This is a genomic window from Marinilactibacillus sp. XAAS-LB27 (assembly GCF_036039175.1).
Taxonomy (GTDB): Bacteria; Bacillota; Bacilli; order Lactobacillales; family Carnobacteriaceae_A; genus Marinilactibacillus.
The window spans coordinates 57672-115342 of sequence record NZ_JAYXKP010000007.1 but is presented as its reverse complement, the minus strand read 5'-3'; the positions used below and the strand labels follow the sequence as shown (position 1 = coordinate 115342).

At 37.9% G+C, this 57671-nt stretch carries 60 protein-coding genes and 1 pseudogene (2 of these 61 cut by a window edge); 16 read left to right on the top strand and 45 right to left on the bottom strand.

The genetic code is table 11. The features are described 5' to 3' along the window. Together VXN63_RS09800 and VXN63_RS09795 are read right to left on the bottom strand one after the other, a co-directional pair. On the bottom strand, nt 1–788 hold the start of the coding sequence (locus VXN63_RS09800) for a hypothetical protein (protein ID WP_327757876.1). The gene continues 910 nt to the left of window position 1, outside the view; only the first 788 of its 1698 coding nucleotides appear in the window; it begins with the start codon at nt 786–788; its stop codon lies beyond the left edge, outside the window. Further along, nucleotides 778–1566, bottom strand: coding sequence for an ABC transporter ATP-binding protein (locus tag VXN63_RS09795; RefSeq protein ID WP_327757875.1), 789 nt, complete (start codon nt 1564–1566; stop codon nt 778–780). The genes VXN63_RS09800 and VXN63_RS09795 overlap by 11 nt, the downstream gene beginning before the upstream one ends. Before the next feature lie 159 nt (nt 1567–1725). Between VXN63_RS09795 and VXN63_RS09790 the strand changes: the two genes are divergently transcribed. After that, nucleotides 1726–2667, top strand: a complete 942-nt coding sequence (locus VXN63_RS09790) for a CPBP family intramembrane glutamic endopeptidase (RefSeq protein ID WP_327757874.1) — start codon at nt 1726–1728, stop codon at nt 2665–2667. A gap of 193 nt (nt 2668–2860) precedes the next feature. Then, entirely contained in the window at nt 2861–4231 is a 1371-nt protein-coding gene (locus VXN63_RS09785; protein ID WP_327757873.1) for a M20/M25/M40 family metallo-hydrolase, read from the top strand. A gap of 345 nt (nt 4232–4576) precedes the next feature. Here VXN63_RS09785 and VXN63_RS09780 read toward each other — a convergent pair whose 3' ends face one another. Next, entirely contained in the window at nt 4577–5224 is a 648-nt protein-coding gene (locus VXN63_RS09780; protein WP_327757872.1) for an HD domain-containing protein, read from the bottom strand. A 120-nt stretch (nt 5225–5344) separates the two neighbouring features. Here VXN63_RS09780 and VXN63_RS09775 point away from each other — a divergent pair, with 120 nt between their 5' ends. After that, complete coding sequence (locus VXN63_RS09775) at nt 5345–5779, top strand: YaiI/YqxD family protein (protein ID WP_327757871.1); 435 nt, start codon at nt 5345–5347, stop codon at nt 5777–5779. Between the two features lie 48 nt (nt 5780–5827). Here the strand turns inward: VXN63_RS09775 and VXN63_RS09770 are convergent, their stop codons facing one another. Then, complete coding sequence (locus VXN63_RS09770; protein ID WP_327757870.1) at nt 5828–6109, bottom strand: rhodanese-like domain-containing protein; 282 nt, start codon at nt 6107–6109, stop codon at nt 5828–5830. Between the two features lie 239 nt (nt 6110–6348). Here VXN63_RS09770 and VXN63_RS09765 point away from each other — a divergent pair, with 239 nt between their 5' ends. After that, nucleotides 6349–7302 carry an alpha/beta hydrolase gene (locus VXN63_RS09765; RefSeq protein WP_327757869.1) on the top strand — a complete coding sequence of 318 codons (954 nt, stop codon included), beginning with the start codon at nt 6349–6351 and terminating at the stop codon, nt 7300–7302. A 57-nt stretch (nt 7303–7359) separates the two neighbouring features. Here VXN63_RS09765 and VXN63_RS09760 read toward each other — a convergent pair whose 3' ends face one another. The 13 genes from VXN63_RS09760 to VXN63_RS09700 form a co-directional block, all read right to left on the bottom strand. Continuing rightward, entirely contained in the window at nt 7360–8355 is a 996-nt protein-coding gene (locus tag VXN63_RS09760; protein WP_327757868.1) for an ion channel, read from the bottom strand. A gap of 29 nt (nt 8356–8384) precedes the next feature. Continuing rightward, nucleotides 8385–9986, bottom strand: coding sequence for a histidine kinase N-terminal 7TM domain-containing diguanylate cyclase (locus tag VXN63_RS09755; protein ID WP_327757867.1), 1602 nt, complete (start codon nt 9984–9986; stop codon nt 8385–8387). A 158-nt stretch (nt 9987–10144) separates the two neighbouring features. Then, nucleotides 10145–11044, bottom strand: coding sequence for a glycine betaine ABC transporter substrate-binding protein (locus tag VXN63_RS09750; RefSeq protein WP_327757866.1), 900 nt, complete (start codon nt 11042–11044; stop codon nt 10145–10147). Nucleotides 11045–11335: 291 nt separating this feature from the next. Then, nucleotides 11336–11554 carry a helix-turn-helix domain-containing protein gene (locus VXN63_RS09745; RefSeq protein ID WP_327757865.1) on the bottom strand — a complete coding sequence of 73 codons (219 nt, stop codon included), beginning with the start codon at nt 11552–11554 and terminating at the stop codon, nt 11336–11338. Between the two features lie 16 nt (nt 11555–11570). Next, nucleotides 11571–12110, bottom strand: a complete 540-nt coding sequence (locus VXN63_RS09740) for a hypothetical protein (protein ID WP_327757864.1) — start codon at nt 12108–12110, stop codon at nt 11571–11573. Nucleotides 12111–12203: 93 nt separating this feature from the next. After that, the gene (locus VXN63_RS09735) at nt 12204–13106 is read right to left on the bottom strand and encodes a LysR family transcriptional regulator (RefSeq protein ID WP_327757863.1); all 903 of its coding nucleotides are present in this window, start codon (nt 13104–13106) and stop codon (nt 12204–12206) included. Between the two features lie 12 nt (nt 13107–13118). After that, entirely contained in the window at nt 13119–13811 is a 693-nt protein-coding gene (locus tag VXN63_RS09730; RefSeq protein ID WP_327757862.1) for an aspartate/glutamate racemase family protein, read from the bottom strand. A 115-nt stretch (nt 13812–13926) separates the two neighbouring features. Beyond that, complete coding sequence (locus VXN63_RS09725) at nt 13927–14544, bottom strand: AAA family ATPase (protein WP_327757940.1); 618 nt, start codon at nt 14542–14544, stop codon at nt 13927–13929. A 1-nt stretch (nt 14545) separates the two neighbouring features. After that, nucleotides 14546–15412 carry a class II fructose-bisphosphate aldolase gene (locus VXN63_RS09720; protein WP_327757861.1) on the bottom strand — a complete coding sequence of 289 codons (867 nt, stop codon included), beginning with the start codon at nt 15410–15412 and terminating at the stop codon, nt 14546–14548. Nucleotides 15413–15429: 17 nt separating this feature from the next. Continuing rightward, complete coding sequence (locus VXN63_RS09715; RefSeq protein WP_327757860.1) at nt 15430–15840, bottom strand: tetratricopeptide repeat protein; 411 nt, start codon at nt 15838–15840, stop codon at nt 15430–15432. A gap of 17 nt (nt 15841–15857) precedes the next feature. Next, nucleotides 15858–17147 carry a PTS sugar transporter subunit IIC gene (locus VXN63_RS09710; protein WP_327757859.1) on the bottom strand — a complete coding sequence of 430 codons (1290 nt, stop codon included), beginning with the start codon at nt 17145–17147 and terminating at the stop codon, nt 15858–15860. 23 nt (nt 17148–17170) lie between these two features. Continuing rightward, complete coding sequence (locus VXN63_RS09705; RefSeq protein WP_327757858.1) at nt 17171–17479, bottom strand: PTS sugar transporter subunit IIB; 309 nt, start codon at nt 17477–17479, stop codon at nt 17171–17173. Between the two features lie 2 nt (nt 17480–17481). Further along, complete coding sequence (locus VXN63_RS09700; RefSeq protein ID WP_327757857.1) at nt 17482–19587, bottom strand: BglG family transcription antiterminator; 2106 nt, start codon at nt 19585–19587, stop codon at nt 17482–17484. Between the two features lie 229 nt (nt 19588–19816). Here VXN63_RS09700 and VXN63_RS09695 point away from each other — a divergent pair, with 229 nt between their 5' ends. Continuing rightward, entirely contained in the window at nt 19817–20311 is a 495-nt protein-coding gene (locus VXN63_RS09695) for a kinase (RefSeq protein WP_327757856.1), read from the top strand. Nucleotides 20312–20372: 61 nt separating this feature from the next. Here VXN63_RS09695 and VXN63_RS09690 read toward each other — a convergent pair whose 3' ends face one another. The 3 genes from VXN63_RS09690 to VXN63_RS09680 are packed head-to-tail and all read right to left on the bottom strand — an operon-like array spanning nt 20373 to nt 23394. Then, nucleotides 20373–21041 (bottom strand): DUF6320 domain-containing protein, encoded by a 669-nt coding sequence (locus tag VXN63_RS09690; protein WP_327757855.1) that lies wholly within the window; start codon nt 21039–21041, stop codon nt 20373–20375. Then, nucleotides 21001–22437: an alcohol acetyltransferase gene (locus VXN63_RS09685; RefSeq protein ID WP_327757854.1), complete on the bottom strand. Its 1437-nt coding sequence runs from the start codon at nt 22435–22437 to the stop codon at nt 21001–21003. Before VXN63_RS09685 ends, VXN63_RS09690 begins: the two co-directional genes overlap by 41 nt. Nucleotides 22438–22470: 33 nt before the next feature. Then, complete coding sequence (locus VXN63_RS09680) at nt 22471–23394, bottom strand: alpha/beta hydrolase (RefSeq protein WP_327757853.1); 924 nt, start codon at nt 23392–23394, stop codon at nt 22471–22473. A gap of 142 nt (nt 23395–23536) precedes the next feature. On the opposite strand from VXN63_RS09680, the gene VXN63_RS09675 reads away from it, so the two are divergent. Then, the gene (locus VXN63_RS09675) at nt 23537–24028 is read left to right on the top strand and encodes a cupin domain-containing protein (protein ID WP_327757852.1); all 492 of its coding nucleotides are present in this window, start codon (nt 23537–23539) and stop codon (nt 24026–24028) included. Between the two features lie 157 nt (nt 24029–24185). Further along, nucleotides 24186–24785, top strand: coding sequence for an acetate uptake transporter (locus VXN63_RS09670; protein ID WP_327757851.1), 600 nt, complete (start codon nt 24186–24188; stop codon nt 24783–24785). Nucleotides 24786–24840: 55 nt separating this feature from the next. Here VXN63_RS09670 and VXN63_RS09665 read toward each other — a convergent pair whose 3' ends face one another. Continuing rightward, the gene (locus VXN63_RS09665) at nt 24841–26055 is read right to left on the bottom strand and encodes an NAD(P)-dependent oxidoreductase (protein WP_327757850.1); all 1215 of its coding nucleotides are present in this window, start codon (nt 26053–26055) and stop codon (nt 24841–24843) included. 103 nt (nt 26056–26158) lie between these two features. On the opposite strand from VXN63_RS09665, the gene VXN63_RS09660 reads away from it, so the two are divergent. After that, nucleotides 26159–26782: a DapH/DapD/GlmU-related protein gene (locus VXN63_RS09660; protein WP_327757849.1), complete on the top strand. Its 624-nt coding sequence runs from the start codon at nt 26159–26161 to the stop codon at nt 26780–26782. Nucleotides 26783–26826: 44 nt separating this feature from the next. On the opposite strand, the gene VXN63_RS09655 is transcribed toward VXN63_RS09660, so the two are convergent. The 6 genes from VXN63_RS09655 to VXN63_RS09630 form a co-directional block, all read right to left on the bottom strand. Then, complete coding sequence (locus VXN63_RS09655; protein WP_327757848.1) at nt 26827–28248, bottom strand: PTS transporter subunit EIIC; 1422 nt, start codon at nt 28246–28248, stop codon at nt 26827–26829. 2 nt (nt 28249–28250) lie between these two features. Continuing rightward, entirely contained in the window at nt 28251–29942 is a 1692-nt protein-coding gene (locus tag VXN63_RS09650; RefSeq protein WP_327757847.1) for an alpha-glucosidase, read from the bottom strand. Nucleotides 29943–29993: 51 nt separating this feature from the next. Next, nucleotides 29994–30983, bottom strand: a complete 990-nt coding sequence (locus VXN63_RS09645; RefSeq protein WP_327757939.1) for a LacI family DNA-binding transcriptional regulator — start codon at nt 30981–30983, stop codon at nt 29994–29996. A gap of 93 nt (nt 30984–31076) precedes the next feature. Continuing rightward, entirely contained in the window at nt 31077–31727 is a 651-nt protein-coding gene (locus tag VXN63_RS09640) for a DUF998 domain-containing protein (protein WP_327757846.1), read from the bottom strand. Between the two features lie 17 nt (nt 31728–31744). Then, on the bottom strand, nt 31745–32608 hold the full coding sequence (locus VXN63_RS09635) for an alpha/beta fold hydrolase (RefSeq protein ID WP_327757845.1): 864 nt from the start codon (nt 32606–32608) through the stop codon (nt 31745–31747). A gap of 142 nt (nt 32609–32750) precedes the next feature. Next, entirely contained in the window at nt 32751–33326 is a 576-nt protein-coding gene (locus VXN63_RS09630; RefSeq protein WP_327757844.1) for a TetR/AcrR family transcriptional regulator, read from the bottom strand. A gap of 150 nt (nt 33327–33476) precedes the next feature. Between VXN63_RS09630 and VXN63_RS09625 the strand changes: the two genes are divergently transcribed. From VXN63_RS09625 to VXN63_RS09615, 3 genes are all read left to right on the top strand, one after another. Then, nucleotides 33477–35561, top strand: a complete 2085-nt coding sequence (locus VXN63_RS09625) for an efflux RND transporter permease subunit (RefSeq protein ID WP_327757843.1) — start codon at nt 33477–33479, stop codon at nt 35559–35561. Next, complete coding sequence (locus tag VXN63_RS09620) at nt 35558–37930, top strand: hypothetical protein (protein ID WP_327757842.1); 2373 nt, start codon at nt 35558–35560, stop codon at nt 37928–37930. Before VXN63_RS09625 ends, VXN63_RS09620 begins: the two co-directional genes overlap by 4 nt. A gap of 125 nt (nt 37931–38055) precedes the next feature. Next, a complete protein-coding gene (locus VXN63_RS09615) occupies nt 38056–38256 on the top strand; it encodes a hypothetical protein (RefSeq protein WP_327757841.1) in 201 nt (66 codons plus the stop codon). A gap of 123 nt (nt 38257–38379) precedes the next feature. Here VXN63_RS09615 and VXN63_RS09610 read toward each other — a convergent pair whose 3' ends face one another. Together VXN63_RS09610 and VXN63_RS09605 are read right to left on the bottom strand one after the other, a co-directional pair. Further along, nucleotides 38380–38496, bottom strand: a complete 117-nt coding sequence (locus VXN63_RS09610) for an ASCH domain-containing protein (protein ID WP_327757840.1) — start codon at nt 38494–38496, stop codon at nt 38380–38382. After that, nucleotides 38483–38818: an ASCH domain-containing protein gene (locus VXN63_RS09605; protein WP_327757839.1), complete on the bottom strand. Its 336-nt coding sequence runs from the start codon at nt 38816–38818 to the stop codon at nt 38483–38485. Before VXN63_RS09605 ends, VXN63_RS09610 begins: the two co-directional genes overlap by 14 nt. A gap of 148 nt (nt 38819–38966) precedes the next feature. Here VXN63_RS09605 and VXN63_RS09600 point away from each other — a divergent pair, with 148 nt between their 5' ends. Further along, nucleotides 38967–39533 carry a hypothetical protein gene (locus tag VXN63_RS09600; RefSeq protein ID WP_327757838.1) on the top strand — a complete coding sequence of 189 codons (567 nt, stop codon included), beginning with the start codon at nt 38967–38969 and terminating at the stop codon, nt 39531–39533. Nucleotides 39534–39606: 73 nt separating this feature from the next. On the opposite strand, the gene gloB is transcribed toward VXN63_RS09600, so the two are convergent. Both gloB and VXN63_RS09590 read right to left on the bottom strand, forming a co-directional pair. Then, entirely contained in the window at nt 39607–40311 is a 705-nt protein-coding gene (gene gloB, locus VXN63_RS09595) for a hydroxyacylglutathione hydrolase (protein ID WP_327757837.1), read from the bottom strand. An 87-nt stretch (nt 40312–40398) separates the two neighbouring features. Beyond that, nucleotides 40399–41115, bottom strand: coding sequence for a hypothetical protein (locus VXN63_RS09590; RefSeq protein ID WP_327757836.1), 717 nt, complete (start codon nt 41113–41115; stop codon nt 40399–40401). A 193-nt stretch (nt 41116–41308) separates the two neighbouring features. Here VXN63_RS09590 and fabV point away from each other — a divergent pair, with 193 nt between their 5' ends. Beyond that, a complete protein-coding gene (gene fabV / locus VXN63_RS09585; RefSeq protein WP_327757835.1) occupies nt 41309–42505 on the top strand; it encodes an enoyl-ACP reductase FabV in 1197 nt (398 codons plus the stop codon). 52 nt (nt 42506–42557) lie between these two features. On the opposite strand, the gene VXN63_RS09580 is transcribed toward fabV, so the two are convergent. Beyond that, nucleotides 42558–42866 carry an MGMT family protein gene (locus tag VXN63_RS09580; RefSeq protein WP_327757834.1) on the bottom strand — a complete coding sequence of 103 codons (309 nt, stop codon included), beginning with the start codon at nt 42864–42866 and terminating at the stop codon, nt 42558–42560. A gap of 38 nt (nt 42867–42904) precedes the next feature. Then, nucleotides 42905–43789: an AbaSI family restriction endonuclease gene (locus tag VXN63_RS09575; RefSeq protein ID WP_327757833.1), complete on the bottom strand. Its 885-nt coding sequence runs from the start codon at nt 43787–43789 to the stop codon at nt 42905–42907. Nucleotides 43790–44009: 220 nt separating this feature from the next. Between VXN63_RS09575 and VXN63_RS09570 the strand changes: the two genes are divergently transcribed. Next, nucleotides 44010–45341, top strand: coding sequence for a dihydrolipoyl dehydrogenase family protein (locus tag VXN63_RS09570; protein WP_327757832.1), 1332 nt, complete (start codon nt 44010–44012; stop codon nt 45339–45341). A 99-nt stretch (nt 45342–45440) separates the two neighbouring features. Here the strand turns inward: VXN63_RS09570 and VXN63_RS09565 are convergent, their stop codons facing one another. From VXN63_RS09565 to VXN63_RS09530, 8 genes and pseudogenes are all read right to left on the bottom strand, one after another. Then, nucleotides 45441–47705, bottom strand: a complete 2265-nt coding sequence (locus tag VXN63_RS09565; protein WP_327757831.1) for an EAL domain-containing protein — start codon at nt 47703–47705, stop codon at nt 45441–45443. Nucleotides 47706–48010: 305 nt separating this feature from the next. Then, complete coding sequence (locus tag VXN63_RS09560) at nt 48011–48355, bottom strand: hypothetical protein (RefSeq protein WP_327757830.1); 345 nt, start codon at nt 48353–48355, stop codon at nt 48011–48013. A 63-nt stretch (nt 48356–48418) separates the two neighbouring features. Further along, on the bottom strand, nt 48419–48982 hold the full coding sequence (locus VXN63_RS09555; protein WP_327757829.1) for a hypothetical protein: 564 nt from the start codon (nt 48980–48982) through the stop codon (nt 48419–48421). A 163-nt stretch (nt 48983–49145) separates the two neighbouring features. After that, nucleotides 49146–50603, bottom strand: a complete 1458-nt coding sequence (locus VXN63_RS09550; protein WP_327757828.1) for a DEAD/DEAH box helicase — start codon at nt 50601–50603, stop codon at nt 49146–49148. A 199-nt stretch (nt 50604–50802) separates the two neighbouring features. Further along, nucleotides 50803–51273, bottom strand: a complete 471-nt coding sequence (locus VXN63_RS09545) for a DUF2691 family protein (protein WP_327757827.1) — start codon at nt 51271–51273, stop codon at nt 50803–50805. After that, on the bottom strand, nt 51270–52202 hold the full coding sequence (locus tag VXN63_RS09540; RefSeq protein WP_327757826.1) for a zf-HC2 domain-containing protein: 933 nt from the start codon (nt 52200–52202) through the stop codon (nt 51270–51272). The genes VXN63_RS09545 and VXN63_RS09540 overlap by 4 nt, the downstream gene beginning before the upstream one ends. Further along, nucleotides 52199–52345 (bottom strand): annotated as a pseudogene (locus tag VXN63_RS09535) (RNA polymerase sigma factor); the annotation flags it as partial. The pseudogene VXN63_RS09535 and the gene VXN63_RS09540, both read right to left, overlap by 4 nt. Nucleotides 52346–52357: 12 nt before the next feature. Continuing rightward, on the bottom strand, nt 52358–52684 hold the full coding sequence (locus tag VXN63_RS09530; RefSeq protein ID WP_327757825.1) for an RNA polymerase sigma factor: 327 nt from the start codon (nt 52682–52684) through the stop codon (nt 52358–52360). Between the two features lie 263 nt (nt 52685–52947). Between VXN63_RS09530 and VXN63_RS09525 the strand changes: the two genes are divergently transcribed. Then, entirely contained in the window at nt 52948–53328 is a 381-nt protein-coding gene (locus VXN63_RS09525; RefSeq protein WP_327757824.1) for a VOC family protein, read from the top strand. Nucleotides 53329–53443: 115 nt separating this feature from the next. Here the strand turns inward: VXN63_RS09525 and rlmH are convergent, their stop codons facing one another. Then, a complete protein-coding gene (gene rlmH / locus VXN63_RS09520; RefSeq protein WP_327757823.1) occupies nt 53444–53923 on the bottom strand; it encodes a 23S rRNA (pseudouridine(1915)-N(3))-methyltransferase RlmH in 480 nt (159 codons plus the stop codon). Nucleotides 53924–53934: 11 nt separating this feature from the next. Then, nucleotides 53935–54366, bottom strand: coding sequence for a MarR family winged helix-turn-helix transcriptional regulator (locus VXN63_RS09515; protein ID WP_327757822.1), 432 nt, complete (start codon nt 54364–54366; stop codon nt 53935–53937). Nucleotides 54367–54487: 121 nt separating this feature from the next. On the opposite strand from VXN63_RS09515, the gene VXN63_RS09510 reads away from it, so the two are divergent. Further along, nucleotides 54488–54910, top strand: a complete 423-nt coding sequence (locus VXN63_RS09510) for an organic hydroperoxide resistance protein (protein ID WP_327757821.1) — start codon at nt 54488–54490, stop codon at nt 54908–54910. Between the two features lie 455 nt (nt 54911–55365). Here VXN63_RS09510 and VXN63_RS09505 read toward each other — a convergent pair whose 3' ends face one another. Beyond that, nucleotides 55366–56559 (bottom strand): S1C family serine protease, encoded by a 1194-nt coding sequence (locus VXN63_RS09505; RefSeq protein ID WP_327757820.1) that lies wholly within the window; start codon nt 56557–56559, stop codon nt 55366–55368. A gap of 229 nt (nt 56560–56788) precedes the next feature. Next, on the bottom strand, nt 56789–57671 hold the 3' portion of the coding sequence (gene gdhA, locus VXN63_RS09500; protein WP_327757819.1) for an NADP-specific glutamate dehydrogenase. 461 nt of this gene lie beyond the right edge of the window; 883 of the gene's 1344 nt are visible here — the last part of the coding sequence; the start codon falls outside the window, past its right edge — the gene reads right to left on this strand; it ends in the stop codon at nt 56789–56791.

The window sequence follows — 57671 nt, the reverse complement described above, 5'->3', positions numbered from 1 at the left end:
GGAAAGACAAAAATATGCCACCACTGTAAGTTCAATTCAATTGCAAGCATACTTGGGTTGATAAAGCGGAAAGCTTGATTCATTACTTGATAGCCGATAATCGTGAAGACAGAAATTCCGATTTGACTGTAAGCAATGATGTTTTTTAATTTTTCCCCATTGAACCGCTTCAATACCGTTGCATAAGTAATAATCGTCAGTAGTAAACACCAGGTAGAGGCCGTAATCGTTAGTAAAACAGCCAGTAATCCTGCTAGAATACCGTGAATAAAGAAGGTTCCAATCATCATCGGTCCGGAAAGCGCAAGTGTCAACGAAATAAGATAAATAAAGACATGGGTCGCTTTTGCGGCACTCAGCGTCCTTGAAGAGACCGGTTTGGTCCCAATCAGGAGCTGGTCTTTTGTTTCAAGTAGAATACTAGAGAAATTTGCAATTAAAGTCGATAGTAGCATCACGAAGATAAAACTGAAAAACACAGTGTATTGAAACTGGATATCATCAATGGCGAAGACAAATAACAGAATCAAGCTGATTAAAGCGTAAACCCATAGAGATTGAAAGAAAGCATTTTTATCTTTGTCCTCTTCTTTACTGTTACCCCACATAGAATTAGTCGGAATGACTTTTTCCTGTCTGCTATCCATAGTCAGCTTTGTATCAATGATCTTTTCCATGATGGGATAATCTACACCCATACGACGATACATCGGTTCCAGTTTTCTGATGATCTTAATAAAGAAACTTACCTCTTGTTTCTGACTTCCACCAAAAACATTACGCATCATAAGGCGTTTCTCCTTTCATAACTGAAACGAAGGCGTTAGCGAGTTCTTCATATTCATTGAATCCCGTCAACTGATTAAATAACTGCTCAAGTGTTCCATCTGCCACTTTTTGAAGCTCATCAAAATGTCCGTCAGCTACCACACGTCCTTCATTCAAAATGATGATGCGGTCACTGAGTTTTTCTACCGTATCCATAATATGAGAAGAGTAAAAGACGGTTTTTCCTTCTTTCTTTAATTCAGAAAGAATTTCTTTTACGATTTGTACGCTGTTGGCGTCCAGCCCATTTAACGGCTCATCCCAAAATAGAATATCTGGGTTATGTAATAAGCTAGATATAATCAAGACTTTCTGACGCATCCCTTTTGAAAAAGAAGATAAGCGATTCTTAAAGGCTGCTTCAATGCCGAGAATCTGCATCATTTTCAGACTCTTCTCTCGGACTATGTCTTCTTCCAGTCCATATAGTCTACCTACAAAGAGCAAGTACTCTTCTGCAGACAAAGTATCATATAGTTCTGCATTCTCAGGCACATATCCAATCCGAGCTTTATAGGTATCTCCTAAATCTTTAAGAGACTTTCCAAATATAAAGATTTCCCCCATATCCGGTTGCAGTAATCCCAAAATCATTTTAACGGTCGTACTTTTTCCAGCACCATTTGGTCCGATATACCCAATAATTTCTCCTGGGTAGACTGAAAAATCAACGCCTTTTAACACATGATTGCCTCCGAAAGATTTTGTGATTTCTTTCATTTCTAAAATCTTATCCATATATGTACCTCCATAAGTTACGATTAGGAGTATTTTATCATACACCATCCGCACAAAATAGGGATGATTGGACATTTCTTTACCTGAAGGCGCAAATGTATGATACATTCTTTATATTAATATATAAACGATTACATCTATATCTGGAGGGTCTTCTATATGTACATAAATTCATTGAAAAAGTTATCCATCTGGGCTATTGTCTGGCGAAGCGTGCTCACGATGATTGGTATCGAAATTGCTAATACTATTTTGTTCATTGCCATGCAAGAAAATTACCCGGAAGTTTTTGGGTTAATGGTTAATTTATTTTTATATTTCCTGATCTATAAAATTATTATTCGTCAATTATCCAAACAAAACGTCTTCACGACTGGAATTACTGGAGAAGGTCCACCTGAGAAGAAACATTTACTTCCAGTAGTTGGACTAACCATTTTAGTCGCTATCTGTGGAAGTTTGTTTATCTATTTTGCTTTGCGCATCTTTTTGTCTTTCACAGATTTTTATACCTTTTTCATCTCTTATATGGGATTGAATCCTGATGAATTAATAGTCGAGACGCCTTCTTTCCTCTACCTTTTTCCTATTACAGTTATCGCCGCGCCCATCGTTGAAGAAGTCTTCTTTAGAGGTGTGTTGATGAATAAGTGGTCAGAGAAGTATGGAACTTGGAAAGGTATTCTATTCAGCTCGATCATATTTATGATCATCCATTTTAACTCTTTGTTCTTTCCGCAACTGATTTTAGGATTTCTGTGTGCCGTAGTATACACCAAGACAAAAAAACTCATCTACCCTATTCTGACCCATGCGCTTTATAACTTTATCGTCATCATACCTACACTCTTTACAAGTGATACCGCTAGTCTAGAAGAATTGTACATCATTGCCAATCCTACTGCAGAATTCATTCAGGAACTCACGCTTTATTCCATAGTTTTCGTGATTATTCTGGCTGTAACAATCTTATTCATCAAAAAATACGGTAAGGGATTAAAAGCAGACGCCACTCCTTATTTGACGAATATTCCGTCTGAACTTTTGGAGCACGAGCCTGTGCAAAATCTTGACGATATTGAGCACTTTGAGGATTTTTAATGATACATCTACAAGCGAACTGCTTATCTAGAAATCTATTTCGTCCCAACACCTTTCTTTGTTTAAAGGAAGGTGTCGGGATTTTTGCTTATTATGAGAAAATACTTCAATTTTAATGTATCTTTTCTCATTTTTATGTATACTTGGTTTCAAGCAAGACTATCGAATAGATCGAAATTAGGGGGAGATTGTTATGCACCAGAATGAAACATTCAAAGAAGTAGCTATAAAACTAGTATCAGAAAAAGCCTTTCATATGGAATCACTATTTAAATTAATTAGGCAACCGAGTATCAGTGCTCAAAATTTAGGGGTTCTAGAGTGTGCTGATTTACTTCAATCAATGATGGTTGACGCTGGAATTGAAACACAGATATTAGAAACTGAAGGATTTCCTGTAGTCTATGGAGAAGTTTTGCATCCTGATAATGACTTGACCGTTTTGTTTTACGGCCATTACGATATTCAACCACCTGAGCCTTTAGAATTATGGCATTCAGAACCTTTTGAACCAACCATTCGTGACGGTAAAATCTTTGGAAGAGGGACTGGTGACAACAAAGGACAGCTGATTGCACATGTCCTCGCTGTGAAAGCTTTGTTGGAACTCTATGGCAAACTACCGATAAATGTAAAATTTCTGTTTGAAGGGGAAGAAGAAAAGGGGAGTGTCAATTTAGAGGCTTTCGCTGAAAAACATAAAGACTTGCTGAAAGCAGATATTGCCTACACAGCAGATGGACCGATGGAAGGAAAAGATCAGCCTTCTGTTACTTTAGGAAATCGTGGTCTTTTGTATATTGAATTGAATGCTAAAGGCGCTTTAAGAGATAACCATTCTGGAAACAAAGGAAATATTGCGCCCAATCCTGCAATGGACCTCATCAACTTGATTCGTTCTATGGTTGACGAAGAAGGGACCGTTTTAATTGATGGCTTTTATGACAACATTCTGACACCAACGGAAGAAGAACTGGATCATATCCGCTCGCTACCCTTCAATCCAGACGCGATTGCTGAAGTCATTGGTATCGATGAAATCAAGATGTCTGTTGAAGAGTATTATAAGAAACTCTGTCTCTCTCCAACTTTTAACATCGCTGGATTTGGGAGTGGATATACCGGAGAAGGTACTAAAACCATTATTCCAAGTGAAGCAAAGGTAAAAATCGACATGCGTTTAGCCGCTGATCAAGATCCAAATCAGATTTTTAACTCTATTTTGAATCATGTTAAACAATTTCAATCAAAAAGCAGCATCTCTGTTGACTATTTAGGTGGTGTCAAACCTTCTAGAACCCCTATGCACTTGGAGATTGTCCAAAAAGTGATTCAGGCAGTAGAAATCTCACACGGTAAATCCCCAGTCGTTCTGCCGGCTCTTGGCGGGACAGGACCGATGTATATCTTCACAGATATCTTAGGTATTCCATCTTTAACGATTCCTTATGCCAATGTGGATGAAGATAACCATGCACCTAATGAAAATATCGGCGAAAAAGAATATTTAGACGGTATTCGAACAACTTGTGCGACCATTTTATACCTTGGAGATCAAATTTAAAGTAGGATTTTCTCAAATTAGTATACTTAAACGTACTCAATTTTAAGATTAGACGTGTATTCTTTAAACTCACTTGCTATTTCGATCTCAGTTCCAACAATCAGACGTGTATTCTTCAAACTCACTGCTATTTCAATCTCGGTTCCAACAATCAGACACGTATTCTTCAAACTGACTTGCTATTTCGATCTCAGTTCTAACAATCAGGCGTGTATTCTTTAAACTCACTGCTATTTCGATCTCAGTTCCAACAATCGGACACGTATTCTTCAAACTGACACTATTTAAAAACCGCAGTTTCGACTCTGAAGCCTAATAGCCCTCAAGTGTCAAAACTGCGGTTTTTTATTCGTCTTCTAGCGTATATTCTTTGAAGAACTGTTCCAGATAGATTTCCATAAACTGGTGACGGTCTTCTGCAAGCTGGATGGCTGTTTCGGTATTCATCAGTTCTTTTAGTTTTAGTAATTTTTCGTAAAAATGATGGATGGCACTACTTTTTCCTTCACGATATTCTTTTTTAGTCATGTTTTCTCGAACAGTGTACTGCGGGTCAAATATTGGATTACCCACGCTCCCGGCATACACAAAAGTTCTAGCAATTCCAATCGCTCCAATAGCATCCAAACGATCTGCATCCTGAACGACTTTCGCTTCAAGTGACCCATATAAGTGATTGTTTCCGCCTTTATAAGACATTGTCTGGATGATCGATAACACGTGTTCAATGACAGCAGATGGCACACCTTCTCCTTCAAGCCAGTAATTAATTTCAGAGACCCCTTCTGCTTCACTAGAAACAATCTTATCGTCTGCAAGATCATGCAGTAAAGCGGCCAATTGCACAACGAATAGATCTACTTTTTCGGCTTTACCGATTTTAATCGCGTTGTTCCATACGCGTTCAATATGGAACCAGTCATGTCCTGATCCTTCTCCTGTTAACCTTGAGCGGACCATTTCTGCTGTACTCAAGACGATTTCCTCATTCATCAAATTCCTTCTTTCCGTTCTACTTTTTTTCTCAGTCTACCCTATTTTATGCTACACTGTGGAAAACAGTTCATTGTACTGAGTTCCTCATTCTATTTAAAAGAAAGGGTTTAATATCCCATGAAAATTCTAATTGATGCTGATGCCTGTCCCGTAAAAGACGTGGTCATTGAAGAAGTTAAAGATAAAGATATTCAGGTGGTTCTCGTTTCCAGTATTGCGCATTATTCTCTTCAAGATTATCCCGAATACGTAAAACGCGTTTACGTAGAACATGGCGCAGATTCCGCTGACTTTAAAATTGTTCAACTTGCTAAGTCCTCCGACATCATCGTGACACAAGATTACGGTTTAGCTTCTCTTTTGCTCCCAAAAGGTTGTATTGTCCTGCATCATAAGGGTTTCCGATACTCTTCTGATAATATCGATCAGTTACTCGAAACAAGACATTTCAGTGCCATGGCACGTAAAAGCGGACAACGCACTAAGGGTCCAAAGGCATTTACATCTGAAGATAAAGAAACTTTCCGAAAACTGTTCCAGCAATTTTTATAATTTGCTTAAAAAAGGCTCGACGTTTATTGTCGAGCCTTTTCAGTTCGTTTACTGTTCTTCCCAAGCTAACATACCGCCTGTTACGTTTACAGTTTTTATGCCTCTCTGTTCAAGAATGTCACTAGCTCTAGCTGATCTTTTCCCAGAACGACAAATTACGTGATAAGTCTTGGCTGGATCAAATGCATCCAGTTGATATTCTAACGTAGATAATGGTATATTTCTCGCCTGTTCAATATGCCCCTGATCAAACTCTTCTGTTTCTCTTACATCAATCAAGTTGACTTCTTCCAAATGGGTTTTCAATTCTCCAACAGTTATTTCGGACATTTTACGTCACTCCTTTTCAACTCTGTTACAAGTAGTGGAACTTTTCTATATTCCATAGTATCTCATAAAAAGGAGAAAATAAAACGACAAAATGCGAATTGGGGAACTAATGCCTCTCGATGCAAATCGAAAAAAGTCTTGTTCAAAAACTCTTTTAAAGTAAATGACTTCCTTCATAAAATGATCATGAAAATATGTTACGATAGTCAACAGAAGAACGTATTGAAGGAGCCGAACGTATGAAAAAGAAAACAATCGCTACAGTATTAGGTGGCTTAGGTGCTGCCGTAGGTGCTTTGACCCTAACCGGTAATTACTTTTACAAAACCGCTGTAGCTAACACAAAGAAACCTTTTATTGAAGAATTCGATCACGCTACGATTCATCCGGATGATCCATGGGCGGCTGAAAAACAATGGTATAACGACGTAGACCACGAAGTAACGCAGATTGTTTCTGAAGACGGACTGACAATTTCTGGTGTTTATATTCCAGCAGAAAAACCGTCAAGCAAAGTTGCTTTAATTGCCCACGGTTATAGTGGTAGCTTAAAAGATATGGCGCCTTTTGCTAAATTGTTTTATGACTTAGGGTTTAATATCCTAGTTTCTGATGCAAGAGGTCATGGTTCCAGCGAAGGAAATTATATTGGATTCGGTTGGCATGAACGAAACGACTATTTAAGATGGATCGATCAAATGATCCAACGTCACGGGGAACAGTCCGAAATTATTCTGTACGGTATCAGTATGGGTGGCGCCACTGTATTGAATGTGAGTGGCGAAAAACTACCAGAACAAGTTAAAGCAATCGTTGAAGATTGTGGATTTAGTTCGGTAGAAGAGGAAGTTACCCATCAGTTAAAAGATATGTACAAACTTCCGAAATTCCCATTGGTTCAAATGACCAGTTTAGTGACAAAAATTCGTGCAGGCTATTGGTTTGAAGAAGCTAGCTCGCTTGAACAAGTGAAGAAAAATCAAACGCCGACGTTATTCATTCATGGAGACGCTGATCACTTTGTTCCAACTTGGATGGTTTATGAGCTTTACGAAGCAAATGCTTCTCCTAAGGAACTTTACATCGTTCCTGGAGCGGAACATGCTTATGCCTACGTAACAGATAAAGCTATGTACCGTCGTAGAGTCTCTTGTTTCCTTGAAAAGTATGTTTCACTAGACCACACCCTATAATCAAAAAACGATACTCACCAGAAGCTATTTTTCTGCGTAAGTATCGTTTTTTCTATTTTATTGATCCGGCCACGTATGGTGATCGACTTGTATAGCGCCCATCAGTTTTTTTCTACGGTCTTCTTGCTCTGAGAACAACTCCTCAAAATCTCGAGCAGCTATAAGTGGTAAATCCTTTTTAACTAAAGGATCTATATCTGGAATCGGTGGAGCTACATCAGAAGGATTCACAAAAGCTTCGGTCAGACTTTCCAGATAGGTTGTTATACTCGATTTCGTACTCTGAATCAGTAAAAAATTCGTTTTATTTTCTTCTGCTAACCCACTCTTTAAAATCGTAAGCGTCTCATCCAGTATAGCAATCGCTACAGAAGCAGATTCTTTTGGATTACTACTATGGTAGAAATGGAGCAAAGGATAAGCATGATGTTGTTCCGTTAACTGGCTAATTTTAGAAGAAACATCTACTAGTACCAAGTCTATATTGTGAAAATCTTTGCCGTTCCAAACATTTTCGATCACTTCTATGCTTTTATTTCCAAGACTTGTTATGCTCATTGCAAGTGATCGTTTTTGAACAACCGCATCTACAACAGAAATAATGTACGAAGCGCATAAAGTCAAAAACAAGATGCCTGCACCTGAATTTAGAGTCGTTACAATCTGCCAAATTCCTGCTTTTGGTGCGTAATCTCCAAGACCAAGCGTAAACAGTGTGAATCCAGTGAAATAAATCCGTTCATACCAGACAATTGGACTATCTGGGCTAGAAGTATTACTGATAGAAGTAGGATCTCCTGAAAAGAATAATGAAAATCCTGCCCAAATCATAAAGGACCATAAAAATAGCGTACTTACTAATGTTACCGGACCGACGAAATCATAAAACTTATTTTTTATGCTTCCCAGTCGGTTAAACACTCTCCAAATTATTTCTGCTAACCTTTTGGAAAGAGGACCTGCCCCACCATCAACCCAAAGTGTTGTCCAGATTAGATCCGTAATTGCTAACCCGATTACGATAACTCCTGAGATATAGAAAAACCAATTCATGTTAATTGCCACCTATCCTATCCTTTTTATCACACTTCCATCATAATAGGATTAGTTGGATTCTCCAAGTAGGACGAACTTGACTCAGTCATTTCTTCCGTATAGACATTAACCTTATTCCTTCCTGTTTCCTTTGCTCGATATAAAGCTGTATCTGCTTTATTCAAAAGATTTGATACCGTTTCTCCTACATCTCTGATAGACTCTGCCACGCCTAAACTAAGTGTTACACTAATTTCACCTTTTGACGTGATCAACGGCGTACTTTCAACAGCTAATCGAATACGGTTTGCTAATGCCTCCGCTTGTAATTGCGTACAATTTTTAATTGCAAAAACAAATTCTTCTCCGCCATACCGAGCGAAAAGTTCTTCGTTCACTAAATTATTCTGGCAAATTTTAACAATGTGTTCTAACAAGCGGTCTCCCATATGGTGACCATAAACATCGTTCACTTTTTTGAAATAGTCCACGTCCATAATCATGATAGAAAACGGGGTTTGTTCTAAAATTGACTGTTCATAGTCAATTTCACACTGCTTTAGAAAAGCGCGTCGGTTATAAATTTGAGTCAAATCATCGTAATAAGCCTGTTGTTCCAGAAGATTCTGAAGCTTTTTGACTTCTGTGATATCCGTAAAAATAATCAAAAAACCATCTACATTATGGGCAGGGTCTAGTAAAGACAAGCGTACCTGATAAATTTTTTCATCATTTAATTGAGTTTTGATCTCTGCCATACCGATTTTCATATCGAAAGGTTTATCAAATAAAGTTTCCCATATATCTTGAATATCCAAACCAATAAACGACCGATTGACTTGCGTAAAATGACTTCTACACGCTTGGTTGATTTCGACTAGCCTTAAAGATTCATCCAGTACCATAACAGCATCATTGATACTATTAAATATCACGTCTTTTGCAACGGGCATCAAGCTGAATAGTCTTGATGAACTGATTGCCCAAAAATAAAGTAAGGTCGAGATCCACATGACCATGGGTACAGGATCGATCCCTTCAGGAGTTAAACCAATTAAATAAACAAAAGCCGTCGTCATCGGTAAAAATTGCCCGAAAAGAAGCGCTAGAATCTGCGGACGATATTGTTTAGACATTTCTCTATATCTGGACGCTAACATTAAGAAACCGCCTAGCATACAACCAAATGTTAGAATCCCTTGGAGTAGGTACCAGAACCCAATTTCTTGATAGAAAAAAGGCGCGCCTAATACAGGATGAACCTCGTATACTCTATAGTACAAATGATGCAAATCATTTGTAAGGACCAATCCAGTTGTAATCACCGGAATAATCAATAGGCCACCAATTTGTTTCTTTTTGATGTTGAACCCCAAGTACTTCAAAATAAACAGCAAACCTAATGGAGAAGCATAGGGCAACGCGAAGTACAGAACAATCGTCCAGAATTTCATTTCACCAAGATTTGAAGAAAGCATACCGAAGGCGGAACCCATGCAGTAAATAGCGATTGTACCTATATACGGCAAGAAATAAGAAGATATGCTTTTGTATAGATGTCGTTTACGAAAAATATATAGAAATAAGTATAAATTCAGAACACCCGATGTTGCGGTAACGGATATGTAAGCCAATAGTTGTCCGTGCATAGTTTGTACCTCTATACTTTGTTTTTATTTTACTATAGCACAGTTATCTCAATTTCGAACAAAACGCTTTAAGAACAATTTATGACAAATAACCAAAATAGACAGATCACTCATATTTGGATGAGTGATCTGTCTATTTTTTATACTATTCATTTTGTTTACTTCATATTTGGGATGTCTTCAATAGAATCAATGTCCATATACGTAGGAACGGCTAAGCCACTACGGGCCCCTTCTAAGTTTGCCCCTAAATCATTGATATCTTCTCCATACTCTTCCATAAATGCACCATGTGAGCCAGGTAGCCAAGGTGCTAAACTCACATCACCTTCGCCTGCTGCAATGGCACTAAACATAATGGCCGGATCAACACTGGAAATTGTTGTATTAAATCCATGCTGGTCTAGTACGACTTTCATGACGTTTGCTGAAGCACGTTCCGTATCCCAAGGTGTCGAAACGAGTTCAACGGTTTCTCCATTACCGTTTTCTGCTCCAGATACCCATTCTTCAACTTTATTTTGATTGTCTTCTACCCATTGTGCTGCAACTTCTTCAAAGGGTTTCTCTCTTGCCTCTAGCATGACATCTTGCATATCTTCAACTTCCCAGTTGAATTGTTCTATAATTTTATAAGCTTCTGGCATGTCCTCTTCGAAGTCCATTCTTGTAATGGTATGAATACTTTCGGTTTCTCCAAAGGTTAGTTCTGGATCTTCTAGAAATTTAATATCATACTCTTCAAATTTCCAGTGTGGCGCCCAAGCTGTAATGATGATTGGCTCTTCGTTTCGGATGGCTTGGTCCAGTTCTGTCAGCATTCCAGCAGCAGAACTTTCCTGTAAATTCCAGTCGCTCAGGTTGTCATATGTTTCTATAGTATCTTTAGCCATTTGAGTTAAGCCTGCTCCTGGTTCTGTCCCAGTAATCGTGTAATCGAGCGCTTCTCCTAAATGGGTCTCGCCTGTATCCTCTGCTCCTTCACCGGTACTACATCCAGCAAGTAGCAAAGCCCCTGATACAATTGACAGTGTTCCTATAGATTTTCGATAAAACATTCTTTTCCTCCTCAAAAATTAGTCCGTTGAAGATCGTTTTTAAAAAGAGACGATATGTATTTCTGCTCAATTTGTTTTCCTAAAATCAGAAATTGAACGACGTACTCTTTTTTTATCTTCAATAGACTCCACTAATTATGTTAACATAACCTGGGAAGAGAATCAAAAAAGCCTACCATTCCGCTATTTTTTTGAATAATCTTAACTATTATATAGCATTTCACATACAAAAAGTAGTTTCCCGAGAAGAAACTACTTTTTAATAAACCATAATACTCAATTGAATTTTTCTTATTCTGAATCATCATCTTCTATATATTCCAAAATATCTCCCGGTTGGCATTCAAGTACTTTACAAATTGCGTTCAATGTTGAAAAACGTACAGCACTTACCTTACCTGTTTTGAGTTTAGATAAGTTCACATTTGCGACTCCAACTTTTTCTGATAATTCTTTTAAAGATATTTTACGATCGGCCATAACCCGATCTAATCTAAGAATAATGGCCATTGTTTTTTCCTCCATGCTATAACGTTTCGTCGACATCCTTTTGTAAAGACTCTCCGTATTTAAATATTTCAGCTAGTGTATAAAAGATTATTGAAAGCAATAATAATCCACCATCAACATTGACTTGTACATAAGTCCCTTCTAAAAATACAGCATAAAGGATATTAGGTAAAACTGTAAGAATTAAAAAACAGATCAAAGATAATATCGATAGTATGTATATCTTTTTAACTTGAAAATTTTTAAACGGAACTTCGCTTTTAGCCATATCACTGAAAAGTTTACTAACGATAAAATAACCTATCAACGTGGTAAAAAGAAGTGAAAATGAAACGATTATATTCAATGTTCCAACAAGTGTTTGATCAATTTCTCCTGATTGTCGCCCAAAACTGAGTATGGTCATAATGCCATTTGGTAACTGCGTATCAAGTTCAAATGATGTATCTGAAAATACAAAATACATGAAATAGACAATCTGAAATAAAATTAAGCCCATGAACACATTTAATATAATACTGACACTTCTACTAAGTAAACTAATTTTTCTATTCATTCAAAACGCCTCCTTAAACAGAGAATATCAGCATTATTTATAATAGTCAATAATTAATTAACGATTATCGTTAAATATTTACTATCATCCTATTTATATAGACGCGTATTCATTTTTAAAATAGGTCTCACATAATTCGATGAAGTTTTGTACATCTTCTCGCTGATTTCGTTTGCGTTTACCTATTCCACATATTGCACTAGAATAAGTTGATTCTAAATCAACCACCTTGAACTTATCCGTTTTTCCCACAACCGTTTTCCCTGCCCAAGAAATTCCTTTATTCAATTGTATCGATTTAGTAAGTTCCTCTACACTATCCACATAAAATACAGGCTTCAGCTCAATTTTCTTTTCCCTGATGATCTGCTTAAACTCTGTAAAATAATCAGGTCCAGCTTTCTGTGATAGAGCAACAATCGGATAATTTCCTAATTCCTCTAAAGTAACTGCCTTTTGTTTTCCTAAAGGATGGTTTGGTGAACAGATAATGCAAATATCTGATTGAATCAATGGCGTAGCTTCAATTGTTGACTGTGCAGATAATTCATCCAGCCTACCAAATACAGCATCTAAATCTCCCGCCTCAAGTTGTCGCATACAAGACTTGAAACTACCTTTAGTCACTTTGATGATTTTTTCTGGAAAGCGTTCTTCGTGGAAAGCGATCATACTCGGTAGATCTTTTGATTCCAAGGGTCCAGTTATTCCAACATGTATTACCTGACCTTCTATACGAGAAACAGCCTGCAGATTTACTATCATCTCGGCTTCTCTTTCTAATGTTTCATCCCAAAATGCATAAAATAGTTCGCCAGCTTTTGTCAGTTTTGGCTTGTAAAAACTTCGGTCAAACAATTGGGCAGACAAGTCACTTTCAAGAAAAGCAATTTGCTGACTGATTGCAGACTGCGTAATCAGATGAGCTTTTCCAGCTGCAGAAAAAGAGCCTTCTTCAACAACAGCTAGAAAATATAAAACTCTTTTATCTAACATAACGCACCTTCCTTACTCGCTTAGTGACCAGTTCACTGCCTCATTTGCATGGATACTAGTTGTATCAAATACGGCTAGAACAGAATCTTCCGGTTTAATCAGCAAACCAATTTCTGTACATCCAAGGATAACCCCTTCAGCACCCATCGTTTTCAATTGTTCGATGGCTTCTTTGAAATACATTCTAGAAGAGTCTTCAATTTTCCCAAGACAGAGCTCATCAAAAATGATTCCATTGATTTTATGTCTCTTGTCTTCCGTCGGTACGACTACTTTAATGCCATTCTGTTCAATTCTTGACTTATAAAAATCCTGTTCCATCGTATAGTTTGTTCCAAGCAAGCCAACTGTTTTAATGCCAGCTTTTTTTAACTCTTGTGCGGTAGTGTCCGCAATATGTAAAATCGGTATCGTAATCTTTTCTTGAATCGCTTCAATAACCTTGTGCATCGTATTTGTGCAGATCACAATAAAGTCTGCTCCTGCTTTTTCCAAAGAATTTGCTGCTTCTCCAAGGCGTTGGCCCGCTTTTTCCCACTCACCTGATTGCTGATAATGTTCAATTTCTTCAAAATCAACACTATATAGTATGCATTCTGCCGAGTGTAGCCCACCAAGTTGTTCTTTCACTTTCTCATTGATCAATCTATAGTATTCACTAGAAGACTCCCAACTCATACCACCTATCAAACCGATTCTTTTCATTATTCGAACCTCCTAAATAGTTGAACCTGTTTTCTTTTATTCATTCTACTTTAAAACTATCTAGAGATAAATAAAAAGATGAACTCTTCTTGCTCTTTAGAAGAGTTCATCTTTTTTATTTGTCGTTCATGATCTTGTTTTGCAGTGTCTGCTTAAGTTCTGAATAATCCACTTTCGAATAGTCTGTAACGTCTATTTCGTAAAGTTCCCCTAATTGAAAATCATTATATCTTCTAGACTCTATGATCTGTTTGAATGCTGATTTGGTAATTAACTGATCTGCTTTCGATCGGTCTTCAAGCTCATCCCCATAGTGGTAATGTGACTGGATATGACTCAAATGTCTCGAAGGTTCGACGTCTCTTTTCTTTCTCCTTTCCCATAGAACATCGAAATCCGCGACTAGTCTAATGGTGATGACCTTGTATTTATGCTGGGCTGAAAGTTCTGATAACCTTCTTCTTTGTTTCTCGCTAAACGGATATTCTGAAAGGATTACTTTTTTACCGATCTTCATGTAAAGATTTAGTACCCCATAATAAAAGTCCCAAACTTGTGTTTCTAGTGCTGCTTTTTCCTTGAGATTGTTAAACCCTACCGCGTCTGCAATCACTTCTTTGCCTTCGTCTGGCGTGATAACAAACATATCCGGTAAGACTTGTTTCAATTCTTCTACTAAATAGGATTTTCCTGTTGCCGGACTCCCTGCTAAAAGAATCAAGTATTTCTCCACTTTACTGAGTAACTTTGATTGGACTATCCACATTCATGAACAATCCAATTTTATGTTTAATGATTTCTTTTACAGCTAAATTAGCAGGAATCACATTGTGACGAAGAGATTTATTAACGGGTGTTTCTGCGAAGCAAGCTTTGGCTTCTTTTGTCCAGTTAACGAGTAGTTCTGTACCAACGTTGAATTTTCGGATACCGTTATTGATTAAGTCTGGATAATCTTCTTCTTTTACACCTGTTCCACCGTGAACCACTAGAGGAATATCGGTCACTTTATGAATCTCTTTCAACAATGGAATATTAACATCCGTTTTAGATTTAAACTGGCCGTGATTTGTCCCAATCGCAATAGCCAGAGCGTCAACGCCTGTTTCTTTTACAAATTCTACTACATCTTCTGGACTCGTGTAGACTCTATCTGCCTCTTCTACATGAATCCCTTCTTCTGTACCACCAATCGTACCTAATTCACCTTCAACTGAAGCCCCATGTTTATGCGCATATTGTACAACGGCTCTTGTTTTAGCAATATTTTCTTTGAAAGGTAATTGAGAACCATCGTACATAACGGATGTATACCCACTATCAATAGCTTCTTTAATATCATCGAAGTCCTGAGCGTGATCTAAGTGTAGCGCAACGTCGACCATTTCGTCCTCAGCCAATTGTCTTGCAACAGCGACCATTACTTTAAAACCAATATATCTTGCTGTAGCGATTGACGTTTGAATAATGATTGGTGAGCCCATTTCTTTTGCAGCTCGAATCATTTCCGGCATCATTTCCAAGTTGTGTGCGTTGAAAGCACCGATTGTCATGTTCAAGTTTTCTGCTGTTTGCGTTACATTTTTCAAAGTTGTATACATTCTATTCTCTCCCTTTTTTATCTAGATGTCGTTACTTTTTTAGCAATTTGTCTCATGTCGTCCATTTTATTCATGTAGTATTCAATACCTTCATCATTACCACTTCGAGCTGATTCTGCTCGTTTAGCGTTGTATAAATTCATCAACTTTTTATACCCATCCCCGATGGACAGTTTGTATTCTAAACTTTTTTCCAGTGATGTAATGGCTTCTTCGTTCTGAGTTAATTCGGCTTGCTTCAAGCCTATTTTTTCATACAGTTTTGCTTTAGCTTCTTTATCAGAATCGTTTGTTGCTTCTGCTTGAGTACGTAATGCTTCCACTTCTTTTAGCAGAGATGCTTTTTCTTCCTCTGTAAGAGTTGGCTCTGATATTTTTGCCGAAGTCGTTGGTTTCTGTTTATCTTTGTTTTTAAATAGTCCGAACATCATCGTTCCTCCTTAGTTTAAAATACTTTTAAGATTGGACTTAGAATCCATGCGTACAGTAGAGCCGCAACGACGGTATCAACATCTGTTGCTGTAGCGTTAATAAAACCTAGTGTGTTGAAAGCTGTAACGAGTAGAGCGGGTAAGAGAGTGATAAAGAATCCATGTGCGATTCCGCCGATGATTGCCCCTCTTCGACCTCCGACTGCGTTACCGAATATTCCAGCTGTTCCCCCAGCAAAGAAGTTGGTCAGCATACCTGGTAAAATCATCGCTAATCCAAAGACTGGTAAAACGAACATTGCAATCACGGTTCCGATTGTCGTTGTAATGAATCCCAAAATTACTGCGTTTGGAGAATAAGGGAAGAATACTGGACAATCTAGCGCTGGAATCGCATCTGGAACTAATTTCATTGCAATCCCTCTGAATGCAGGTACGATTTCGCCTAATAGTAAACGAACACCTGCTAGTAGAACATATACTCCAACCACAAACTGAATCGCTTGTATGAATGCAAACATGATATAGTTTTGAGAGCCGGATAATGTAGATGCAAACTCATCACCTGCGAACGCAGCTGTAACGATGTAGAGCGGGACCATAACAACCATTAGTGATAGATACGTATCTTGCAAGAATTCAAAAGATCCTGGTAGTTGAATATCTTCGATTGATTTCTTATTTTCTCCACGTTCTCCAAAGAGTTTCGCAACTCCTGCTTCAAACAAGTAGCCAAATGTACAGAAGTGACCTAACGCAATATCATTTGAACCCGTTACTTTACGAATAATTGGTTGTGCCATTGCTGGCATCGCAACTGCGAAGACAGCCCCGACAAATCCACCCACTAAAATCAACGTGATTCCTCTAAGTCCTGCAAAGAATCCAAAGACAGTTGTCATTGTAGCCATCCATAAAATGGCTTGACCAGTCAGGAATATATATTTCCATCTAGTGAAGCGTGCAATCAGGATATTGAAGACGAAAATCGCTAAAAAGGTTAAGGCGATGTCTCTTCCGAGTCCTAACTCATTCATTGCCTGTCCATTTATGGCTTCTATCGAAGGAATAATTCCTTGCATACCGAAACCTACTGTGAAAATTTCTCCGAAATACGTTAAACTCCCAACAATAATCCCAGATCCGGCACTAAGCACTTGAAAACCAAGTAACGTTTTAAGTGTTCCGGATATGACCTGTCCCATCGATTTCTTTTGTAAAAGCAAGCCAAGCATTGCGATCAACGCGATGGTAATAGAAGCCTGCGTTAAAATATTATTCACTATAAAATTTATGACTGACATATTTTTATCCCCCTATCCTAATCTTAGATAGCTCCTTTAGCTTCTAGTACAGGCGTTAGTTTTTCGTCTATTTCTTGTTTAGAGACAATGTTTTTCAGATAAACAATAGATGTTTTAGCTTCATCAATATTGAATTTTTCAAATTGTGACTTGAAGTTCTGTGCTGTGATGATGATATCCGGACTCATGGAAGCGGCACTTGAAATATCCACATGATCTAACTTCGCTTTTACACCTTTAGCGTTTAGTACATCTTCGGCTGACATTTGTGCGGCAAAGCTACTGCCTAGACCTGCTCCACATACGAATAAAATTGTTAGTTGTTTACCCATTTTTATCTCCCCGTTTCTGTTGTTTTTGAATTTTCACTATATAAAATATTTTTAAACGTTTCGATGTCGCTACACTGAACCATTTCTTCGATTTTTTCTTTATCATTGATCAAATCGACAAGATTTTTCATGATGTTCAAGTGTGAGTAGGCATCTACTGCTGCGAGACAGAAGATAATTTTTACTGGATCATTGTCCTCATTACCGAACACAATTGGTTCCTTCAAGGTTGCAACACTGACGCCTAACTTATTAACACCGTCTTCTGGTCTAGCATGTGCTAATGCAATATGTTCTCCGATAACGATATAAGGACCGTACTCTTCTACAGATTGAATCATAGCGTTTACATATCTTTCTTCGATAATATCTTTCTCAAGCAAAGGGACTGAAACTTTTCTGATAGCATCACTCCAGTCTTCTGCTTGTTCGGAAAGTAAAATATCCTTGTCTTCCAAAATATCCTTAAGCATAGGCTGAATCTCCTTTTTATTTATTTTTAATTGATGTGTATCGAATAAGGATTCCAAAGATTGATAGATGTTCTTGGAAACTTTCCCACCACTGTTATCGATAATTTCAATAAAGGAATGGAATAAATCTGTTGCATCTGTGGACTGGTTCGTTAATCTTTTAAATTGCTGATGACACTTCAAGAATCTTTCAATCGTTTGTTGATCTTCCTCTTTAATAATCGGATCAAGTACGAGTAACGGTTTCTGATCATAATCAAGTGGTAAGGTAGAAAATACGACATCTACATCCAGCTTCTCAATCAAGTCCGTTTCTCTTGAACTGAGTACACCAACAATATCAATATTGAATTGTTCTTTTAGATTCTCTGAGAGTAACTTTCCTGTTACCATTCCGTGGTTGCAGACGATAACCGCTTTGTAGGTATACTTCAAGTCCCGCTTGATTGCACTCACTGATGTTGAGAAATGAATGGTTAAAAAGGCAATTTCATCTTCTGTCAGTGTCTCCCCTGTAAGTTGTTCAATATTAGGTGCAAAAGCATTGATGGCTAGATAAACTTCCTGGTAGTAACTATGAATCGTATCTTTTAGTGGATTCACAATCTGGATATGGTTCTTCACTCGATTGATCAAACCAAGGATATGTTTGTACAGTCCTTTTTGAAGTGATTCTTCTTCACGAGTGAATGGAATATTTGTCGCTCTCTCAACGTGTCGAATGAGTTGGATAGATAGCAGCTGCGCTTGTACCCATTCGATTGAATCAGTCGTATTTTCTGAAGTAAATGACTCTAGCATAAAACGAATATACTGCATCTCGGGTTCTGGCGGACGCACATTCAACGCTTCACAGAGTTTCTCTGTATACGCCTTCATTTTCGAATGACGCTTATTGTCCGTTTCTACTGATGTACCAACTATAATTTGTTTAGTACAATATCGGTTAATCCATACAGCCGTAAACAAAATCATCTGATCACGATACGTACTTTCTTCTGTTGATGATATGGTCTGATCATATATCTGATCTAGTGTTTTAAACAGTTTAATTGGTATATATTGATTGAGTATTTTCTTCATGACCGTTTCTGTTTTCTTTTCAACCGTTGTAGACGTCGAGCCGACATATTTATTGATAACGTCATAAATCATTGTTCTAATGGAGCGTTCGGTACCTTGTAATAGGACACCTTGCTTGATGGTACTGATGACTTCTATATCGTATGTTCTCAGAATCTGTCTAACTCTTCTCATATCTTCATCCATCGTGCTTTTGGAAACTTGATAATCCAATTCTTTTTGATGACAAAATATTGGAACTTCCGATAATGAAAATGCGAGAATCAAATCCACAATTCTTTCGTCTCTTGATAGATAATCTTCTTCATTTTCTTGATCACTGAGTGCTTGTAACTGGTTTTTTTCATCTTCAGTAAGGTTCAGAATAAATCCTTTTCCTCTAATCGTTTGAATTCTAGAAATTCCTTCGTCTTCGAGAAAATGATTAATTTCGCTGATCTCACTTCTGATCGTTCTTGGGCTAACATTGAATTCCACTTTCAGCGTTTCTATAGATAAAGGTAGGTCTGCATTCACTAACCTGCTTAATGTTTTTAAAGTTCGATCTTTCAACTTATAACAACTCCTTATCTGACTACAGTATAAAATGTCTTTGAATAGAATATCAGTAGAGATTGTTGCAATCTCAGATGGCAATATTGTAAGCGCTACATTCGATATCCTCATCACAACTTATTTTTCTCTATTATTAACTCTAATATACTTTAACCAATTTATCTATCGTATCTTCTTTCAAAAAATAGTATAGTCGGTGTAGTACATACATTTCGGGAGGTTACTGATGTCCAAACTCATTATTATTCGCGGAAATTCAGGGAGTGGGAAATCTACTACGGCTCTGGAACTTCAATCTTATCTTGGTGCCAATACCATGCTTCTTTCTCAAGATGTTATCAGAAGAGAGATCATGTGCACTTCTGACGGTCCTGACAACTTAATTATTCCATTGATCATAGAAATGGTTCGTTACGGTCAGCAAGTCTGTTCTTATATTATTATTGAAGGGATTTTCAAAAAAGACTGGTACGCGGATATGTTTGAAACGCTTATCGAGCTATGTGACGAAGATTACTTAGCCTACTATTTTGATTTAAGCTTTGAAGAAACTTTGAAAAGGCACCAGACTAGAGATAAATTCAATGATTTCGGTGAAACGGCTATGCGTAGTTGGTGGAATGAACAAGATTATTTAGGGTTCCCAAATGAATCTCATTTCACAGAAGGTCATACGCTTTTAGAGATCATGAGAGGTATCCAGTTAGACATATCCCATTAAAGTCCATACTAAAAAACGCACTGATCCATGATCAGCGCGTTTTTTCTCTATTCAATTCTTCTTATACATCTACGATTCTTCTCAAAGTTCTTCTAATTTCTTTTCCATGTAAGATAATTACAGACCAGAACATCATGGTACTAATCATAAAAGAGATCAAGCTAGGTAAGGGCTGAGTTGTCCAACCCATCAAAAGGAAAATCAATGGAATAAATCCTAGTAAAGCAGCTGCCTGAAGATACAAAACATAATCTTCTGTATCCAGACGCACCATTTGAATCGCGAGAAACATAGCAACCAGCGCGAAAATACAGATAATGGGGATAGAGTACGTAATGGACCAGCCTGACCAGTCATTGATAAAGTCAAAATACAAACTAATCCCAGATAAGAGCAGGATCAGATACAAAATCCCCTTCGTGATATTTCGGCGTTTGCGGATAATAATCAAAACAACCATCCACATGCTCATAATTCCAAAGACAACGTAATCCAATCCAAAAAACTCAAAAGACCAAAGCCATTGAACTAGAAAATAGATAACAATAGCGACCACTGATACTAGCGTCAACAGCTTTGTTATACGCGCTCTATTAAACCGTAAAGGAATAGCTGGAAAGGGGTCAGATACTACTTCTGTTTGCTCTAGCTGCATGATTTGCTGCCCACAAAGCGGGCACTCTGACCACTCACCCTTTATTATCGTCTGACAGTGAGGACATGGATTCATCTGTTTTCTCCTCCAGTTCTTCCTTGGTCACTTTATTGGCTGTGACAGTCACGGGAATCTGTTCTTGGCTCAGCAATTCGACAAAACGTTTTTGAATAATCGTGTCCACAAATGGGGTTGTGAAACTAACCGTTAAACTATTTTCGTGACTGATCATACAAAACTGCGGTCGAATCGCAGAAGTATGGAAGTAGACAGAACGAACATAAGGTCTGACTTGTTCGGGGAACTCAATTCTACCCAAATTGGACATGGCAACTGTCACTTTTCGGTTATGAAATTTATTGATCATTTTCAATATGAAATCTTTGAGCGGTCTCGGTTGTATTCGAATAAATGGATTTAGTTCAAATGAGATAAATCGATTCAGTCTCTCTTCTAAATATTCAGACCCTGTTTGTGATTTAAGCTGTTCAGCAAGAGTTGTACAGAGCTTTTGGAAATCAGGTCGTTCTCTCTTTTCAATCACCGTTTTCAATTTCACCGTGGTAAAAAAGTTTCTAGCTGACGAAGAAGGAAAATACTGCCTGAGATTGACAGGTACCGAAACCGCTATGGCTGAAGGTTTTGACTCTCTATCTTTTGTTTGCTCAACAGCTAAAAGGTAGAGGGCCGTTAAATAAACGGTCAGCGATACATTAAATGACTTAGCTAGTTTCAGTGTCTGATCCAAAGGCAGATCTAATTCAATGACTCTTGTTCGATTATCCGGTGTCTTTTGTCCTTTAATTCGGTAAATCGCTTTTTGATCGTCTTCTTGATCCCCTAAATCAGGCGCATCCATCATTGCTGAGGGCGTAGAACGCTTACTTGCAGGCATATCTGACTCTCTTTCCAGATAAATCTTTTCCAGAGCAGATAAAGCTGCTTTTCTAAAGTTCTTCTGACGACTTTTTCTAAAATATTTAGCAAAGCTATCTTCTCTTTGATCCGCTACTCGAGCTTGTTCTTTTTGATTTTCTTCGCCGTGAATGTCCAGATACATCAAGGCAACATACTTGGATACCAAGTCTTCAAAGAACCACTGCGCTCCTGTCCCATCAGACAATGCGTGAAATACTTCCAGATGGATACGGTCATTATGGTAAAGTACTCGGAACAACAATTCTTTTCGGTCGAAATGATAAATCGGGGCACAGGGTGGTTTGGTTTCTGGTCTAGCTACCGGTCTCAAATTACTTTCTTCCAAATAATACCAGAACAATCCTCTTCTAAGTACACTACGGTATAATGCATACTGCTTGTAAACAGCCTCCAGCGCACGCTGTAGAATTCTCGGATTGATTGTTCCTTCTAATTCAGCACTCAGTCGAAATACTTTTGTGTCCACATCATTTTTAGCTGCCAGAAAAATATTGGATGCATTATCCAGTCTGACCCAATTCCTTCTCTCCAAACCTTGTCCCCCTCTTTAGTGCGACGTCTCGTTTTAATCTCTAGTCAGAAAATCATTTATGATCCGGAAAGACTCATCTAGCGGTGTTGCAAATTTTGGATACGTAATAAATCCGTGGACGGCATTTTCTACTCGGTGCAATCGAACTTTGTTGCCACTTTTAAATAAAGCACTCGCGTAAGCTTCTCCTTCATCACAAAGCGGATCATACTCTGCAGTGATCACCAATGTCTCTGGCTGGTTCGATAAATCTTCAGTCATTAAAGGGGCAACTTTATAGTTCTTGCGCTCAGCTTCGTCTGGAACATATAATTCCATATAACTTTGGATTTTATCAATTGTTAGTCCATAGTCGTGACCATTTCGTCTGATTGATTCAAACGGAGACGCTTCAGTATGATCCCAATAGGTGACCGGATAGAGTAAAATCTGTTTATAAGGCTGCGTCCGCCCTTTTTCTCTTAATAAGATACTGACGACAGCCGCCAGGTTTCCTCCCGCAGAGTCCCCCATAATGATCCATTTAGAGGTATCTTCTGGGCCAGTGAATTCTAACTGTTCAAGTAAAATTTCAGCTGCACGGAAACAGTCCTCAAGACCAGCTGGATAAGGATATTCAGGTGCTAATCTATAGTCCACTGAGTATACTACCCTTCCCAGCGCATCCGCAAGGTTTATGCAGGCTCTTGTATAGGAATCAATATCTCCAATAACCCAACCGCCGCCGTGGATGAACAAAACAGGTTCTTCGTGTTTTTTCTTTTTAGGCATAAAAACTCGGACATCAATCTTGTGCGAACGATCTTCAGAATAAATCTGCTCATCTAATATCCGGTAAGATCTTTTGGGCTTAGCATAGAAAATCTGCTGAAATTTTCTAATTGACTGATAATCTTCTTGAATATCAATTTTCGGAGAAGACATCAGCTTTAAAATCAACTTGAAGAATGGATTCATAATTCGGCCTCATTATCTTTAACTTTTCTACAGTTTATCACGAAAACCTTTCACAGACATTAAAACAGTCTATTCCCCATCTAGATTCTGTGTATAGATATGGTAAACTTGTTCACATTAGAAGCTGGAAGGACTGATTTAATTGAAGACTGCCAAAGAATGGATACAAGAATTGAATCTAACGGCTCATCCTGAGGGAGGCTACTTTGTTCAGACAGATATCAGCGCTCAACAGTACCCAGCTAGTAAAAAAAATTTACCCTTATATACGAATATTTTCTTTTTACTCACAAAAGAAAATGCTTCTCATTTCCATCAACTGACTTCAGATGAGCTGTGGTTTTTCCATACTGGATCTCCTTTAACTGTCCATTCTCTAAATCCAGATGGTTCTTACAGTCAACATAAACTTGGACTGAATTTATCCCAAGGGGAATCTCCCCAGTATACCGTCCCAGCTGGAACCATTTTTGGATCCACTGTTGAAGATGGATACGCTCTAGTCAGCTGCACCGTCGTTCCCGGTTTTGATTTCTCAGATTTCAAATTATTTACGCAAGCTGAATTACTGAATGAATATCCCGAACACAAAGAAATTATCACTAAATTAGCATATGAAACGCTTCCTGAATAAGATATCATCTTGTTTTGAAAGGACCTCTTTGAAAGCTTCTCCCTTTAGTAAAAATTGTCTTTTTTTCTCCTTAACTTTTGTTTGACTTGGCTTGGCGCTACTGTATAATTGAAATCGCGTGACTAACCACGACAAGACCTAAAAGGAGAAACAAAAAATGAGTAATGGTAATTTAGAAGGCAAGCACATGTCTTTTAGTGAAATAACTGCTAATCCTGCACCACTTGGATTGCTTGGATTCGGAATGACAACGGTATTGTTGAACATTCACAATGCTGGATTCTTTCCAATCAACCCTATGATTATTGCAATGGGTATTTTCTACGGAGGACTTGCACAAGTCGTTGCTGGGATCATGGAATTTAAAAAGAACAACACTTTCGGTACAACTGCTTTCACGTCATACGGATTTTTCTGGCTATCATTTGCGGCATTGAACTTATTACCAATGCTTGGATTAGGTGAACCAACTTCATCAGAAGCTATGGGTGCTTACTTATTCATGTGGGGATTATTTACTTTAGTTATGTTTATCGGAACTCTTAGAATTAGTCGTGCCTTACAAGTTGTTTTCGGTTCATTAGCGCTGTTATTCTTTTTACTAGCTATCGGAAACTTCACTGGTTCATCAATGATCATGACAATCGCTGGTTACGAAGGCATCATCTGTGGTTTCTCAGCTATCTATGCTGGTTTAGCTCAAGTCATCAATGAACTATATAAGAAAAACCTTATGCCTTTAGGCGACGTTAACTAAACTGGTTCATTGAATCAAACAGAAATACCATCCAATCAACATTGGATGGTATTTTTTATTGTTCATTTGATTTAGGAACGACTTTAGCTTTCTTATTTCGACGCCCTCTTGACCGTTTATAGTGTGGTCTTTTTAGTATTCGAACGCGCTTGACGGTTGAAATCTGTTGGATTTCTTTTACAGCCCCTTCGATTTTATCAAGCCCTTCCTCCAAATCGATCAGTACATAAACATAGCCATTTTTTCGATTACTCGTCATGTCACCCATACGCAAATCGAAATGATTAAACATCTGAATGATTTCCGGCAAAGTATCCATCGTTTCCTCGTAAAACACCGTTACACGGTAGGGAGAATGAAACAACTGTCTCGCCCCAGGAAAATTGACTGAATCTCTGACTGTTCCAAATAAAAGAAAATCACTGAGTGACTTTCTAGCTAAGCGTTCTCCGCCTTCCAAGGCTTCTTGAGTATTTCCGCCGATGTGTGGGAGTAGGGTAATTTTTTCGTGCCCCAGTAAAACTTCCTCTGGAAAATCCGTTATATATCCAGCAATTTGGTCAGTATTTAGTACTTCTATCAAATCTTCATTGTTGACAAGTGGCCCTCTTCCAAAATTCAATAAATAAGCCCCTTGTTTCATCAACAGCAATTGCTCTTTTGATAGAATGTCTCTTGTTTCGTCCGTCAATGGTAAAGTCAACACAACAAAATCAGATTGACGCAGTAGTTCTTCAAGATCCAACTGTTCTACATAGTCCAAGTCTTTGTCAGATCTGGCGTATCCAAGAACTTCCATTCCCAAGTCATAACAACTTCTCGCAACCTGAGAACCAATTGACCCAAGCCCTACAACACCGATCACTTTTCCTTGCAGTTCTCTCCCTACAAAGTCTTCTCGTTTATCTTCTGCTTGTCTCAGTAAATCCGGTCCTTCCAATGTTTGAACCATTTCAGATGCTGGCCCAATTGGACGAACAGCGGCAAACAAGCTGCTGAGAACAGCTTCTTTTACAGCATTCGCATTGACGCCAGGTGTATTTAAAACGGCAATACCCTTTCCCGTAGAGGCATCGACATTGATCGTATTGACCCCAACACCAGATCTTGAAATCACGAGAAGATCTTCCGTCAACAAATGATCTGGAACAACAGAACTTCTGACCATAATGCCATGCGGTCGCTCCGTTTCCACCACTTTAGCTTTGGCATGCTTTAATTTAGCCAATTGTTTATTGGAAAAGGAATCTATGGCTTTGATGTCGTACACTTTATCGCCTCCTATAGAACTTCTTGAATCTGCTCATTTACACTTTGCATTTTATTCTATCATTGGTTAAACTAAAATAAAAGTTTGGAGAGGGTGTTTTACAGTGCACATTGAAACGGTTGAGCTTTATCCCGATCGTCCCGTTATTGGAGACAATAGTCAAATCAAAGATACAACCTTTGGAGAATACGTGGAGTTGGGATCATCCAATAGCGTCGATAATTCGAAAATCGGAGGTTATAGTTACACTGGTAGTTACTGTTATGTTCAGAATTCAATTATTGGTCGTTTTGCAAGTATAGCAGATATGGTCAGAATTGGGCCCACAAACCACCCATACGAAAGACCCTCTCAGCATTTATTTGCCTATAACGGAGATGGGTACGGCTTCCCGAATAAAGATACCCAGTTTCTTGAAAAAAGAAAACAAAAAATCACAACAATTGGAAATGATGTCTGGATTGGCCACGGTGTGACTATTCAATCTGGTGTAACAGTTGGAGACGGCGCGGTGATTGGAGCCGGAGCAGTCATTACTAAAGATGTAGCGCCTTATACGATCGTAGGAGGTATTCCTGCTAAACCGCTAAAAGAGCGATTCCCTAAAGACATCCAAGAAAAACTATTACAAATCAAGTGGTGGAACTGGTCAAGAGCAGAACTAGAAGAACGTTATGAAGACTTAAAATTACCCATTGAAGACTTTGTTGAGAAGTACCAACCATAAAAGAAGACCTCCCAACTTTGGTTGAGAGGTCTTCTTTTCAATACTTAGCCACGAACACTTTTTCTTGAAACTAAATTCACTTTTTTAAACCTGCTGAACAATATGATGTTAGTCGATATATATGCGACAATAAACGTCAAGATACCCACGATAACATAAGTCAAAAATTGATTACGATCGTAAATATACATAAGCGGTGATAGTAAGACAGCCAGACCGTAACTATTTGCTTGAATATTTAGTAATGAAAGAATCATACCACTGATTCCTGAAGTAGCAACGACAATCCCAATTGCCTTCAAGCCATATCTTAAGATAACACCAAATAATGCGGGTTCACTTACTCCTAGCAATTGTGTAGCCGTTGCTGATATTCCAGCTGTTTTCATAGCTGGTTTATCTGTTTTCAACGATATTGCTAAACAAACTGCAGCATTGGCGAAACCATACATTGCACAAACAGTGATTAAAGGATTGAATCCTGTTGTAGCAATCAAAGAGGTTTCCATCATAATAAACATATGGTGCATTCCTGTAATAACAAACAGTGGGTACAAAGCTCCAATAATTAATCCACCAATTCCAAGTGGAAGATGTAAAAAGTACTCAATGGCTTTTACAGCTTGTTCTTCGAACAAATGAACAATTGGACCTAATACAAACAACGCAAGAACGACAGAAGCTAAAATCACAACGAATGGTGTGAAGATGAGATCCATTGAATTAGGCATAATATTTCGAAGCTTCAATTCCAATTTAGCCCCTAGTATTCCCGTAACCAGTGCTGTCAGTATAGATCCTTGATATCCGACAAGTGGAAACAGCCCAAAAGCCATAATTGGCTCAGCTGCTCCAGAAGCGACATCATAAGCATTCGGTAAAGCTGGAGAAACAAGCATTAATCCTATCAAGAATCCTATAATTGGTAGTCCCCCTTTTTTCTTAAAAGCAGACCAGCAAATAAAGGCTGTTAGAAATCCAAAAGCCGTATCCGTCAAAACTGTAGCCATTGTCGTTAACCAAATCGGAATGGCTTCAGGCGAAAGACCAAAGACAGATAAAACGGATTCATTAAATAGAACACCTTTTAATCCTAGAAAAAGACCTGTAGCACCTAGTATAGGAATAATTGGAACAAATATATCAGCCAAATTCCTAATACTTCGTTGCAACGGAGACGCACTATCCATACTCATCTGATCCTTTGAGACTTCTTCATATGAATAAAGCGATTGCAGTGAATTGTAAACTTTATTGACTACGCCAGTCCCTAGAATGATTTGGTACTGACCAGCATTAAAGAATACACCTTTAACTTGGTCGATTGCTTCTACTTCTTCATCATTGATCACTGTTCTATCTTTGACTTGAAGTCGTAGACGCGTAGCGCAGTGAGTAGAGGAAAGAATATTATCCTCTCCCACTACCTCTACGATTTCTCTTGCAATTTGATCATAATTTGTCATGTTTATCCCTCTTTCTCAATAAGAATAGTTTGATACGGTTGAAGTACGATAGCTTTGTGAGTCACTTCAACTTCTGAGTAATTATTTAATAGTACTTTTTTAAACGTGCAGCTAATGGTTTGTTTTTCACTGCTCAGATTTGTATAACTTTCAACCACGTGGTCAGCTTTTCTTGAATAACCTATAACAGGTCCGTCTGTTTCAAGTGGTTCAAATTCACCGTAAATAAGCGTTTCTTTGTATTCAGATTGATTTCTTAATTGAATCATTTTTCTATAAAAATTTAGTACAGAATCCGTATCCATCTCCTGATCAGCTACGTTTGCTTCTAGCGCATCATCCGCTAGCTTCAACCAAGTCTCTTGATTTTTAGAGAATCCTCCATTCATTGATTTATCCCACTGCATAGGAGTCCGTCCGTTGTCCCTGGAACGTTCGTTAACAAAGGCCAGTGCTTCAGTTTTTGAAAAACCTTCTAGTATAGAACGATGATAATTATCTATACTTGATACATCATTGAAATCCTCTAGAGATGATCGATTGAAATTCAGCATGCCGATTTCTTGTCCTTGGTAAATGAAAGGCGTGCCTCGTAAGAAAAAGAAAAGCGAAGCTAAAGCAGTAGCACCAATACGATTATGGTATTCTTTGTCTTGAATATACTTTGATACTGACCTAGGCTGGTCGTGATTTTCCAAGAAGTTAGCACCCCACCCAGTATTTTGAAGTGCTTCTTGACTCAGTGTGATTTTTTCTTTCAATTCATCTACCGTCCAGTTCGTCTTTCTGAACCATTCGCTTCCGCTCATAACATCGATATCAGCATATTTGAAATCAAAGATCATATTAAAGTAGCCGTCTTTTCCTATATACTGATCAAACTCTTCATAGGTCACACCAGGAGCTTCCCCAATGCTGACACATTGATAGTTATTAAATGTTCTTTCGTTCAATTCCTTTAGGAATATCTCGATGCCTGGTCTATTTCTTCCTTTGTGTTTAACACTTGCCAAACCATCTGCTCCATCGGGAGACAAACTACTATAATCCTGATCTTTTTTGATAAAAGTGATTGAATCGATACGAAAGCCCGCAATCCCTTTGTCTAACCACCAATTGACCATGTCATATACTTCTTCTCTGAGTGCTGCATTTTCCCAATTCAAATCGGGCTGTCTTTTATCAAAAGTATGAAAATAATACGTTCCAGGCTCGTTAGCTACAGGCTCCCACACACTTCCTCCAAAAATTGAACGCCAATTGTTAGGTGGCTGATTAATTTGACTTTCCTTAAAAATATAATAGTCTCTATAAGGGCTTGATTCACTTTCAATGGCTTGTTTAAACCAACTATGTTCATCAGATGTGTGGTTGACGACTAAGTCCAAAACAATTTTAATGCCCTTGGACTTTGCTTTTTCCAATAAAACATCGAAATCCTCCATTGTTCCAAAATCTGAATGAATACCTTGGAAATCGGAGATATCATAGCCGTTATCTACCATAGGAGAAGGAAAAACGGGACAGATCCAGATCATGGTTATACCTAGTGAGTTTAGATAATCTAATTTTTCTGTTATCCCCTTTATGTCTCCAATCCCATCATCATTCGTGTCGTAGAAACTCTTTGGATAAATTTGATAGACGACTTCCTCTTTCCACCATGTTTTTGAATAAGTTTTAGTTAATTCCATTATTATCCCCCTTGTGGTATCGATATCACATTGTTTATATATAAGAATCTGCTAAGCAGATTCTCTTTTTACAATAGTTAAGTTCAGTTGTTCATGATTAATTTCGTAAGCTTGACCATTTAGGAGATGAAGCATCAATTTGGTGGCCTCTTCTCCTAGGGCATGTACAGGTTGCTCTACGGTAGTTAAGGGTACGGATACCATTGAAGCGAACGGTTGATTGTCAAATCCCATGACAGCAACGTCTTCTGGAACTCGTTTTCCTTTTGCAAGAAACACTTCTACCATTCCGCTAGCAACTTCATCACTTCCAGCAAACACAGCTTCTGGAAAGTTGGTCGTATCCTCTTGTAGTAAATGAGCAGCTACTTTTCTACCATCGTCTATTGTATGCATGTCTCTGAAAATCAAATTATCTTTAATCAATAGATTATTTGCTTCCATGGCTGCTTTAAATCCTCTATTTCTAGAGGAACCATGTCCAGTGTCTAAAAAAGATCCTCCCGTGCAATATGCAATGCGCTGGTTTCCTTTTTCTATAAGATAATGGATGGCTTCATACGTGGCCTTTTCCTGATCCGTCAGTATTTTAGGAAGTTTGGATCCTTCAAGGCGCTCATTGCAAAGAACAATCGGTCCATATTTTTGATAAGGATCAATGACATCTGCAGTATTTTCAACTGAGCACATGATCAAACCACTAATGACTTTCTGTTTTAACATTTCGAGTATTTTTATTTCTGCTTCTCTATCATCGTACGTCTGAATAATAAGTACAGAATAACCATTTAATCTTGCTTGCTTTTCGATTGTGTCAATCAAGTAAGAAAAAAACGGGTTAGTAATTCTAGAAACTAAGACGCCAATCATTGTGCCTTTTTTTGATCTTAATTGAGTCGCAACTGAGCTTGGCACATAATCTAGCTCTTTCATTGCTTTTTTTATACTCTCTCTTTTTCCTTCTGCAATGTAAGGGTGATCATTTAAGTAGCGGGAGACAGTAGAAACAGATACACCTGCTAGTTTCGCTACATTTTTTATCGTTGCAATCAGTAAACACCCTCTTTATGATATCGTTACCACAAATAATAATATAGTCTCCTCACTATGTCAAGAACTTTAAAAAAGATTGAATCAATTTCTTTTAATTCGGACTTTACTTTTCTGTATCAGCCAGATCCCAAAAATCAAATTCCAAACCGTCATCGTATAGACAGATAACCGCTCAAATACAGCCGGGTAACCAAAATCGTATGTCAGCATAAAGCTTAATGCAAGTAATCCAAAAACACCCAATCCTATAGCGATTCTTTTGGGTAAACGATACTGTTTGTTCAAATAAATGCCTATTAAAATTAGAGTAAGATTCCCAGCGATAATCGCCATGCCTGCTCCGATAACATGCATGTTCGCATAACTATAAGATTCTCCCGGAAACAGTCCAACTAAAATATTCCCAATGCCCTGAACAACTGCGGCAGCGGAAACGAGTACGCGTGCTTTTTTCTGCACTAAACGGATGGTGAGCAAGTAAGCGCTCGTCGAAAGGATACCGTACACGATAAACCCACCATTCATTACGTTCGCAAGTGGTGAAAAGACCGCTCGTCCATCAATGGTCATCCTTTTGGCAACACCTAAATCACTAATATAATGAAAAGCATATCCATACTCCGGATCCGTCCAAGCATGAGCGGAGATGGCTTCTGCGGTTAAATAAACTGTAGAGGCTGCAATAAAGAGAATAGCTCCTAACAATAATCTTCTTGAATAAATTCTTTTCAAAACAACCCCTCCTTCTTTTAATCTTCTTTGATGTAATCAATCATTATTTGACTAATTTGTCTTGCCTTCTCGTGATGCAGCCAGTGTGTTGTATCTCCAACCAAGATACCTTTGCCATCCTCACAGTAATCCAGACTCTTACTTGCAAGCTCTTTGCCTAAAAACTGATCGTTCATACCCCAAATAATATAAGTAGGGACGGTAATATTGGAAGTAGCACTTGCATTCATCATATTCTTTCCATTGGCCCGATACCAGTTGATCATGGTGGTCATAGCATTCGGTTGAGACCAGGCTAATCGATATTCTTGTAAGTCTCTCGAGCTGAATGTACCTTTCAAACTACTTCCGATTAAAGCACTTGTAGCTACTCCCCAGTTCGCACGACTGACCAATTTCTCAGGAATGCCTCTTAGCTGGAAAAATAAAATATAGGAACTTTTCAGTAGTTGTGACGGATGTTCCAAGACATGTTTGCTCATAGCAGCTAAGTGCGGTGCATTCAAAATCATCATCTTCTTAATTAGCTCTGGATACGTTTCTGCAACTTTCCAAGAGACAATTCCACCCCAATCATGTCCGGCAAGAATCACTTGATCTCTGCCCGACTGTCGAATCAACCCTGCGATATCTTCCACTAATTCTTTCATGTCGTAGTCTTTTACGTTTTCTGGTTTGTCACTTAAATTATAACCACGTTGATCAGGTGCCCATACTCGGTAGCCTTGTTCTGCCAGTTCTGCCATCTGTTTACGCCATCCATACCAGAATTCCGGGAATCCATGGAGCAACAAGACCAGTTCACCATCATCCGGTCCTTGTTGAGCAACATGGAGTTGAATACCATTTGTTTGAATATAAGCATGTTCTATCTCATTCATAAGACACTTCTCCTTTTCAATCAGATTTCCCTATATTCCCCTTATCGATTCCTTTTTGTGATTATCCATACTCATTATAGTAAAAAACGCTAAAAGTTGCCCCTATAACACTTTTGTTGCTATATCCTGACCTTAAAGTTGACTACTTTTCAGTTCTTTTGATAGGGGTATTCCAGATAATGTTTCTAATAATATCGGTCAATTCTTGATGCGTTTGTTTTTGACCGGTTTCATACCACGTTTTAAACGTCCCAATCACGCCTCGAATCAAAAATGCTGAAACTAAACGGTGATAGTCCGGTTCTACTTGTGGAAAGGCACTTTGCAAAATGTTGCGGGAATGGTAATCGACCCAACCATCAATTCGAGAAGAAAATGAACGACTACCATTTGGGCCTAACAAAATATAAATGATGTCTCTTTTTTCAAACAAACTTGAAAATAAAACTTCTAGTAAAGGGGGTTTGACTGTATCTTCTGGTAAAACACCATCATATTGATCAAACAAACTTTCTAATTCAGTGAACACATCATCTTCCAGCTCGTCCAATAACTCATAAATATCTGAATAGTGGAAGTAAAAAGTTCCACGATTGATATCTGCTTTTTCAGTTAATTCTTTAACTTTTACTTGGTGAATCGATTTTTCCTTTAAAAGTTGGATTAATGTGTCTTTTAAGTTGCGTTTTGTCCTTTGTACGCTTCGATTTTCTTTCATGATTTTCCCTCTTTCAACACTTTTGCTCTTTTTGTGTGAATTTCAACATATGCAGAATGACTGTGTGTTGTACTTTCTAGCTTAGTCCTTATAATTAACACTAGTTTAAATTTGAACATTTGTCAAAACTTTAAGAAAGAAGTCGGTATGATGAAGGAAAGATTATTTAGAGCCATCGTAAAATTTAGGAAATCCATTATTTTTGTGTTTATTTTTCTAGGAATCCTTTCTATTTTTCTAGCAAGGTTTGTCGGGATCAATAATGATATGGTCGATTATCTACCTAGTTCCTCCCCTTCTACGCAAGCGATCCATTTGATGGAAGATGAGTTTCCGCCTCAACCTTCTACCATTCGTATAGCAGTAGAAGACAACGGAATAACGACAGCACTTGAATTGAAAGAACAGCTCAGCCAAATTGAGCACGTTACTTCAGTAGAGTGGCTCGATGATGAAGAAAATATAGAAGAACCTTTAGAAATGATGGACCAACAAACGGTTCAGAATTACCTTAAGGATGGAAAAGATTTATTTACCGTTTCAGCGGATATTGAGGAAAACGAACAAAGAGATGCGGTGATTCAAGAAATCCGAACCGTTATCGGAGAAAAAGGAGAAATGGAAGGGCCAGCTGTTCAAGATTACGAATTGGATCAACATACCAGTAGCGATCTGTTCACTACGATCAGTCTTGCTGTTGTTATCGCATTTCTCTTTCTACTGGTTTCAACCTCTTCTTGGATTGAACCCGTATTGATCCTTGGTACGATCGGTCTCGCCATTTTAATCAATAGTGGAACAAATATTTTTCTAGGCGAAATCTCTTTTGTGACAAAGAACGCTTTCCCTATTTTGCAGCTCGGTGTCTCAATCGACTATTCCATCTTCTTACTTCACCGGTATGAAGAGTACCGAAAAGAAGGCCTGATTCAAGAGGAAGCGATGGTCAAGGCACTTCACAATTCTCTAGGCTCCGTACTGTCCAGTGGTTTAACCACAGTGATTGGATTTGCGGCACTGATTTTAATGAAATTCGGTATCGGTGCGGATATGGGGATTGTTTTAGCGAAAGGCGTTATTTTCAGTTTACTTTCTGTCTTTATCTTCCTTCCAGCTATGACACTCGTTTGTGCAAACCTATTAGAGAAAACGATGCATCGCTCATTTATTCCGTCGTTAAGACCTCTTGCTAAATTGGTTTACAAGGTACGCTATTTCACTGTACCGTTACTCGTTGTTTTTGCTGGTATCTTTTTCCTTGCTCAAAAGCACAATGATTTCTACTACGGTAATTCGAGATGGCTGCCTGAAGACAATACGGTTATGCAAGAACAACAATCTATCGAGCAGTCCTTTGGTCACGAGAACCTTATGGCACTAATGCTTCCAACAGAAGATGAAGCACTCGAAAAAGAAATGGTCGAGTATTTAGAGCACTTAGGAGCCATTACAGAAGTCCAAGCTTATTCAAACGAAGTCGGCTGGGCCATCCCGATTCAATACGTTCCAGAGTCTACTAGAGAGATGCTTCATTCAAATGACTATAACCGGTTAGCTTTCAAAACAGCGTTACCAGCCGAAAGTAGTGAGACCTTTGACATGATCGAAGAGATTCGCGAAAAAGCCGTTTCCCTCTTTGGAGACGATTATCTATTAGCGGGCGACAGCGTATCGACGTATGACTTGAAAGATGTCATCAGCTCTGATCAACGTATTGTGAATATCGCTTCTATTTTAGGTATCCTAATCGTCATTGCGATTGCATTCAAATCCCTTATTCTACCAGTGATTTTAGTGATCAGTATTCAATCAGCCATCTGGATCAATTTAGGACTTCCCTACTTTAGAGGAAGTGCACTATTTTATATCGCGTTCCTCATCTTAAGTTCTGTTCAACTAGGGGCAACGGTTGACTACGCCGTCTTGCTGACCGACCGTTACATTGAGGAACGACATCTTCAAACTAAAAAAGACGCCTTACTCGCAGCGATTGAAAAATCTGGAGAAAGCATTATCGTCTCTGGTGTCATTATGACTGCTGCAGGATTTTTATTTGGAACCTTTTCTACGAATCAAGTACCTGCTCAGATTGGTTATTTACTAGCTCAGGGTACTCTACTTTCCATGTTCGTTGTCTTTTTCGGATTACCGATTCTACTTTATTTAACAGATCGCTGGATCGAAAAAGGCTCATTGAACATGACATTCAAACATCAGAAAGGATCACACTCATGAAAAAAGCATTAATTAGTCTAAGTACCGCCGGAATTATCGCAAGCTCGCTATCTTTTCCAGTCATGGCTCAAGAAGAACCCTCCTACTGCAAAGAAGAACTTGTTTACTCTACGATTGATTTGTCAGGAAATCTAGAAAGTATGTATGTAACAAATCTCTTTGAACGAACAGGATCAGCAACAGAAGATCTAACAGATTATGGTCAATATGAGGCGTTGCACCTACTTAACACAACTCACTCTGAGCTATCTTCTCAAAATAATCAAACATCGATTAAAACAGACGAAGCGCGTGTCTTCACACAAGGAAAAGTCACAGACAAGCGTCTTCCTTGGACTTTCCAGTTCACTTATTTGATGGACGGAAAAGAAGTCGATCCTCAAACAATCCTAGATTCAAAAGGCACATTTACAGTGAAGGTTTCAATCAATCCAACAGACACAACAAATGAACAGTTAATGGATTTTGTAGACCACTATGCTTTGCAAGTTAGTACATCTATGAATCTAGATACTCATTTTGATTTGCATAGCCCTAATGGAATTACAAGTACTGCTGGTAACAAACGACAAGTTCAGTGGACTGTTTTGCCTGGTCAGGAGGAAGATCTTTCTTTCACTGTAAGAACCACTGACTTTGAGGAGTTAGATTGGTCCATCAATGGCGCGCCTTTGAGTTTGACGATCGGAGATGATCTCTTTGATCTTTCTGAATTCACTGATCCACTTAAAGAATTAGAGACCGGTATTCAAACTTTAGATGAAGGTTCTCAGACGCTTTACGACGGTAGTCTAGACCTGACAAATGGTATGCAAGACCTACTTGACGGAAGTAACCAGCTGACTGATGGAACTTCTCAGTTAGACCGCAGTAGCCAAAAACTGGCTGACGGAACCAACCAAGCTTTCACAAAGTCAAAAACGTTAGAAGAAGGACTGTCTACTTTGACGCAAGGTAGCACTCAACTTGCTCAAGCTTCCGGACAACTAAAAGCTGGTGGACAAGCCTTATCTGAAGAGTCAAAACCTTTCTTCACTGGCTTAACAGACTTGAATCAAGGTATTTCCAGTTTATCGGAAGGTCTTGAAGAGATTGAAACAGGCTTAAACCAGCTTGATAGCAAATCAGATAGCTTAACCAGTGGCTCTACTGCTGTACTTGAAGCTCTAGAAACCATGCAGCGTAAAGTGAACGAAGTCGAACTTTCTATGGATAGCGTTTCACAATTAAAAGAAGCTTCTCGTTCAATTCAAACTGGTTTAACAACACTCAGCGAGGGTGTAGCTGGTATGGACAGTAGCATTTCTCAATATAAAGGCAAACTAGCTGATGCAGGTGTGAATCCTACAGAATTAGCTGGACTGAATCAGAATGCAGCAGATAATCTATCTGAGCTGAAGCAGCAACTGACTGTATTACAACCACTTGTTGAAGAAGGGGTAATAGAAGAAAGTGTCCTCGTACAATTACAAACAGCGATTGAACAAACCGAGAAACTAGCTTCTGCTAATGCACAATATATTTCTGGTAGCGATCAATTGATCAACGGTATTCACAGCCAAGTAAAAGAAGACGGTGCATTAAGATCAGGTAGTACTCAACTTGTCTCAAGCTACAAAGAGTTTGACCAAGCCATAACAACTCTTGTTGACGGTCTGTCTTCCTTACCTGAAGAAATCGCACCACTTCAAAGTGCAATCAGCCAGTTGACCAATCAGTACCATACACTAGATCAAGGCGTACAGGATTATACAGCTGGTGTCCGCCAACTTTCTGGTGGAATCGATAAAGCTACTACAGCCGCTGAACAGCTTGATAATGGCTCAAGCACATTATTAAGTGGTGGAAAAGCCATTCAATCTGGTATCCAAGACCTTTCTAACGGAACCACTCAATTACAAGAAGGTGCCTCAACACTCAATCAGGGAATAAACACAGCACATGAAGGTTCTTTGGCTTTCACTGACGGTATCGGCGAGCTTCGTTCTGGAACGGCTCAATTAAAAGACGGATCGCATGCTTTATTTGTCGGTGCAGATGACTTATCTAATGGGCTACGTTCTGCAAAAACAGGTTCTTCAGATCTTGCTGAAGGCGCCGATCAATTAACAGATGGCACAAATGAACTTAGAGAAGAAACAAGCGGTCTACCGGTTAAAACAAAAGAAAAGATTGATGAGGCAATCGAGGAATTTTCTAATTCAGACTACGAGATCCAGTCTTATATGGATGAGCGAAACGAAGAAACGGAAAATGTTCAATTTGTGATTCAATATCGTGCACCAGAAAAAGAAGTCGATACTACAGCAACTGATCATTCAGAAGAACATGAAAGCTTATGGCAGAAATTTCTGAATCTATTTAAATAAATCAAACAGATGATCACTTAAAACGAAGAGTTGCACTGTCTATTTCACAATCTTATTGTTTGAATAATTCAACGATTTTCCTTAAGGTATGAATGTACTAAATAGACCAAAAAAGGATGGATTAGATGAGTCAAAAATTTGATGAACTAAAGCAAAAAATCAAAAATGTAGACAAAGATAAAGCCGGACAATTGGTTAAAGAAGTTAAAGAAGCTCATTCAGACGGAAAAATCGATAAAAACGAACGTGATGAATTAATGGATACCGCAAAACAATCCTTCGGTGATCTTGGCCTTGGTGGTTTAGGTAATCTCGGTAAAAAGTAATGATAGATTTGAAAAAAACCGTCCAGTCTGTAGAAGAACAGTCTTGTTCATGACAACGGTTCTTAGATTTATTTAGATAAAAAGAAGAGGGACTAGCGAAAAATCGCTAGTCCTTTTTTATGATTATTTGAAAATCACTTCAAACTTTTCGCAGACAACAGGAATCTTATCGTGAAAATCTTGTTTTATTTCTCTCAGTTCTTTCTCAAAAAACTCTTGATGAACCTTACGCCAGTACATCAACGTCCGGGTCTCCTTCACCTTCAAGAAAAGCCTGTTCCTCTGACACTTCATCGAAAGGCATTACTTCTACCGATGTCGTTTTAATAACAGCTACGGCCTGACCACTTCCATCTAGCAAGACATTATAAAGCCCAACGTAAGGCAAAGGTTCATGTTCTTCGTACATCGTATAATTGGATGCTGTTGCTGTCTTCGTTCCCTCAAGAACCAGTATTGCAAGTTCATCCGCCATTTCTTTGGAATCTCCAAATGCCCAAGCTTCGTAGTGCTCTGGAGCATTCGGATACTCTTTTTTAAACTGTTTCCATAATTGAACCACAGAATCGTTTACCACTTTTCACACTCACTTTCTATTTTTTATTTTCCCCTTACAAACTCTTTACACTAAGTACGACATCACTAGCATATACTTTTAAGTACATCATCAACAATTTTCAAATTCATATCTTTATGAGGAGGTCATTAAATTGTTCGCAGGACACTTTGGCATTGCCGCTGCTGCTAGAATCAAAGCTCCAAAGCTACCTTTATGGTCTTTACTCGTTAGCTCACAGTTAATGGATATTGTCTTCATTCCCTTTAATTTAGCTGGACTGGAAGTTATTGAACCTATAGGCGAAGGCGGATATGGCAATATGATGATTCATGCTTTCTATACTCATTCTCTTGTTGGCGCGCTCATTCTCTCTTTGATTGCTGCATTTGTTGCACAGAAGATCTGGGGTGATCAATCTGGACTGATTACCGGCGCTATTGTTTTCAGTCACTGGATACTCGACTTGATTGTACATCGACCAGATTTACCCATTCTTCCTGGAAGTATTGGAGATTTTCCCCTTTTAGGATTTGGTCTTTGGAACATTATTCCAGCTAGTATTTTCTTGGAATTACTGCTCATTTCAATAGGTGCTTTCTATTATACTAAAACCACTTTATCTATTTCAAATTCAGATTCTAAAAAGAAAAAAATTGTCCTGTCTATCGCTGTGACAGCTTTTCTTTTCCTCAGTTTAGCTGTAGATATTTTTTTATGAAGAATAAAACGAACAAAAGGCACTATCTTTTCGGATAGTGCCTTTTTAGCTTGTTATGAAATAGGTTGAATGGTTAGCTAAAACCGTCGCGCGCATTCCTTAAATCTGTGAAGGCTTCTACTGAATCGGCCTTCAAGAATAAATTGATTCGTTTTTCTTTTCCAATCGTTGACGGTAATGTTGGATCATCTTGTTCTCTCAGCGCATTGACTTGCGTTAGTTCTTCAGAGATCGATTCGTTTGAAGATTCAATGGATTGTGCGAATCGCAAGTTGGTTTGAGTATATTCGTGACCAGCGTAGACAAATACACCGTCATCTAACTGATTAAATACTTGCAAGGCATCATACTGGGCTTGATAATCTCCAGTAAATACGCGTCCACACCCGCCAGAGAATAGAGCATCGCCACAGAACAAGGCACTCCCTACTAGAAAACTAATGTGCTCAGCTGAGTGACCTGCAGTCTTAAATACTTCTACAGTTTGATCTAGCACTTCAAACGTGTCACCATCTCCTACAGTATTCGTGTTGAGCTGTTCTGTTTCTTTGGGACCATAGACAGGTGTATCCGGATAATCAGCTAAGACTTCTTTGACTCCGCCAATATGATCATCGTGCTCATGCGTTAAAAGAATGGCTTCTAATTTGAATTGGTTTTCTTTTAAGTAACCTAATACCTTAGCAGATTCGCCCGGATCGACTACGACTGCACGATCGCCCTCTTCCATGACCCAAATATAATTGTCTGATAATGCTTTTATTGGTTGAACATTCATAGTGACCGCTCCTTTATCTGATTGCTTACTTTTAAAGTATAGCTGTTACTAGCGGTAAAATTCAACGAACTCGCCTGAAAGCTCGTCTTACTCTACACTGTCAGTATTTTCTAGTATCCTTCGTATCCCATCTGTGTAGACTTTATCAAGATCTTTAGTAGCCAGTTCAAAGTTCTCCATACTTGAAGCTTTCGGAATCCCTCTATTTACTAATTTACGATCAATTTCTTCAATTGTAAAAAAGGGGTGTTCATAATCATTTGTTTCGCCAACATCATTCAAGTAAACTCTTTTCCCACTACTCAACTCAATTATATAAATAAAATCTCCTTCAGAATACAACGGTATAATCGACTTTTCACTCTTCACTTCTGTATCAATCTTCACAACGTCATCGTATGTATACTCTCGTCCTAGTGGGCGTAGAAATGAGTGATCAATAACTTTATCAGGAGTAACAACCGTGATTGATGTAACCGTGGTGTAGAGTAAAAAGATACTTCCACCTATAAAAGAACCAATCACTAACTTTTGATGTTTTCTGACAAAATCTTTGTTGGAAAAATTAGCCTGAAAGTATTCTCTGAAAGATTTATGAAAGAAATAAAATAAGATAGTGATCACAAACAACTCGACAATAATAATCAGTATAATTACAGGAAAGTTAAACGTCCAAAGCAAAAAGTCATCTGGTACTAACACTATTCGTTGAATGTAACTAAGCAACAGGTAACTGATCATGGTAAGAATAAAAGCAACAATAAATAACAATAACCCTTTCAGAACAGACAAAATCTTTCTCAAATAAAAAACAACTCCTTATATTTCTTTATCGTGATTTAACCCTAGCATATCCTTAAATCACTCCACTGACAAGCTTCAAAAAATGATTTTATAAAATGCTAAAAAGTTAAGCGATTTTTTCATAAGTAAGCTCTCTCTACAGCGTTTTTTCTGATATGATAGGACTATAACAAGTTAATGGAGGAAATAAATCATGTTGGAATTCAAACAAAATATTCGAGGAAATGTTGCCTTGGGTATCAATCCAGTTGGACTTAAACAAGAAGTACAAAATCAAATCGATTACGTTAAAAATAAGGGATCATTTGAAGGTCCTAAAAAAGTATTAATCATTGGCGCATCATCAAGTTACGGCTTAGCAACAAGAATCAGTCTGGCGTTCGGTACAGGCGCAGATACAATTGGTGTTTCTTTTGAAAAAGGACCTAAAAGTGCTCGTTCACTAGGAACAGCTGGCTGGTATAACAACATTGCTTTCAAAGAAGCTGCTGAAAAAGAAGGCCTTGTAGCGAAAAACTTTGTGCAAGATGCTTTTAGCCATGAAAGTAAACAAGAAGTCATTGATTACATCAAAAACGAATTCGGCGGCAAAGTCGACTTAGTCGTATATAGTTTGGCAAGTGGTCGTAGAAACGATCCCGATACTGGAGAAACTTATATGTCTTCTATCAAAGCCCTTGGTGAACCAGTCGTTGGACCAAATATCAACATGCAAGAACAAACTTTCTATACTGAAACGCTGGATCCTGCAACTGACCAGGAAATCGCCGATACTGTTAAGGTTATGGGTGGAGAAGACTGGGTATTATGGATGAAAGCTTTAAAAGAAGCTGGCGTTCTTTCTGACGGTGTTCTAACAACAAATTATTCTTATCTAGGAACAGAACTCAATCATCCTTACTACGGTGGCGGTACACTTGGCCGTGCCAAAGCAGATTGTGATGAAAAAGCTGAAAATATCAATGAACTATTAACAGATATCAATGGTAAAGCGCTGATTGTTGTCGCAACGGCTGTAACCACTAAAGCCAGTTCTGTTATTCCATTCTTCCCTGTTTACTGTATTGGTTTGTATAAAGTCATGGAAGAAAAAGGCACGCACGAAACACCAATTATGCACCAGGACCGTATTTACCGTGAAATGATTTACGGCAATAAACCTGAATACGATGAAGTTGGCCGTCTAAGACCTGATAGCTGGGAATTGGATAGCGACACGCAAGCAAAAACAAAAGAACTGATTTTAGAATTAAACGAAGAAAATTTCAATTCTGATAAAACAGCTTACGACCTGTTCTACAAAGAATTTTCAAACTTAAGTGGCTTCATGGTCGAAAATTACGTTGAACAAGACGTTACTTTAGAAGAGCTAAAAGCATTAGAGTATTAATAAAAAGAGGTTATGGCGCAATAGCCATAACCTCTTTTTTACAACCTATCTCTTATTCGTCCCAGTGACAAGATCTTAACTCTACTTGAATCTCATTCTTCATCGGTATATCTTCAGCTTCTAACAGTCCTCTTTGTTCTTTCCAGCCCGGAGCCAATCTGCCGGCATGATTGACCACTCTGTGACAAGGATATTTACCGTAGAACTCAGACATACTCAACACTCTACCGACCAAGCGAGCGTTCTTTTCTCTCCCAATCAACCTAGCAATCTGACCGTATGTCGCAACTTTTCCTTCTGGGATCTCATCGACAACAGATAGAACTTCGTAAATCAAATCTTCATTCAGAATTTTGCTCATTTTCTCTTCCTTTCAACTATCTTAATAGACCATGTCTCTCAAAGAGTAATTGTCTGGTTCTGATAATCAATATATAACGTTTCACTTATTTTTACGTAACTACGTACTTTATTGTCTGCTGATATGTTATTTAGTTTAAAATTACCAATATACCGATAGTTAAATTTACCAAAATGATCTCTAATTTTAGCAAAAACGATTCTTAATTCCCCGATTTTATGATGGTGTAATTTATCATCACCACGAATATTTTTTTCTTCAAGTATACTCCATGTGTTATCAAGATAATTTAACCATTGATTGTGCTCTTTCTTATCCTCAGTAGAAATTATTGGAAACCATACGGCTACAGGTGTATCCTCTACAATAGTACTGAAACTTGCTCGCTGGAAACCTTTATACTCTTTAAAAAATAACTGATTGGCCACATCTGTCATTAAGCGAAATCGGTAAAAGTCATCTACAGATAAAAACCCTTTTTCTTCAACCCGTTCTTTAACAGATATGTCCGTATCCCATTGTGTGATATCATTTTCTATGATTTTTTCTTTTATCTCTAGAGAAATTTCTTTTATTCTAACGGTCAATTCCTGTAGTGACAAAGTTGCATCTACACGTTTTATCTCAAATAGACTGTCTTCTCGAATGGATGAAAGCTTTTCTTCGATAGTTAAGGACCTTTTCAAATCCAGTTCAATGTTTTTCTTGTGAAATGCTTCATCTACTTCAATACCTATATTAATTTGTGGAAAATACAAATCAATCAAATAGTACTTGTCAGCATTCACTCTAACGAATTGCTGTGTCACCGGACGAATATCTATACAATCAATTCCTTGCCATATAGCATTTAATATATAGTTTTCATAATCCTTCCGCTTTGTACGCGAAAAGGTCCTGATTAAATAATCAACTTTGTCCATAGTATTCCCCTTTAGATTATAAAGTCATCTTTTGTTTCATATTCGAATGCAATAACAATGTAATCCCATCATACTTCATCTAAAAGAATTGTTGCAAACTAACATTTCATTCCCCAATACTCTTGCTTCCAGGTTCTTTCATTTTCAATGTCTCACTTTCTGTGTTAAAAATAACATGCAGATCTTTAATGGAAAATACTCAACAAAGGAGACGTTATTCATGGTAAAAGAGTTTGATGTAGTGGTTATTGGTAGTGGGGTTTCCGGAATGGGGACGGCTTCAAGTTTAGCTGCTAATGGTAAACGTGTTGCCATTATAGAAGGAGACCTTTGGGGTGGGACTTGTCCAAACCGAGGTTGTGATCCGAAAAAAGTACTCGTATCAGCGGTTGAAGCTAGAGATCACGTCAATCAACTACAAGGAAAAGGGCTGAATTCTGCTCCTAAAGTAAACTGGCCAGACCTTATGGCATTTAAAGAGACCTTTACTTCTCCCGTTCCTGAACAAATGAAGAGTAGTTTAGAATCTTCTGGTGTAGAAACTTTTACTGGGAAAGCTGCATTCATAGACGAAAATCATTTAGAGGTAAACGGTGACGAGTTGAAAGCTGATCACTTTATTCTCGCTGCTGGCGCACGTCCTTCTATATTAGACATTGAAGGAAAAGAGCATTTTCTGACCAGTGACGATTTCTTATCCCTTCCAGAAATGCCTGAAACCATCACTTTGGTAGGTGGAGGGTACATTGCTTTTGAGTTTGCAGCGATCGCTAATGCAGCTGGGTCTAGAGTTCATGTCATTCAGCATAACGATAGACCGCTCAAAGACTTCGCCCATGAACTTGTCGACCAGTTAGTTAAACAACTAGAAGCCAAAGGTGTTACATTCCATTTCAACGTAGATATTTCTAAAGTAGAAAAAACGTCTATCGGTTATGCATTAAAAGATGACTCTAATTTTGAATTAAATACAGATTTAGTCTTCTGTACGACCGGAAGGATTCCAAATGCAGATACACTGAATCTTGAAAAGGCCGGCGTAGAGTATGACAAGAAAGGCATCACGGTCAATGAGCATCTTCAATCAAGCAATCCAGCTATCTTTGCCATCGGAGATATCTTATCTAAGAGTCAACCGAAACTGACCCCTGTGTGTACATTTGAGGCTAATTACGTCGTTTCGTACTTGACTGGTAAAGCGACAGACCCCATAGCTTATCCAAGTATTCCCACAATGGTATTTTCCGGCCCTAAATTGGCTCAAATCGGTATGATGGTTGATGAAAGCAATGATGATTACGAATTGTCTACGGTTGATGCAACTCAATGGTTCAATTACCGTAGAACCAACGAACCCATCTCAACAATCAAAATCGTGAAAGACAAACAATCCGGATTATTAGTCGGCGCAGCTTGCTTGAACAATGAAGCGGATGAATTGATCAACTACTTCAGTCAATTAATCGAACAAAAAGTTTCAGCCAGTGAAGTTGCTCATCATATCTTTGCTTACCCAACGCCCGCTAGTGACTTGCCGTCTATTTATTCTTAAAAGTTGGCACATGAAATTTAAAAGCGTCGTCCTTCTATTTCTAGAAGAGCGACGCTTTTTATTGTGTATCTAATTTGCAAAAGCTATTATAGCTTTCTTTCATTGTCTGTTTGGAAATACACGTTGTCTTAGTAATAATTCAAACTGGTCAGGTTCAACGGGTTTTGAGAACAAAAAGCCTTGACCAATTTGGCATCCACTTTCAATCAATTTTGTTAGCTGATACTCTGTTTCTATTCCTTCAGCTACTACATTCAATTTTAAATTTTCGCCTAAGTTGATAATCGTTTTGACCATAGAGAGTTGATTTTCGTTCTCAATATCCGTTATAAATGATCTGTCCAACTTGATTGTATCAATCGGTAATTGCTGAATAATATTCAACGAGGAGTACCCAGTTCCAAAATCGTCAATAGAAATTTGTATCCCCATTTCTCTGAATTGATGCAAAACTTCACTACTTTCACTCGTGTTTTGCATAATACTCTCAGTGACCTCTATTTCTAAATAGTGAGGAGATAAACCAGATTCTTCAAGTGCTTTTTTTACAATCCTTACGAGTCCGCCATGTTGAAATTGCTTAACGGATACATTCACAGACATTCTTATAGAGGGTAGTCCTTTTTCTCGCCAGATTTGATTTTGCCTACAAGCATTTCTTAAGACCCATTCTCCAATAGCCATCACTTGCCCTGTTTCTTCTGCAATTGGAATAAACTCAACAGGAGAAATCCAACCTAATTCTGGGTGATTCCAACGGAGCAATGCCTCCACCCCAGTAATTTCTCTGGAATCCAATGAAACTTTAGGTTGATAATATAACTCAAATTGATTTTTTTCTAGCCCTTTTCTCAAATCACTTTCAATTTTCAGTCTACGTTCCATCACTTCGCTCAAGTTATCATCATAATATTTAAATCCATTTTTACCACTATCTTTAGCTAAATACATTGCCGTATCTGCAAACTTAAACAGCTCTTCATAAGAACGACCCGTCTTTGGAAAAACACTAATGCCTATACTAGCTGTGAGACTGATTTCGTAGTCATTAAGCTTAAACGGTTTTTGAATATTCTGAAGAATTTTTTCTGCCAAGACATTACATTTTGAATCCATTTCCTGAAGAATAATGACTGCAAATTCATCACCACCCAATCTAAATACTTTCATATTGGGTCCAAGAACTTCTTCAATACGTTCAGCAGCTTTGACTAATATTTCGTCTCCAACTTGATGCCCGAGTGTATCATTAGCTACCTTAAATCGATCGAGATCAATCAACATTAAGACAATTTCTTTATCTTGTACTCTTTTCATTTCGGATTCTAGCGTTTCTTTGAATTCCGTACGGTTGCTTAACCCCGTCAATGGATCATGATAAGCTAGATAACTAAATTCTCTTATCAAGCCGTTGTTTTCTTTTATAATGAGCAATTGACGAAAAATAATCATTCCAATGACAATCAGTAAACCAAAGCTAAGAGAATTAACTACCCAATTATAGCTATCAATTACGAGAATAATAAGGACTAATGTGCTGATATAAGGAAGAATCGTTGTATTTCGTAGACCAAATCCTTCATCGTATTGTTCTCGCACCCTTTCATTATCTTTCGCAAAATACCCTGCAAATCCAAGTAGCCACATACCAATCAGCCACAAATAGGCAACTGTACCCCCAGGAGCGAAGTTACTGCTCGACTCCAAAAAAGCATAATAACTATCTCCAATCACTGTCAACAGAAAGCCTCCAGCAAGGAAGATCATGATACGACTTTCTATTTTTTTGTAAATGAGATAACAAATAACAAAAATCATTAATAGGATACTCGAATTAATGATTGGGTACATCAAAGCTACAACAATAGATGATAATGAATTTTCTGCATAATTCAACGTTGGCTCTATTAAGTAATACAAAGTTACAGATGCCGTAGTAATCATGAAAATCAATATGTTGAAAATATAGACTTTTTTGAATTTAATTGTATTGATACCTCTGATGCGGTAAAACAGCGCAATCAGATAAGTAACTCGACCCAATAACCAGAAAAGGTACTCAATACCTGTAGATACAAACTCTCCCTTTATGATCTGTGGAACAAGCCAAAACATATTTCCAACGAGACACAAGGCCGCTCCGATACTCAATATAAGCCAGAATGTTTTTTGTTGATTGTCCGTTTTTTTATACGCTTTTCTAAACTGAATCAGTCCAAAAAGCATGGCCGTTGTTTGAAGGATAAGAATATCCAGGTTCATTAACCATACATTACCTCTAAAAATTAAGTTCCATCCAAACAGTATAAAAACGTTCATTAATATAAAAATTACAATAAATCGCTTTTCTTTCAGCATTGTCATTTTTTCACTCCTAAACGAGACATGCTTTATAGAAATTATCGTCTTTTACTTTCTTTATTTAAGACTACTTTCGATATTACTCAAAGACCTTATCTTTTATTGTACAATAAGATATTCAGACTAGAGTACAATAAAGATTTATATTTGAAAATTGTTAAAAGTTAAGCTAAAAAAGGACTCCCTAAACTGGTTGGGAGTCCTCTTAGCACATCAATAAAATATAAAAAATGACTATCGCTTCGCTGTACTTTTGAATAAAGTTGTTTTCTTTACACATTGTGCCAGCTTCGATAGTGTTTTGCTACTTACTGTACTTTTTTAATACTCTTCTGTTTAATCTGCATGGGATGGCTTTCCATAAATCCACCTGCATACTCAACACGTACAACGTCTCCTATTTCCCAACCTTCTCCTTCTGGTAAGGATACACTAATTTCTGATCCGTTAGGATATCCCGAAAGATCTTCTGCAAGAACGACTGCACTATTTTCGTCGAAGGATACAATCTCTGCTACGAATTCTCCAGTAGTATCCCCTATCGGTTTTTGTTTAGATACTTCTGTTTCTATATCTGATTGATTTAAACTACTATCTTTTGACTGACAAGCAATAAGAATCAGACTACACAGCGTTAATAGTAAAAATTTCATTACCTACTCCTTACATACTTTTAAATACTCCATATACTTCTGTATATTACGAAATGGAATCGTTTATTCAAATTCAAATCCCAGCATTGTTTTTCCAGTAACGACTTCTCCATCTTTCCATAAGTACTGGACAGTATACTGCTTACCTATTTCTTCTTCGCTAATTTCAATCCTTATATTTTCACTCTCAGGAACAGTCATCTCACTGATTATTCCGGGATCATTATTTGGATTTACTTCAATTAGCTGAACTTCAGTAGGCTGTGGATCCATTGTATTCCAGTCCACTATGATTGTGTCTCCCATGTTTACAATCCCCGGGTGAACATGAAGAAATTGATACGCTGTACCTTCCCTCTCTTCTTCAACGCCCCAAAAAATTTCTTCATACATATGGTCAAAGTCCATTGGTACATCATAGCCCGCACTGATCCGCTTTACGGAAGGAGCTTCTGTATGCAATGTAGAGACGTCTTCTGTACTATATACAATCGTTTCCTCTATATTCTCTACAGGATGAACATCTGGCTGGTTTTCTTCTACTACAGTCACTTCCTCTAGACTTGCACATGCTGAAAGACTCGTCAAGCTGAGTAACACTAACGCGCTAACCACTATTTCCCTCATCATGATACTCCTTTATCTTTAACTCGTTTATATGTATATCTAATTTTATGTTTATTTTATCTTAGACATACTGCTTTTACTAGTTAGTATAAATAAAATAAAACACACTATTTTTCAGTAGTTGAAAAATAATGTGTTTTGTTTATAGATAGTAATTCACTTTTTACTTACGTGCTTTATTTACTTTTAAATTTTTTCCTTTTATTGTACGGTTTTGCATCTCAGAAATCACATAGGGACCTTTACCATTCATGATCTCGATATAGGTAACATTTTCTTGAATCGTGATGATACCAATATCTTCGGCTGATACATCTCTTATACTCGTTAATGTACCGACGAAATCAATTGCACGGAGTTTTTTCTTTTTACCTCCGTTGAAGTAAACTCTTGTAATGTCCTTATTTAATTCTTTGTTACGGGCATTTTTCGGTGCAATACGCGTATTTATTTTCTTTTCAAAAGCTACTTTAGCTCGGGTCACTGCACGTTCGTTAGGCGCTGTTATTTCCGTCAGCTCTTGATTACCATCGAACGTATAGTCACGAACTTCTTGCCAACGTCTTCTGTCAGCATTACTGACCATTGTCAAGGCTAATCCTGTTTTACCCGCTCTACCTGTTCGGCCTGTACGGTGCGTATAGCTCTCTTTTTCAACAGGAACATCGTAGTTGACGACGTGTGTCACGTTATCAATATCGATTCCACGAGCCGCAACATCAGTAGCCACCAAGTAACGTAGTTTCCCAGAGCGGAATTCATCCATTACATCCAAGCGGTCGTCTTGTTCCATACCGCCGTGTAACTTATCGACTGGTAAATCGGCTTCGTCCAAATATTTTACAACAGAGTCTACTGCATCTTTAGTGTTACAAAAAATGATACAGGCATCCGGGTTTTCAATCGTTAGTAAGTCTAAAAGCAGTTTTTCCTTAGAGGACTCTTCTACGTTAATATAAGAGTGTAAAATCTTAGGCGTGTTTTCCACTGATGCTTCCATTTTCACAGAAGCTCGGTCATCTCTCATATAAAAACTAGCTAAACGACTAATTTCTGATGACATCGTCGCAGAAAACAGCATCGTCTGACGTTCGGTCGGTAAATGGCCAATAATTTCTTCTACCTGTTCAATGAACCCCATATTCAGCATTTCGTCGGCTTCATCTAAAACTAAGCTGCTGATTTTATCGACTACTAGTGTACCTTCTTTTAAATGTTCCAAGATTCGTCCTGGCGTACCGACCACAATATGACTTTTTTGTTTTAATTCAGATTTCTGTATCTTAAAGGGAGACTTACCAAATACAGCCGTAACTTTAATCCGTTTCAATCGACCAATATTCATGATATCGTCCTTAACCTGCAGTGCTAACTCCCGAGTTGGAACTAAAATCAGAGATTGTGGTTTATTTTCTTCCCATTCTGCTTGTTCACAAAGTGGAATACCAAAAGCAACGGTCTTACCACTACCTGTTTGGGATTCGACAATGATGTCTTGTTTCTCTAAGGCTAACGGGATAACGGCTTCCTGCACCGCTGTCGGGTGGAAGTAACGTAAACTCGTTAAAGCTTTTGATATTTCTGGGCTAATCTCAAATTTTTCAAATGATTGCTTATTCATATTTTCCTGCTTTCTTTTTCTTAGCTGAATGATTATAACAGAGTTTTTACAATTAACTGTTTTTTTAATGTCCAGTACCTTTTTATCGACTCTTCTATAGTCTAAAGTCTACCATTCTGATGCGAATCAATAAACGTTTTTATGATAAATAAAAAACAGAAACTCAGTTTTTACTAAGTTTCTGCTTAGGATTTGATGCCTAAAATGCAATAAGCGTAGTATTGTCATCAATTTCGTCTTCCAAGTAACTCACATTCTCATATCCTAAAATGATTGCTTTTGTATATAAGCTCTCAATCGTCGTTTGGTTCTTAGAGTAGATCGTCGTGTATGAGGAATCTACTAGATTTAAAACAAACTGACAGTCACTTTCCAGAAATTCTTCGTATGTTGCAACTTCTTTTACCTCTGAATTTTTGGGAAAGCCTTTTAAGTCGCAAAAGATAAGATAGTACTCTTGTTTTGATATCAATACGTACAGTTTTTCTCCGCCTATTCCATTCGTTTCCCAATCTTTAGAAAAAAGTGAATCTCCTAATGTATTATTTTGAATTCTATAAGATTCTCCTCCACCTATCCACCAGTTCATATCTTTTAGATTCGTTTCTTCCAGAATATCAAGTAGATGCTGTCCATACATATTAGGAATTTCGAACGACATCCCTCTCATTTCATACCTCCTCTACCCTGGTTAATTTTCTCAATTCGTTTTCTTTCTCTGCTTATAGAATAAAGGCCTATTCCAAGTAACATTAACGCATAGAGTGACATCGTAATCAAAATAATAGCTAGCAGATCCCTTGCTGAGTGATAAGATGCGGAAGTCATTCCCATAATAATCAAGTGAGCTACGACATAAGACACAGGTAATAAAAACAACTTAAGAGATAGCTCGAGGATTTGTTTACGTCTCCTAAATAACATGGCCACGACCAGACATAAGCCCCCAAACAGCATTGCTGCTCCAAGATAATAAGATAGATTCAATCTTGGTAATGTAAGTGATCCTCCGTTTGGATTTTCATTAATCCCATATAGTAATTGGTCTTCTAACTCTTCAGTTTGATAATAGTATACAGATGATACTATTTCATCTTCTGTATTTAGTACAACAGAATCGACTTCGTTCGACTGAAAGAATTCATCCAAACTATTTGTCCACGCAGTAAAACGATAAGACACATTAGATTCTCCTTCTACCGAATATCGATCCATTTGATAGTCCGATACATTCTCACTGAATTCAACAACGAGGGAACCATCTGGTTGTTCGTTTACTTGAATGAAGTCTTCGCTGTATGGAATATATTTTGGTTCAGTCACGAAAGCAAAAAAGATGGTAGAAAATAATAACGCAAAAACAAAAGTAAGAATGATTGTTACTATTTTTTTCTTTTTTAAAGCTTCTTTCATCTTCAGCAAAGGCATGACATTAGTATCTAAAGGAGCATGATAAGGCTCATTCAATTCGTTCAGCCTATTTCGACATTCTTCACAACTTTCAAGATGGGATTCTACCAATTGGACAGAATCTTCGCTTAACATACCTTCCGCATATAGTGGAATAAGATCTTTTATGACATCGCAGGATACCTTCATTCGCTCTTCCTCATTTCTTCTCTTATTTTTTCTTTCGCTCTATAGAACGTCACACAAGCCCAGTTATCCGTTTTGCCAAATAGTTCAGCTATCTGTTTGAAGCTTAATCCTCCAAACAACCTCAACGTGAAGACTTCTTTATAAGGTTCAGAAAGCTAGTGTAGAACTTTATGTACATTCATCGATTCTTCTTTTGTAAAGACATGCTTCTCAATATCTATTTCAGCTGCTATCTCCTCTAGTGCATCAAGTTCCGTCTCCTTTTTAGACTTCCTTAAATAGGAGTAATAAGTGTTTTTAGCAATCTGAAAAAGCCATACGCGTATGTCGCTCTCCCCTTTAAAACTATCTAAGGATTTTAATGCTTTTAAAAATGTTTCAGACGTAATATCTTCTGCCAGATGCTTGTCTTTGGTTAAGCTGTATGCAAAGAAATAGACATCTTTAAAATACAATGTGTAGATTTCTTCAAGTTCCACCACCTTCTCACCTCCTATAGATAAGACGCATTAACTGTCAAAATCTTACAAACTTTTTTAATATAAAAAAATTAAAGACCTCTATTTTATTGTATAGAAATAAATAGAGATCTTTTTATAGTTTTTATAATGATTTTCTCGAGACTGTTCTGCCATACACTGGAATACTTAACCCATTTAATCTGACAATTGTTTCACTGGTTAAATGTGCGTAGGAAACCTATTCATGCTAAAATAAAATTAAGAAATTATTGGAGGATGATAGTATGAACCAAAAACTTGTTGAAATTTGTTTACGTATTAGAGATCTTGAGGCTACTTTAGACTTCTATACAAATCTATTTGATTTTGAAGTTGCTAGCCATAGAAAATTCCCAGAAAATAAGTTTGAATTAATATATCTGAACTCTCCAGGCTCTTCTGTACAAATTGAGCTTACTTACAATTATGATGCAGAGCCATACAATGTAGGAGACGGCTTCAGTCATTTAGGTGTAACTGTCGGTGATTTAGAAGAAATGCATGAAATCTGTAAAGCTTCTGCTTACAAAACAGGTGAGTTAAAAGGACTTTCAGGTGGTACACCGTCGTATTTCTTCGTAACAGACCCTGATGGTTACCGTATTGAAGTAAAACGCGAAAGATAATTTTTTGAATATTATAGATATAAGCATAGTGGCCACCGCCATTATGCTTATATTTTTTATTCCTTTTTACCATTATCTTACATATATACCACTACTTATAATCTCATAACATCATCTACTTATGATAAGGTTCATTCCTCATTATTCTAAAAGCACGGTAAATCTGTTCTATCAAGATCAGTCTCATTAGCTGATGCGGATAGGTCATTTTACCGAAGGAGATGGTTTCGTCACTGCGGTTCATGACAGCGTCACTTAGTCCGAGTGATCCACCAATCACAAAAACGATGCTGCTGTTTCCGTGCAGCATCAGTTGTTGGATTTCTTTGGAGAACATCTCAGATGAGCGTTCTTTTGATTTGATAGCAAGCGAAAAAACATAAGCCTGGTTAGGAATTTTTGCGAGTATTCTTTCGCCTTCTTTGTCTTTGACTTGTATCATTTCTGCTTCGCTTAATTCTTCCGGTGCTTTTTCATCAGGGACCTCAACAATTTTAAACTTTGTATAGGCACCAAGTCGCTTAGCATATTCTTTAATACCTTCAATCAAATATTTTTCTTTTAACTTACCTACAGAAATAATCGTAATATCCATTTTATGCCACCTTATTCGCCAAATCGGCCCATCATTTTAGATAGGATTGTTTTTAACTGAAAAAATTCTTCTTCTTCCAAATTGAGATGCTTATAAAAATTAATCGGAATAGAGCCAGCTTTTTCTTCTGCTTCTTTTCCTTTTTTTGTTAAGCTAACCTCAATAACACGCTCATCTGCAGCTGAACGCACCCGCTTGATCAGACCATGTTCTTCCATACGCTTAAGCATGGGCGTTAACGTACCTGAATCAAGAAATAAGCGCTCTCCCATTGCTTTTACCGAGATTTTATCTACTTCCCATAAGACAAGTAGTGCTAGGTATTGGGGATACGTAATATCGAGTTCCTTTAATAAAGGACGGTATATTTTTGTCATTTGTCTTGTTGTGGCATATAAAGAAAAGCACAACTGATTTTCTAATTTTAATAATTCATTAGACATGTTCATCACTCCTAACCTTGATTATATCAATTTATAAAGTAAGTTTATATAGTTTGACTTCTTTAATTAGATTGTGTACAATCTAATTGTAAGCAAATTTAAAAAAGGACAGGTGATTCAAATGTCAAACGCATTATACACTGCAACATCAACAGCAACTGGTGGACGTCAAGGACATGTTCAATCTTCAGATAACGTTTTAGATTTAGAGCTAACTACACCTAAGGAATTAGGCGGACGTGGCGAAGAAGGAAAAACAAATCCTGAACAGTTATTTTCTGCTGGATACTCAGCATGTTTCGATAGCGCACTTCAGTTAGTAGCTGGACAAGCTAAGAAAAAAATTAACTCAACAGTTTCTGCTAGTGTTAGTATTGCAAAAGAAGGCGAAGGCTTTGGATTAGCTGTTGAATTAACAGTAGAAATCGAAAACGTCACTCAAGCAGAAGCAGAAGAACTTGTTGAAAAAGCACACAAAGTTTGCCCTTACTCAAGAGCAATCAACGGTAACGTAGAAGTTAAAAGAACTGCAATCGCAAAATAAATCATATGACCCAACTATCCAAGACCAGACCTTGTTTCCTCAACAAGGTCTGGTCTTGTTTTCCACCACAATTCACACTTATGCACAAAAGTTATCCACATATACACAGGTTTGTTCCCCACTTTTTCGCCTAATCTTCTTTTTTAAGTGCTTTCTTTTAATTTTTTTACGGATATAAAACCAGCAGTTATGCACAACCTTTATTTTGTTCTAACGCGAACTCCCAAAGCAAATAAACCTTATATAAACAACGTTTGTGTACTGAATACACAAACGAATAAATAAGTTATGCACAACTTATATGAATTTTGTGGATAACTTTATTCTATCTACTTCACTGTCTCTTCAATCTATATTCCTAGTTACCCACAACGTCAAGCAGTTACACACAACGTTATACACACTGTGTACAAAAAGACCTGCAGATTGATCTCTGCAGGTCTCCTATTATGCTTTTATAAGGTTTCATCTGAAGCTCTCATATTGATGGTTGTTGTTTCTAATGTACCATCTCGGTAGTACTCTACTTCAACGTCGTCTCCAACTGTTGTGTCATAGATTTGTTGTCTTAATTCTACCCCACTAGTTACATCCACTCCGTTAAATTTCACAACGATATCGTTTTGAGCTAGACCCGCTTCTTCTGCGGCACTCCCACCTGTTACTTCAGCTATCACAACACCACCTGATAGGTCTTCTGGCACATTGAGCACAGCTTCTCGTTGTTGTTGAGAGATCATTGCAAGATCGACCATGCCAATTCCAAGGACTGGACGAGTAATCTCACCTGAATTTTCTAATTGGTTGATTATATCGACTGCATCATTACTTGGAATCGCAAATCCCATTCCCTCAACTGTTGAAGTCGAAATTTTCATTGAGTTGATTCCGATGACTTGTCCTGCTATATTGACGAGCGGACCACCCGAGTTCCCTGGGTTGATTGCAGCATCCGTTTGGATCGCTGTCATTTCCCAGTCATAGGTTCCGTCTCCATCTGTATCTACGGGTACAGATCTTTCAACAGCTGAAACGATTCCTGAAGTTACAGATGAAGCAAAGTCTGTTCCTAATGGAGAACCAATCGCAACAGCTGGTTCACCGACTTTGAGGTTATTGGAATCTCCAAATTCAGCTACTGAGCTAATGTCTTCTGAACTGATCGATAAAACGGCCAAATCTGTCCATACATCCGCTCCAATGACTTCTGCTTGTACTCGTGTACCATCTTTCAAAAGAACGTCTACTGCGTCTGATCCGTCAATAACATGATTATTGGTAAAGACATACGCTGTATCTCCATCTACTTTGTAAATGGCCCCACTACCAGTTCCGACTGTTTGAAGGTCTTCTTCTCCCTCTACAGTGTCATCTTGCGTTCCCCCGTACCAACCATAAGGATTCTGTGCGGCTTTTTGTAAGTTGATAACCGAAACAACTGCATCATCTATTGTACTCACTGCATCTGTAACACCTGAAGAAACATCTACTCTCATTTCTGAAACGGCTACGTCGCCTTCTTCGTTGACGTTTCCTGTCTGATTTTCAGTAGCACCGTTGTCTTGACCTTGGTTCATTGCATCACAACCGACTAGTAAAGTGGATGTTAATCCAACCACCATTAATGATTTTATATTTAATTTAGACATGTGACCCTTCCTCTCTTCACCACTACTTGCTTTCGTTATGATTGTACAATCTTCTTTTGAATTTTATTTGAACAAATGTAGACTAAATCGCTCTACGACAACCGTATTTTATCATATCTTGTGAAGAATCTATATTTTTTTGACTTTGATGCTTTTTTTGACAAAAAAAGCATCAACTCATCTCCTCGTTGAATTCAAAAGAGATAAGCTGATGCTTTTTAGGATTGGTTTAAACGAGTCCTTGCGATAACATGGTTTGAACAACACGGTCAAATCCGGCGATGTTCGCTCCTGCCATCAAGTTATCTTTTTCAGCATACTTAGTAGCTGTTTCACTACAAGCTGTATAGATATTTTTCATAATAGATTTCAGTTCATCGTCTACTCGATCAAAGGTCCATGCTAATCTCGCAGAGTTTTGTGCCATCTCAAGTGCTGAAACAGCCACGCCACCAGCATTCGCTGCTTTTCCTGGACAATAAAGAATACTTTGGTCTTGATACAGGTCAATCGCTTCTTTACTTGAAGGCATATTTGCGCCTTCAGCAACGATTTTAACACCAGCATCCGCCATTTTTTGTGCCAGTTTTGCATCAATCTCATTTTGCGTTGCGCATGGTAAGGCAATATCATAGGATTCTTTAAGTGACCAGACAGAACCTTCTACGTAAGTTGCATTAGGATGTTGTTCTAGATACTCCTTGATACGTCCGCGACGAACTTCTTTAATATCTTTTACAAGCTCTAAATCAATACCTTCTGGGTCATAGATATATCCTGATGAATCAGAACATGTTAATACGGTTGCGCCTAATTCCTGTGCTTTTTGGATCGCATAGATCGAAACATTTCCACTCCCAGAAACTACGACTTTTTTGCCTTGGAATGAATCATCTCTGTCTTCTAGCGCATTCTGTACAAAATACACGAGACCGTAGCCGGTTGCTTCTGTTCTTGCCAGACTGCCCCATGAGCTAACCGGTTTACCTGTTAACACACCAGCAGAGAAGCCATTCAATCGTTTATACTGACCAAATAAGAAGCCGATTTCTCTTCCGCCTACGCCGATATCTCCGGCAGGCACATCAATGTCTGGTCCAATATGTTTCTGG

What these genes read in the sequence shown, in the direction of transcription:
- VXN63_RS09795 (WP_327757875.1), bottom strand. Translation starts at nt 1,566, where the DNA reads ATGGATAAGATTTTAGAAATGAAAGAAATCACAAAATCTTTCGGAGGC.
- VXN63_RS09790 (WP_327757874.1), top strand. Translation starts at nt 1,726, where the DNA reads ATGTACATAAATTCATTGAAAAAGTTATCCATCTGGGCTATTGTCTGG.
- VXN63_RS09785 (WP_327757873.1), top strand. Translation starts at nt 2,861, where the DNA reads ATGCACCAGAATGAAACATTCAAAGAAGTAGCTATAAAACTAGTATCA.
- VXN63_RS09780 (WP_327757872.1), bottom strand. Translation starts at nt 5,224, where the DNA reads ATGAATGAGGAAATCGTCTTGAGTACAGCAGAAATGGTCCGCTCAAGG.
- VXN63_RS09775 (WP_327757871.1), top strand. Translation starts at nt 5,345, where the DNA reads ATGAAAATTCTAATTGATGCTGATGCCTGTCCCGTAAAAGACGTGGTC.
- VXN63_RS09770 (WP_327757870.1), bottom strand. Translation starts at nt 6,109, where the DNA reads ATGTCCGAAATAACTGTTGGAGAATTGAAAACCCATTTGGAAGAAGTC.
- VXN63_RS09765 (WP_327757869.1), top strand. Translation starts at nt 6,349, where the DNA reads ATGAAAAAGAAAACAATCGCTACAGTATTAGGTGGCTTAGGTGCTGCC.
- VXN63_RS09760 (WP_327757868.1), bottom strand. Translation starts at nt 8,355, where the DNA reads ATGAATTGGTTTTTCTATATCTCAGGAGTTATCGTAATCGGGTTAGCA.
- VXN63_RS09755 (WP_327757867.1), bottom strand. Translation starts at nt 9,986, where the DNA reads ATGCACGGACAACTATTGGCTTACATATCCGTTACCGCAACATCGGGT.
- VXN63_RS09750 (WP_327757866.1), bottom strand. Translation starts at nt 11,044, where the DNA reads ATGTTTTATCGAAAATCTATAGGAACACTGTCAATTGTATCAGGGGCT.
- VXN63_RS09745 (WP_327757865.1), bottom strand. Translation starts at nt 11,554, where the DNA reads ATGGCCATTATTCTTAGATTAGATCGGGTTATGGCCGATCGTAAAATA.
- VXN63_RS09740 (WP_327757864.1), bottom strand. Translation starts at nt 12,110, where the DNA reads ATGAATAGAAAAATTAGTTTACTTAGTAGAAGTGTCAGTATTATATTA.
- VXN63_RS09735 (WP_327757863.1), bottom strand. Translation starts at nt 13,106, where the DNA reads ATGTTAGATAAAAGAGTTTTATATTTTCTAGCTGTTGTTGAAGAAGGC.
- VXN63_RS09730 (WP_327757862.1), bottom strand. Translation starts at nt 13,811, where the DNA reads ATGAAAAGAATCGGTTTGATAGGTGGTATGAGTTGGGAGTCTTCTAGT.
- VXN63_RS09720 (WP_327757861.1), bottom strand. Translation starts at nt 15,412, where the DNA reads ATGTATACAACTTTGAAAAATGTAACGCAAACAGCAGAAAACTTGAAC.
- VXN63_RS09715 (WP_327757860.1), bottom strand. Translation starts at nt 15,840, where the DNA reads ATGTTCGGACTATTTAAAAACAAAGATAAACAGAAACCAACGACTTCG.
- VXN63_RS09710 (WP_327757859.1), bottom strand. Translation starts at nt 17,147, where the DNA reads ATGTCAGTCATAAATTTTATAGTGAATAATATTTTAACGCAGGCTTCT.
- VXN63_RS09705 (WP_327757858.1), bottom strand. Translation starts at nt 17,479, where the DNA reads ATGGGTAAACAACTAACAATTTTATTCGTATGTGGAGCAGGTCTAGGC.
- VXN63_RS09695 (WP_327757856.1), top strand. Translation starts at nt 19,817, where the DNA reads ATGTCCAAACTCATTATTATTCGCGGAAATTCAGGGAGTGGGAAATCT.
- VXN63_RS09690 (WP_327757855.1), bottom strand. Translation starts at nt 21,041, where the DNA reads ATGAATCCATGTCCTCACTGTCAGACGATAATAAAGGGTGAGTGGTCA.
- VXN63_RS09680 (WP_327757853.1), bottom strand. Translation starts at nt 23,394, where the DNA reads ATGAATCCATTCTTCAAGTTGATTTTAAAGCTGATGTCTTCTCCGAAA.
- VXN63_RS09670 (WP_327757851.1), top strand. Translation starts at nt 24,186, where the DNA reads ATGAGTAATGGTAATTTAGAAGGCAAGCACATGTCTTTTAGTGAAATA.
- VXN63_RS09655 (WP_327757848.1), bottom strand. Translation starts at nt 28,248, where the DNA reads ATGACAAATTATGATCAAATTGCAAGAGAAATCGTAGAGGTAGTGGGA.
- VXN63_RS09650 (WP_327757847.1), bottom strand. Translation starts at nt 29,942, where the DNA reads ATGGAATTAACTAAAACTTATTCAAAAACATGGTGGAAAGAGGAAGTC.
- VXN63_RS09635 (WP_327757845.1), bottom strand. Translation starts at nt 32,608, where the DNA reads ATGAATGAGATAGAACATGCTTATATTCAAACAAATGGTATTCAACTC.
- VXN63_RS09630 (WP_327757844.1), bottom strand. Translation starts at nt 33,326, where the DNA reads ATGAAAGAAAATCGAAGCGTACAAAGGACAAAACGCAACTTAAAAGAC.
- VXN63_RS09625 (WP_327757843.1), top strand. Translation starts at nt 33,477, where the DNA reads ATGAAGGAAAGATTATTTAGAGCCATCGTAAAATTTAGGAAATCCATT.
- VXN63_RS09620 (WP_327757842.1), top strand. Translation starts at nt 35,558, where the DNA reads ATGAAAAAAGCATTAATTAGTCTAAGTACCGCCGGAATTATCGCAAGC.
- VXN63_RS09615 (WP_327757841.1), top strand. Translation starts at nt 38,056, where the DNA reads ATGAGTCAAAAATTTGATGAACTAAAGCAAAAAATCAAAAATGTAGAC.
- VXN63_RS09610 (WP_327757840.1), bottom strand. Translation starts at nt 38,496, where the DNA reads ATGTACTGGCGTAAGGTTCATCAAGAGTTTTTTGAGAAAGAACTGAGA.
- gloB (WP_327757837.1), bottom strand. Translation starts at nt 40,311, where the DNA reads ATGAATGTTCAACCAATAAAAGCATTATCAGACAATTATATTTGGGTC.
- fabV (WP_327757835.1), top strand. Translation starts at nt 41,309, where the DNA reads ATGTTGGAATTCAAACAAAATATTCGAGGAAATGTTGCCTTGGGTATC.
- VXN63_RS09580 (WP_327757834.1), bottom strand. Translation starts at nt 42,866, where the DNA reads ATGAGCAAAATTCTGAATGAAGATTTGATTTACGAAGTTCTATCTGTT.
- VXN63_RS09575 (WP_327757833.1), bottom strand. Translation starts at nt 43,789, where the DNA reads ATGGACAAAGTTGATTATTTAATCAGGACCTTTTCGCGTACAAAGCGG.
- VXN63_RS09570 (WP_327757832.1), top strand. Translation starts at nt 44,010, where the DNA reads ATGGTAAAAGAGTTTGATGTAGTGGTTATTGGTAGTGGGGTTTCCGGA.
- VXN63_RS09565 (WP_327757831.1), bottom strand. Translation starts at nt 47,705, where the DNA reads ATGACAATGCTGAAAGAAAAGCGATTTATTGTAATTTTTATATTAATG.
- VXN63_RS09560 (WP_327757830.1), bottom strand. Translation starts at nt 48,355, where the DNA reads ATGAAATTTTTACTATTAACGCTGTGTAGTCTGATTCTTATTGCTTGT.
- VXN63_RS09555 (WP_327757829.1), bottom strand. Translation starts at nt 48,982, where the DNA reads ATGAGGGAAATAGTGGTTAGCGCGTTAGTGTTACTCAGCTTGACGAGT.
- VXN63_RS09550 (WP_327757828.1), bottom strand. Translation starts at nt 50,603, where the DNA reads ATGAATAAGCAATCATTTGAAAAATTTGAGATTAGCCCAGAAATATCA.
- VXN63_RS09545 (WP_327757827.1), bottom strand. Translation starts at nt 51,273, where the DNA reads ATGAGAGGGATGTCGTTCGAAATTCCTAATATGTATGGACAGCATCTA.
- VXN63_RS09540 (WP_327757826.1), bottom strand. Translation starts at nt 52,202, where the DNA reads ATGAAGGTATCCTGCGATGTCATAAAAGATCTTATTCCACTATATGCG.
- VXN63_RS09525 (WP_327757824.1), top strand. Translation starts at nt 52,948, where the DNA reads ATGAACCAAAAACTTGTTGAAATTTGTTTACGTATTAGAGATCTTGAG.
- rlmH (WP_327757823.1), bottom strand. Translation starts at nt 53,923, where the DNA reads ATGGATATTACGATTATTTCTGTAGGTAAGTTAAAAGAAAAATATTTG.
- VXN63_RS09515 (WP_327757822.1), bottom strand. Translation starts at nt 54,366, where the DNA reads ATGTCTAATGAATTATTAAAATTAGAAAATCAGTTGTGCTTTTCTTTA.
- VXN63_RS09510 (WP_327757821.1), top strand. Translation starts at nt 54,488, where the DNA reads ATGTCAAACGCATTATACACTGCAACATCAACAGCAACTGGTGGACGT.
- VXN63_RS09505 (WP_327757820.1), bottom strand. Translation starts at nt 56,559, where the DNA reads ATGTCTAAATTAAATATAAAATCATTAATGGTGGTTGGATTAACATCC.